Source organism: Rhizobium sp. BK098 (assembly GCF_014193155.1).
Taxonomy (GTDB): Bacteria; Pseudomonadota; Alphaproteobacteria; order Rhizobiales; family Rhizobiaceae; genus Rhizobium.
Map to the genome: position 1 here is coordinate 56591 of NZ_JACHYY010000013.1, position 56239 is coordinate 112829.

Genomic DNA, 56239 nt, shown 5'->3' on the forward strand with positions numbered 1-56239 from the left:
GGGCCGAACAGCTCGCCGCGGCCACAGGACAGGATTTCCTCATAATTGAAGCTGGATTGTCTCGTCGTCATAAAAATTCCGTTTCCCCCGCATGAATGCCGATGGATGTGAAGCTTTAGTGCAAGATCGACAGAAAATGAAGCGAAAGCATTGGACTCTCATTCATCCGTTCGATCGAACGCATTAGCTCTTATGTGGTGGTCGCATACAGGAACGCCAGAGCCGCTACCAGTGCCAAATGCGGCAAAAGCCCGATTTTTCCGGCTTTTGAGCACCTTCCCACCCCACGGAAACTATTGAAAGCAATCAAGGCAAAAGTTATATGGCTTAGTAAAGAATTATAGAGATCAGGAATCTGGAGTCCCTGGATGGCAGAACATGCCGAAATCGCGATCGAAACCAGGCTGCGTAAAGTGGGCCTAAGGCCGACTAGGCAGCGGATCGCACTGGGAGACCTCCTTTTTGCCAAGGGCGACCGCCATCTGACCGTGGAAGAGCTTCACGAGGAAGCCGTTGCCGCCGGCGTTCCGGTTTCGCTCGCCACCGTCTACAACACACTGCATCAATTTACCGAGGCAGGCCTGATCCGCGTGCTCGCCGTCGAAAGCACCAAGACCTATTTCGACACCAATGTCTCCGATCACCATCACTTTTTCGTGGAAGGCCACAACGAGGTGCTGGATATTCCGATCAGCAACCTGACGATCGACAATCTGCCCGAGCCGCCGCAGGGCATGGAAATCGCCCATGTCGACGTGGTGATCCGCCTGCGGCGCAAGCAGCAGCGCTGAAATAAGCGCCGCGTCAGCTCACCTGCGACAAGATTCTCCGTCACATCACATCGTCCGGATGCCGGCCTGGCTTATGGTGATAGGTCGGGAAGGTCCAGCCGAACCAGAGCGCGCCGCCGCGCACTGCAAAGGCCGCGATCACACCCAGCCCTGCAGAGGCATAAAGCGGCAGCATCGTTGCATTGGCGGCGGTGAAGACGCTGGCGCCGACGAGTGAAGCAGTCACATAGATTTCCGGACGCAGCAACACCGAAGGTTCGTTTGCCAAGAGATCACGTAAAATGCCGCCGAAGGTCGCCGTCAGCGCGCCGGTGACGATAGCGACGGTGGGCGAGCCCGTCGCTGCCATGCCCTTGGCTGCCCCCATCACGCAATAGGCCGACAGCCCCACCGCATCGAGCCAGATGAGCAGCCGATAGCGCGATTCGAAGAGGTGCGCGGTAAAGAAGACCAGCACGCCGACCACGGCACAGATGACGATATAGGTCGGGTTCAGCACCCAGAAGACCGGTACCCGGCCGAGAACGATATCGCGCAGCGTGCCGCCGCCGATGCCGGTGACGGCCGCCAGAAACAGGAAGCCGATCAGATCGAGCTGCTTGCGCGAGGCCGCCAGCGCGCCGGTCGCGGCAAAAAGAGCGACGCCGGCATAATCAAGAAACGAGAGAAGCGACATCGAAAACTCCAGCGGAACGCCCGCGATTTTTCCGAAATGAATCACGACGGCAAGGGCCGCGCAAGCAGGCGCGTGCAAAGATGTCGCAGCGGCTGCGGCTGTTATCGCGACCGTAACGGCGCTTCGAAAAGGAATCCCCCCGTGAAATCCCTGCTGATCTTAATCCTCAACCTCTTCGCTCTCGTGGTCATGCCCGCCGCGGCCGAGGCGCAGCAATCGATCCTGCAGGACCCCGTGGCCTTCGAGAAGGACCATTTCACCAAGAGCTGCGACGGCCAGGTGAGCTTCGGCGACAAATTCGCCACCCAGCAGGACATCAACAACGACAAACTGATGGATATCGTCGTCAATGAAGGTGAGATCACCTGCAAGGGCGAAAAGGGACCCTACTGCACGGACGAAGGCTGCCCCTACAATTTCTATGTCCAGGTGGCCGAAGGCGGCTACCTGATGATCGCCACGGCGAAGATCTACGGCTACGATTTCATCCAGCGCTTCGGCAACATGGTGCTGGTCATGAAGATGCATCCGCGCTTCTGCGACCGCAAGGATGGCGAAGCGGTCTGCGAAATCACCGTCAGGGTGCGCGGCACCAAATTCGTCACCATATCCCAGAAATAGGTTTTACGGCGCGCGCATCGTTAGGGCCTGAATACGCCGTTACGGTCCTGGATACAGGGCGGAGGTGCGGCCGGCGGCGTAATAGCCGACCAGACCGACCCATTCACGCAATCCGGTCGCCAGCAGTTGCGCATTGCGCGAGGGCTGTGTGAAATCGAAGCCGAGACTTTCCTTGCCGGTGCTGCGATAGTCGACCGGCCAGGGCACGACATTCATGCCCTGTTTGCGGAAAATGCCCATCGAGCGCGGCATGTGGAAGCCCGAAGTGATCAGCAGGCACTCCGAAAGCCCGTTCTGCGCCAGCAGCTCCTTCGTATTGACGGCATTCTCGAAGGTGGTGCGCGAGGTCTTGTCCTCGACCATGCGGCTTGTCGGAATGCCAAGCGCGGTGAAGAAACGCTCGGAAATCACGGCATCGCCCTCATAGGTGCCGCCGATCGAGCCGTCGCCGCCCGAGATCACGATGCGCGCCTGCGGGTATTTCTGCGCGAGACGCAGCGCTTCGATCAGGCGATCGCCGGCCGAATCGAGTTCGTAGCCGCCTCGGACCGTCGTCACCTCGTTCTGCGTGGCGCCGCCGAGAACGATCATGCATTTGAGATCGGCGGGATCGGCAGCCGGATGCGGAAAGCGCTCTTCGAGCGTTTGAACGACATAGGCGCCGGCCGTCGTATAAAGCGAGACGAACAGGATCAGCGCCGACAAGAGCGCCGAGGTGATGACGGTTGCTCGCCAGCGCAGCAGAGCGGCGATGAATGCCAACAGGACAAACAGAAAGGCCAGCGACAGCGGCTGACCGAAGATCCAGACAAGTTTCGAAAAAACGAACACGGCACATCCTTACGCTTGTCGGCAAAACGATTCGCTTTACTCCCTAGCAGATTTTTGTGCACTGCAATGTGGCTATTTCGCCCGCCGTGCCAGCGGCGGCGACGCCGCGAAGCGCTGATTGAAGCGGCGCTGCAGCGGACGGGGAATGAAAAGCGTCGACAGCGCCAGGACAAGCGCGACCATCGACACCAGCCAGAGCGCGTGCGCGCCAAAGGCGCCGGCCAGAAGCGCGCCGATGATGGCACCTGATATCATGCCGCTCCAGGGCACGATCTGCACCGTCCAGAGAAAATCCCGATCCCCCAGCAGGAAACGGCCAAGACCACGCCCGAAGCGCGACAGCGCCCCGGTAACATAGGTGAGGCCGATCGGCAGGCCTTCGATATGCTCGACCGTGGCATTGACCATCCCCATAGCAAGAACCACCAGATAGAACTGCACCAGAAGCAGCGACGGCTCCGCAAAGCCCGCGGCAGCGGCCAGAAGGATGCTGACGCAGGCAAGCACCACGAAAGCTCGCCGATCCGCGGCATGGGCAATGACGATGCCGAGCGCATTGCCGATGATGAATGTCAGGATGGCCGAGAACAGCACCGCCGCATGACCAAACTCGCCCATTCCGAGGGCAATCGCCGCCCGCGTCGTGTTGCCGGTCATGAAGGACACGAAATTGCCCGTCAGCATCAGCCCGACGGCATCGGTCATGCCCGCCAGAAAGGCGATCGAGGCAACGAGCAGAAACCCCGTCACGGTACGGCGGGTCTTGATAAGACGACGGCGGCGCTGTCTGGTCATGGGCGATTCGGGGCGGGTTACGGAGGATGGGAGGTTAGCATGAAGTTGGGGGGATGCGGAGGATTATAGCGCCGGTTTGCAACGGAGGGCGTCTCTCCAAAGCGCGGTTACAATCTCTTTCTGGCAAAGGCGCGACCCGATCCGGATTTGAGATATTTTTCAAATGCGAACGCCTGCGCCTCATCGGAAAAGCCGATGTAGGTTTTGACCGACCACGGCGCATACTTCGATGTATGAGGCACTTCTCTGGCATTGTGCTTCGCCAGGCGAGCTTTCAAATCTCCAGTCACGCCGATATAGTAACGATCAGGAAAATCATGGCTTTGAAGGATATAGACGTACTTCATGCATCGCATGATAGCTAATAGCAACGTCGACACAACCGATACATTGTCGACCAGTTGTACAAAAACTATCTTCCAGTTTAGCTCAGTGAGTCAGCTTGGAGAAAGTCCGCTTTCGTTACTGCGTAACTGCAGCGCGACAGCCTTCGTCTACTGGCTTGCCGAGCCGAAGCTCGGAGAGCGAAGGCTGGTGGAGCTAAGCGGGATCGAACCGCTGACCTCTTGCATGCCATGCAAGCGCTCTCCCAGCTGAGCTATAGCCCCATCAAGATGGTGCCGTTTGACCGGCCCTGGGTCCCTTCCGAGCGCTTCGCCCGTCGGGGTGGCGGCTTATTACTTGTGGTTTTCACAGATAGCAAGCCGAAAAATTCGGCCCGGGAAATTTTTTCTTTCACCGGGCCGATCGTCTTTCAGATCAGACGTCGTCTTCGTCGCCGGTGACGCCGATGATGTCGCTCATGTCGTCATCGTCTTCATCTTCGTCGGCTTCAAGGAAGGTATCGTCGTCATCGTCGCCGATTTCGACATCGTCATCGCCGATATCCGGGATGTCATCACCACTTGCAGCCTCGTCGGCATCTTCGAGCGATACCAGTTCGACTTCCGTGTTTTCGGTATCGACTTCGGCCACTTCATCCTCTTCCGGAACTTCCTTGGAAGCGGAGGTTTCTTCGAAGAAGGACAAGGGCCAGGACTTGCCGGTATAGGGCGAGACCACCGGATCCCGGTTCAGGTCATAGAACTTCTTGCCGGTATCGGGGTCGGTACGTTTTGTTCCAAGTTCCGCTTTCGCCACTGTCAAAGCCTCATGAATGGCCGAATGAAAATTCGGCAATGCCGGGGAAGCCGGCGTTTTAAGGGAAATATCAGCCGGTCCCCTTAATCGTTGCGGCCGTTTCTGTCAAAGCTAAAGTTCACGCCGCTTTGCATAGGGTTTTAGTATAGTGGTCGGCGGGCCTTTGCCAAAGGGCTATACGAAGCGGGAGGCCGTCGAGGAGATGCTTACCCGGAAAATGCAATGGCCCCGGCACGCTGAGCCATAGAGCGTGGAAAGATGCGCTGCCGGAATTCATCGCAGCCCAGATGAAAGGCATCCTCGGCATCGAAATCGACATCGAGACGATTGACGGCAAATGGAAGGTGAGCCAGAACCGGCCGCTGGCTGACCGACAGGGCGTCGCCGAAGGCCTTTCGGCGATCGATCGCACGGCGTTGGCGGAAATGGCCGGACTGGTGTGTCGCTACAGCAAACAACGAGAGACCGGTTAGGGACGGAAAAGACATGATCATCGCCATCGACGGACCAGCGGCCGCCGGCAAGGGAACTCTGGCACGCCGGATCGCCGAAGCCTATGGCTATCATCATCTCGACACCGGCCTCACCTATCGCGCCACGGCCAAGGCGCTGCTCGATGCCGGACTGCCGCTCGACGACGAAGCGATTGCCGAAGGCATGGCGCGCAAGGTCGATCTCGCCGGGCTCGACCGGGCCGTTCTGTCCAGACATGAGATCGGCGAGGCCGCCTCGAAGATCGCAGTCATGCCGACCGTGCGCACCGCATTGCGCGAGATGCAGCAAAAATTTGCGCAGAAGGAGCCCGGCGCCGTGCTGGACGGCCGCGATATCGGCACCGTCGTCTGCCCGGGCGCACCGGTAAAGCTCTATGTGACGGCCTCGGCCGAAGTGCGGGCGAAGCGGCGCTACGAGGAGATTGTCGAAGCCGGCGGCAGCGCCGATTACGACGCCATTTTCGAGGACGTGAAACGGCGCGACGAGCGCGATATGGGACGCACCGACAGCCCTTTGAAACCAGCTGAAGACGCGCACTTGCTAGATACCTCAGAAATGAGTATAGAAGCGGCGTTTCAGACGGCGAAATCGATCATCGACGCCGCTCTGAGCCGAAATGCCTGAAAATTTGAGCGGCCTTCGCGCGCCTCGCGCCGGAAACCGCCGATTTCAAGATAGCCTGACATTCCGTCCAAGCGCCGGATAGCTTCCCGAAGGGAGGCGGACTGGGGTCAGGCCTGTTCAACGCGAACCACCGGCGCATCAGTGTCCAGATTGCATGATCGGGACATGCCAGGAGATTTTATGTCTGTAACTTCCCCCTCTCGCGAAGATTTCGCGGCCCTTCTCGAAGAATCCTTTGCCAAGAACGATCTGGCTGAAGGCTATGTCACCAAGGGCATCATCACCGCCATCGAAAAGGATGTCGCCGTTGTAGACGTCGGCCTCAAGGTCGAAGGCCGCATCGCGCTGAAGGAATTCGGTGCACGCGCCAAGGACGGCACGCTCAAGGTTGGCGATGAAGTCGAAGTCTACGTCGAGCGTATCGAAAACGCGCTTGGCGAAGCCGTTCTGTCGCGCGAAAAGGCTCGCCGCGAAGAAAGTTGGATCAAGCTCGAAGTCAAGTTCGAAGCTGGCGAGCGCGTCGAAGGCGTCATCTTCAACCAGGTCAAGGGCGGCTTCACCGTCGATCTGGATGGCGCTATCGCCTTCCTGCCGCGTTCGCAGGTCGACATCCGTCCGATCCGTGACGTTACCCCGCTGATGCACAACCCGCAGCCCTTCGAAATCCTCAAGATGGACAAGCGTCGCGGCAACATCGTCGTTTCGCGTCGTACGGTTCTGGAAGAGTCGCGTGCCGAGCAGCGTTCTGAAATCGTTCAGAACCTCGAAGAAGGCCAGGTTGTTGACGGCGTCGTCAAGAACATCACCGATTACGGTGCGTTCGTTGACCTCGGCGGCATCGACGGCCTGCTGCACGTCACCGACATGGCATGGCGCCGTGTGAACCATCCGTCGGAAATTTTGTCCATCGGCCAACAGGTCAAGGTACAGATCATCCGCATCAACCAGGAAACCCACCGCATCTCGCTCGGCATGAAGCAGCTCGAGAGCGATCCGTGGGATGGCATCCAGGCCAAGTATCCGGAAGGCAAGAAGATCTCCGGTACCGTCACGAACATCACCGACTACGGTGCGTTCGTTGAGCTGGAGCCGGGCATCGAAGGCCTCATCCACATCTCGGAAATGTCCTGGACCAAGAAGAACGTTCACCCCGGCAAGATCCTGTCCACGAGCCAGGAAGTCGAAGTCGTCGTTCTCGAAGTCGATCCGACCAAGCGTCGTATCTCTCTCGGCCTGAAGCAGACGCTGGAAAACCCGTGGGCAGCATTCGCCCGCAACCATCCGGCTGGCACCGAAGTCGAAGGCGAAGTCAAGAACAAGACCGAATTCGGCCTGTTCATCGGCCTCGACGGCGATGTGGACGGCATGGTTCACCTCTCCGACCTCGACTGGAACCGTCCGGGCGAGCAGGTCATCGAAGAGTACAACAAGGGTGACGTCGTCAAGGCTGTCGTTCTCGACGTCGACGTCGAGAAGGAACGCATCTCGCTCGGCATCAAGCAGCTCGGCAAGGACGCAGTCGGCGAAGCAGCAGCTTCCGGCGACCTGCGCAAGAATGCAGTCGTTTCCTGCGAAGTCATCGCAGTCAACGACGGCGGCATCGAAGTGAAGCTCGTCAACCACGAAGACATCACCTCGTTCATCCGCCGCGCCGATCTGTCGCGTGACCGTGACGAGCAGCGCCCGGAGCGTTTCTCGGTTGGTCAGATTGTCGACGCTCGCGTCACCAACTTCTCCAAGAAGGACCGCAAGATCATGCTGTCCATCAAGGCTCTGGAAATCGCGGAAGAGAAGGAAGCCGTTGCTCAGTTCGGTTCGTCCGACTCGGGCGCTTCGCTCGGCGACATCCTGGGTGCGGCTCTGAAGAACCGCAACGCCGAATAATCTTCGGTAGAAGCCTGGAAACAAAAGACCCGCCGGAGCGATCCGGCGGGTTTTCCTTTGTCCACCATGCGGTGCCCGTGCCGCCTGTCTGTTGCGAGCCGGCTATTCCCAGGCGACCATGCGCCGGTAGAAATCGAAGGCGTGGTCGTGCAGAGGGTCGCGCAGAGGCTGCGGCAAGGCAACGAGCTCCGGCCTGACGCTATCATCCCTCGCGGAGGCCGGGCCAGCTTCCGCTTCGTCAGATGCCTCGCCCTCTGACTTTGTCGATGCTTCCTCCGCATCGGCATGCTCTTCATCCTGACCTTGCCGGCTCTCCTCGTCCTGAGCTTGTCCGCCCTCCTCATCGCCGACGGGATCGACGCGATTGAGCAATTTCGATTCGCTGTTCTTGGCGGGGGCGTCTGCCGGCAGATAATTCGCCACGACGAAGGGAACGCCGAGCGGCAGAGGTGCCGGCATTGCCGTCTGCTCCGCAGCCTCATACACCGCCATCGGCGTTACAGCCGACGTCTGCAACATCGGCTTGCCGGAAGCGATGGCAAGAACGTCGGATGCTTCGGGTCCTTCCGCCAGTGACACCGGCATGGCCGCCGCCGCGACCGGACTCTTGAGGCCTTCTTTGACGGCCGGCGGCTGCGCGGATGAGGCTTGCGCGGCAGCATTGCCGGTCAGTGCCTGGGCGATGATCTTCTCGACGGAAGAGGAGGGATTGTTGATGATCTGAAGAAGATCGGAACTGGTCGCCATCGCGGGCGCGCTAATGACGACCTGCAAGCCCTGTTTGATGTCGGCTTCTATCTGCTGGATATCGCGCGGCACCGGCAGCGGCGCTAGCGGCGACCGGATCAGCGCGACTTCGGTCGGTAGTTCGGCTTCGGTGGCGATCGCCGTCAGCAGTACGCTCGCGGTCAAATCATCGACAAGAGAAGCGAGCTCGGAAGGCTGGGCAATGACGGCCGCAGGGGCAGCGGCACCGCTGCCGGCAGGCGCGGCTTGCGGGGCGGCGACGGTAGCGTTTTGCGCAACCGTCTGTGTTTGAGCCGTCTGGGCAGCAGCCGGCGCGGATTGAGATTGTACGGGAATGCCCGATTGTGGCGTCGGCTGTGCAGCAGGTGCCGGCTGTGCAACAGGCTGAGCCGGCGGTGGTGTGGCCGGCGCAGGCGCAGGGGTCCGCATAGCGGAGGCCGGTTCTTCTGCGGCAGCTGCAAGTACCGTCGCCTGGGCGGCCAGATCGGCCACCTTCTGCAGCGGAGCCGATGTCGGTCCCTGCGCAGCCGGCGTTTCCACTTTGCCGGCATTCTGCCCATAGGAATTGACGACCGCCTTCAGGACGGCGTCCGGCTCGGTGACCGACGCCTGCTCCAGGCTGAGAGCCAGCTGCACCGCTCGCGGGCTTTCCGGATCCTGCAATGCCGCTGCCAGAAGCGGCAAGGATACCGGCGTCCTCATCTGCGCATCCATTCGCTGCTGCGCGGCGGCGAGTTGCGGCGGCGTCAGACTGCGGATTGCGGCGGCAACACGTTGCGCATAGGCGGTATTGCTCTCGCCCGGCTCACGGGAAACATTCACCACCTTGCTGGCGGCATCGATGGCGGAAAGCAGGCTGTCGAGCATGCGTTCGCGGGCCGCGACCAGTAGCATGTTCAACTTGCCCTCGACGCTGGCATTGACGGTACTCGACAAAACGGCGAGTGGCGTTGCCGTCGTCTGAAGCCCGGAGGTCTCGGCCGTCGCGACAATCGGCTTCTCAACGGACACACCCACAGCGGACACGGCACCAACGGGAAGCAACATGACATGCTCCTTTGTCTGGCAAGACGACGATGGAAGCGGGAAGCAGGTTCAATTGAGGTCCGCTCATGCGGCCTGTGGATTTCCTAGCGCCGGATGACCGAACTGACGAGGCGCGAACGCGCAGAACTGGAGATCATCCGCAAAATAGCAGTCGAATCCTTAACAGATCCCTAAATAAAAGGGCCAATGCCACTTCCGCGACACTGGCCCCTGGATTTCGCGCCGCAAGCGAAGCAATCAGCTATGCGCGAAGATATCCGCCTCTTCCCAGCCAAGGAGGTCGAGCTTGGCGCGCGTCGGCAGGAAGGCGAAACAGTCATCCGCATAGTCCATGCGGCCATCGCGCAGCAGGCGTTGCGTCAGCTTCTCGCGCAGCGCATGCAGATAAAGCACGTCGGAGGCGGCATATTCGAGCTGCGCCGGGGACAGCGTTTCCGCCGCCCAGTCGGACGATTGCTGCGCCTTGGAGATATCTACCTCGAGCATTTCCTTGAGATTGTCCTTCAGGCCGTGACGGTCGGTATAGGTACGGCATAGGCGCGAGGCGATCTTGGTACAGAAGACAGGTGTCGTGGTGACGCCAAAGGTGTGAAACAGCACGGCGATGTCGAAGCGACCATAGTGAAAGATCTTCTGATGCGTCGGGTCGGCCAGCATGGCGACGAGATTGGGGGCCTGCTTCTGGCCAGCCGCAATGCGGATGATGTCAGCCGTGCCGTCGCCGGGCGAAAGTTGCACGAGGCAAAGTCGGTCACGACGTGGAACGAGGCCGAGAGTTTCGGTGTCGATGGCAATGGCGCCGGTGTAGCGGGCGGCATCCTCAGTGGAAATATCGCCTTCGTGATAACGGATGGTGGCGGCCATGAGATTCTCCAGGATCTGTCGTTCTGAATTCGCTTTTCGTCCGTTCTATAGAACGGAGAGGATGAGAACCATACCGGCACCGCTCAAAATGTCGGCGGCGTATTGATCCAGAGCAATATGGTCTCACCATCATGCCGGTTGCGCCAGGAATGATAACGGCGGCTTTCGAAATAAAGGGAATCGCCGGGCAGAAGATCGAAGAACTGGTCGCTGTCGAGCACCAGCTCCAGGCGACCGGCGAGAACATGGATGAACTCCTCGCCCTCGTGGCGATAGGCACCCTCGCTCGTCGCACCAGGTGCGAGTACGAAGCGATGGCAGTCCATCATCGTCCGTCCTTCGGCGAGCAATTGAACGGTGACGCCCGGCGTCGTTGCCGGCCAGGCACGCCATTCGCCGGATCGGACGAGCGCGGAAGCATCTTCCCGCTCCTCGCCGGACAGGCGCGATACCGTCGTGCCATAATAATCAGCCAGATCATGCAGGGTCTTGAAGCTGACGCCTTGCGAGGTGCGTTCCAGGGTCGACAGCGTCGAGGAGGTCATGCCCATGTCGGCGGCGACCTGGTCCAGCGTCTTGCCGGCGGCATGGCGCAGCGACCGGAGCCTGCGGCCGATATCGGAGGAGGCCGGTTGCTCGCCATTTTCCAATCCGGCAGTCCCCTCCTCCGTCTCAAGCGCTTCGCGAATCGCTGCAGGATTGAGGCCACGTTCGGCGCGGAACCATGCAATACGCTTCAGTCGCGCCACATCCTCGGCGCTAAACTGGCGGTGTCCGGTCTCGGAGCGGGAGGGAACCACAAGGCCCTGGCTTTCCCATAGCCGCAGCGTGGAGGCCGACACGCCAGCAAGACGCGCCGCTTCCGCCACCTTGTATCGCACGGGGTAGCGCTCCGGCTCGATGCTGCTCATTTGCCAATTTCCCTGATTATCGTTTTTCGATCCGTTTAGCACGGATGAAACGACTTAGCGCGCCTTAAAGGAAAGCGGCAACCTCCTGCCAGCCTTCGGCTCATTCTTGTCTCCCTCACAAAATCCCGCTTGAAATCCTACAGGAAAAATGTAGGAGTTTTGTAAATAACTTGCAGAAATTCTGCAAGATAATTCGAAAACACCTTGTGGGAGCCACTGCAATGACCTTGACCGAGCGGAAGAACGCCGCCATTTCCCGCGGCGTCGGCATGACGACGCAGATCTATGCCGACCGCGCCGAAAATGCGGAGATCTGGGACAAGGAAGGCAATCGCTATATCGATTTTGCTTCCGGCATTGCGGTGGTGAATACAGGCCATCGCCATCCCCGCGTGATCGCCGCCGTCAAGGAACAGCTCGACCGCTTTACGCATACCTGCCATCAGGTCGTACCCTATGAGAGCTATGTGCATCTGGCCGAGCGGCTGAACGCGATCGTTCCCGGCGATTTCGCCAAGAAGACGATCTTCGTGACGACTGGTGCCGAAGCGGTCGAAAATGCCGTCAAGATCGCCCGCGCCGCCACCGGCCGCTCCGCCATTATCGCCTTTGGCGGCGGCTTCCACGGCCGTACTTTCATGGGCATGGCGCTGACCGGCAAGGTCGCCCCCTATAAGATCGGCTTCGGCCCGATGCCGGGTGATGTCTTCCATGCACCCTTCCCGGTGCCGCTGCACGGCATCAGTGTCGAGCAGTCGCTGGCGACACTGAAGAAGCTGTTTGCCGCCGATGTCGATCCACAGCGTGTGGCCGCGATCATCCTCGAGCCCGTGCAGGGCGAAGGCGGCTTCTATCCCGCGCCCGCGGCCTTCATGAAGGCACTGCGCGAGATTTGCGACCAGCACGGCATTCTCCTGATCGCCGACGAGGTGCAGACCGGCTTTGCGCGCACCGGCAGAATGTTTGCGATGGACCACCATGAGGTGGCCGCCGATCTCGTCACCATGGCAAAGAGCCTTGCCGGCGGCTTCCCGCTCGCCGCCGTCACCGGCCGAGCCGAAATCATGGATGCACCCGCTCCAGGCGGCCTCGGCGGCACCTATGGCGGCAATCCGCTCGGCATCGCCGCAGCCCATGCCGTGCTCGACGTCATTGCCGACGAGGGTCTGTGCGATCGCGCCAATCAGCTCGGCTCGCGCCTGAAACAGCGACTGGAATCGCTGCGCGACAAGGTGCCCGAAATCGCCGATATCCGCGGCCCCGGCTTCATGAATGCGGTTGAATTCAACGACACGACGACGAAGCTGCCGAGCGCGGATTTCGCCAACAAGGTGCGGCTGATCGCGCTCGACAAGGGGCTGATTCTTTTGACCTGCGGCGTCTATGGCAACGTCATCCGCTTCCTGTCGCCGATCACTATTCAGGATGGCGTGTTCAGCGAAGCGCTCGATATCCTCGAGGCATCGCTATTGGAGGCAAGCGCCTCCCATTAACCGACGCGCCAACGTATTTTCCTTTATTTGCCGGCGCGAACTGCCGGGCAAACCCTGTCGGAGTGCAGACCATGTCCTTTACGACCGCAATAACCAAGCACGTTCCCTTCTCCTCGCGCCTCCTGCGCGCTTCCGGCTATATCAATGGCGTATGGACGGCCGGCGGCGCGACGAAGACATTCGATGTCATCAACCCCGCGACCGGCGAAGTGCTGGCCTCGCTGCCCGATATGGGGGCTGCCGAGACAACGACTGCCATCGATGCTGCCTATGCCGCGCAGGTCGCCTGGGCTGCCCGTCCGGCCAAGGAACGAGCCGCAACCTTACGCAAATGGTTCGATCTGATGGTTGCCAACGCCGACGAGCTGGCGGCGATCCTGACCGCCGAAATGGGCAAGCCGCTTCCTGAGGCCAGAGGCGAGATTCTCTACGCCGCTTCCTATGTCGAATGGTATGCGGAAGAGGCCAAGCGCATCTACGGCGAAACCATCCCCGCGCCCTCCAATGACAAGCGCATGGTCGTCATCAAGCAGCCGGTCGGCGTCGTCGGCACGATCACACCCTGGAATTTCCCGGCGGCCATGATCGCCCGCAAGATCGCGCCGGCGCTGGCCGTCGGCTGCACCGTGGTCTCGAAGCCCGCCGAACAGACGCCGCTGACGGCGATCGCGCTTGCCGTGCTTGCCGAGGAGGCAGGCATTCCCCCAGGCGTCCTCAACATCATCGTCGGCATCGATGGCCCGGCGATCGGCCGCGAACTTTGCGGCAATGCGAAGGTGCGCAAGATCAGCTTCACCGGCTCGACGGAAGTCGGCCGCATCCTGATGCGCCAGTGCGCCGACCAGATCAAGAAGGTCAGCCTCGAGCTCGGCGGCAATGCGCCCTTCATCGTTTTCGACGACGCCGATCTCGATGCCGCCGTCGAAGGCGCCATGGCTTCGAAATATCGCAATGCCGGGCAGACCTGCGTCTGCGCCAACCGCATCTATGTGCAATCCAATGTCTATGACGCCTTTGCCGCCAAGCTCGCCGCCAAGGTGGCTGAGCTTTCTGTTGGTGACGGCTTCAAGCCAGGTGTAACTGTTGGGCCGCTGATCGACGAACAGGGTGTCGCCAAGGCTGAAGACCATGTTCGGGATGCCGTTTCGAAGGGCGCGCGCGTCGTGACGGGCGGCAAGCGCATCGAAAGCGCCGGCACCTTCTTTGCGCCGACGATCCTGACGGGCGTCGACCGTAGCATGAAGGTCGCACGCGAAGAAACGTTCGGTCCTGTTGCGCCGCTCTTCCGCTTCGACACCGTCGAGGATGTCATCGCCCAGGCAAACGATACGGAATTCGGCCTTGCCGCCTATTTCTTCGCCGGCGATCTCAAGAAGGTCTGGCGGGTGGCCGAGGCGCTGGAATATGGCATGGTCGGCATCAATACCGGCCTGATGTCGTCGGAAACGGCACCCTTCGGCGGCATCAAGCAATCCGGCCTCGGCCGTGAAGGCTCGCGCCATGGCGCCGATGACTATCTCGAAATGAAATATCTCTGCATCGGCAATTTGTAGCCGGCTATCAGGTTGAGGTGATATGAATGCGGCCCTGCCACAGGCGGGCCGCGCTCAGCCGGTCGGTGTAAAAGGCGCCGGTATCGAGATTGAGCCTGAGACCATTGACTTCGGCCCGTTGGACTGGCGTGTGGCCGTGGATGATCAGCTTCGGCAGCGGCTGCGCGCTGTCGTAGAAACGCGAGCGGATGAAGACCAGGTCGTCGTCTTGCTGGTCGGCAATCGACCGATCCGGATCGATGCCGGCATGAACGAACAGCGCCTTGGGCGTGTCCAGCAAGATCGGCAGGCTACGTAGGAAATTGACGTGATCGTCGGGCAGCCAGGTTCGAATGAACGTATCGAGCTTCTTCCGCTTGGGATATAATCGCTGCAAACGAGGGATATCCACACCATAGGAGGCGAGCGTCGCATCCCCGCCGAGCGCCACCCAATCCTCAAGCGATATCTCTCCGTCGACATAGGAAAGCATCTCCATCTCATGATTGCCGGTCAGGCAGATGCGGTCGAAACCGTTCGGCGGCGGCGCCATCAGGCGGCTGACGACCTGCGCCGAGGCAGGACCGCGATCGATGAAATCCCCCAGCATGATGATGAGCTTTCGGCCGGGAAGTCCCGCCGCGTCGGCAAAGATCTTGCGCTCCAGCGCGCTCAGGAGATCGTAACGCCCGTGGACATCGCCGATGACGTAGGTGGGCATGTCGAGGTGTTCGAGCCATTCCCGGCGTCGACGATGGCCGAAGCCATTGGTCATTTTTTCGCGTATCCTGGACGCCGCCATGAAACTGCCTTTCGAGCGCACACCCCGGAACGCCTCAACTGTGTCTGCAAAAAGAACTCAAAAGCGACGATTCTTTGCCAGAAAGGCGGAAATTATCGCTGGTGACGGTTCTGGCAGCAGGACCGAACCTGCAGCACCAACCCGCCTTGCGGCAAAGCGTCCCGAACGGCACCTTTATGCATGGAGAAAGTTGACAGTGCGTATCCGCAATCTTATCGCGCTACCCACGCTGGCGCGAGACCTTCCGCCCTCGACCCTGGAAACCCAGATGTGGGGGGCCTCGGCACGAAGGCTGCCGCCTCAAATTGGAACGTCCCATTCATGGCGACTGTAAACTTATCGTGAAGCCCTGATGGATACGACGACAGCGCTCCAACTCTGCCGCTTTCTGCATGATGCATCCCTGATGCTTCTATGGGGCGCATGCGCCTATCTCTCTCTCCTCGTACCAAGAGCACTTGCCGACACCGTTTGGCGCATGATTGCAAAACCGTTTGTGCTGATTGTCATGGTTGCGGCTTTAACGGCACTGGCCGCACTGCCGGTGACGACGGCGAATATCGGCAGCGGCTGGAGCGATGCGCTCGATGCCGGCATGATCCATGAAGTGGTTTTCGAAACAACGGTCGGGTTCGCCTGGCAGGCGCAGATGCTGGCGGCCATCGTGATGATTTGCGCCTTGCTGCCGCCACAGAACTGGCGCCGCCACAGGCTGGCCCTGGGCGCCAGCATTGGCCTTGCCTCTCTGTCATTGACTGGGCATGCCTCGATGCTGGAGGGATGGTTGCAGCAGGTGCACCGGGCCAATGATATCCTGCACGTGCTTGCCGGCGGCGGCTGGCTGGGGGCGCTGGTGCCGCTGATCCCAATCCTCAAGCTTCTCGGCCAGCCGGAATATAGGGCGGAAGCGCAATTCGCGCTGCGCCGGTTCTCCAATGCCGGTCACGTTGCAGTCGCACTGGTCATTCTCTCCGGCATCGTCAGCACGCTGCTGGTCCTGAAACGCCTGCCAACGGACTGGTCTTCGCCGTATCAGAAGTTGCTTGCCATCAAGATCGCCCTGGTTGCCATCATGACGGTGCTGGCCATTATCAACCGCTACGTCTTCGTTCCCTGGATCGGCCGCAAGCCGGGCCGGGCGCTGCTGGCCCTCCGGCTCGGAAGTATCTCCGAGATCGTGATCGGCATTATCGTCATCGCGCTGGTTGCCGTCTTTGGCATGATGGAGCCAGTCTAGCCGCCGAGCGATTTCACGACCGACCGAACGGCCGCCGGATCTTGTGTCGTCGGCTTGTATTCCAGGCCCACCCTGCCGCGATAGCCTTGGGCGTACAGCCAATCCAGCCGTTCCGCCAGATCGATATGGCCTGTGCCGGGATCGTTGCGGCCGGGATGATCGGCAACATGGAGATGGACGATGCGGTCGATGCGATCGCCGACCACCTGCTGCGTGTCCTCGCCCATGACGGCCGAATGATAGAGATCGTAGACGATACCCACTTCCGGGCGGCCGACCTCGTCGACAATATCAAGGCCCTCCGCTGTCGAAGACAGGTAGTAGCCGGCATGGTCTATCTTCGTGTTCAACGGCTCAAGGCCGAGCCGGACGCCGGACCCTTCGAGAATGTCAGCACCGGCACGAAGAGTAGCGACGATGGCCGCGCGCTGCCCGGCGCGGGAAAATTCTGCCAGTTCATCGCCGGCCTGCGCGATCAGAACTGGCGCGCCGAGGCGCTGGGCGACAGCAACGGACTCCCGCAGTCCCTTTAGCCAAATTTCTTTGTTTGCCGGATTCGTCAGCGCGATCATGGGCTCCGCCACCATGCCGGACACCCCGATGCCGGTTTCGGCGACGGCAGCTGCAATTGCGTCCAGATCCTTGTTCGTCCAGTGCCAAAACTCGACCGCATCGAGCCCGACGGCATGGGCCAGCCGGATACGATCCGCAAAAGCATCGCCATCGTGCGCAAACAACCACTCGATACAAGCCGAAAACTGTCGCATGAGATCTTCCTCCCTCGATTTGGTCAGGAGCAATGCGCGAGATGATGCGCAACGGCAAGCCTCTCTAGCGATGATAGTGCTGCGGCGGCCGCGGCATCGACGGTTTGATGGCCTCTACCTTCACTGCTGAGAGCACGCGCATATCACGGCGGAAATCGGAGGGCGACATCCCGGCAATATGGCGGAAGGACTTGTTGAAAGCGCTGATCGAACCGAAGCCGCTATCCATGGCGACCTGCAGAACATTGGCGCCGTCGCGCATCAGCATCGCCTGCGCCCGCGAAAGGCGCAGCAGGTTCACATATTTGGCCAGCGTCATACCGGTGGATTTCTTGAAAAGATTCATCGCGTATTTTGGATGCAAGTGTGCCGCCTTGGCGATGTCAACCGTATCGATGTCATGCAGAAAATTATCGGCGATGAAATCACACATGCGCGCCAGGCTGCGCGAAGATTGCGGATGAGCCTGGTCATTGGCCGCATTTCCAGTCTTTTCCGGAACCATGCGATAGGGCTCGAAAGCGATGCGCTCCAAACGCAGCAGGAGTTCCGCGACGGCATGTTCCGCCTTGGCGCCGTCGCCGGACATGACATAGCGGTGCCATCGGGCGAAGTTCTCGTCATCGGCGGCGTCGGTCGCCGAGCTTATCAATGCCTGCCCACGAATAAGACGGCCGGAGATATCAAGCGGCAGCCGCAAGCGGAAAAAATGCACGAGCGGCAGATGCGCGCCTGCATAGATCGAATCGTCGGACAGTTCGTCCAGCTGGTGCGGCTGACCACCCCAGAAAAGACAGATCTCACCGGCTCGCAAAGTAAGCTCGTGATCGCCTATGCGGTAGTGCACGGTCCCGCGGACAATGTAATTGACTTCCACCTGTGCGTGCCAATGCGGCTTTGCCATCGGCAACGGCTGGTTATGAAACATCTGCAGGACGTTTGGGAGCCCTTCGACACTGCTCGCACCCGGCTGATAAACTGCCCGTTGACCCACCTTACTTTTCGCCAAGTCGATGTTCCCTTTTTAGGAGACAGAAGCGTACCGGCGGATAGTTTAAGCGTGTTCTACTGAGGACGGCAATTGAAAAGGGAGGATTTTCAATGCGTTTAAAACTTGCTGGAGCGACGGCACTTGCTGCCCTGCTTGCTTCCGGTTCTGCCTTTGCTGAGCAAACCACCATCACCGTATGGAGCTGGAACATCGCCGCGTCGGCGCTGAAGTCGACGGTCGAGGGATTCAATAAGAAAAATCCTGACATCAAGGTCGAGGTTCAAGACATCGGCAACCCAGGGGTCTTCGACAAGATGCTGGCTGCCTGCGCTGCCGGCGGCGATGGGCTGCCTGACGTCATGTCGATCGAAAACCACAAAGCTTCGATCTTCTGGAACCGCTTTCCAGACTGCCTGACCGATCTCACGAAGCTCGGCTACAAGGATGAGCTGAAGAAGCAGTTCCCGGAATTCAAGCGCGCCGAGCTTGAGGTCGGCGATGCCGCCTATGCGATGCCGTGGGATTCCGGTCCGGTCACCATGTTCTATCGCCGCGACATGTATGAAAAAGCAGGCGTCGATCCGGCAACCATCAAGACCTGGGACGATTTCATTGCCGCCGGCAAGAAGATCTCCGCCGCCAATCCGGGCGTGATCATGACGCAGGCCGATCTCAACGGCGACACCGAATGGTTCCGCATGCTCGCCAACGAACAGGGCTGTGGGTATTTTTCAGGTGACAGCCAGAGCATCACCGTCAACCAGCCCGGCTGCGTCAAGGCATTGGAGAAGGTAAAGGAAATCAAGGACGCGGGCCTGATGAGCGCCGCGAACTGGAACGAGAAAATCCAGGCGAACACGGCAAGCAAGGTGGCGTCGCAGCTCTATGGCGGCTGGTATGAAGGCACTGTCCGCTCCACCTCACCGGATCTTGCCGGCAAATGGGGCGTCTACCCGATGCCGAGCATGACGGCCGACGGCCCGCACGCAGCCAATCTTGGCGGCTCGTCGCTCGCAATCGCCAGCGGATCCAAGCACAAGGAAGCCGCCTGGAAGTTTCTCGAATACACACTTGGCACCAATGAGGGCCAGGTGACCATGCTGAAATCCTTCGGCCTCGTGCCGTCGCTGCTGACAGCGGTCCAAGATCCTTTCGTCAATCAGCCGCAGCCCTATTGGGGCGGGCAAAAGGTCTGGGCCGATATTCTCGCCACCTTGCCGAAAATCAACCCGAGCCCAGGCACCCAGTATTTCAGTGATGCCGATGAGGTCATAAAGGCTGTCCAGACGAAATATCTCGCTGGCGGCTATCCGAATGGCAAGGCCGCGCTCGACGATGCAGCCCAGCAGATCGCTTCGGCGACAGGTCTGCCGCTCGCGAAATGAGTGACACTACCGGGCGTGCCTCCCAAGCCGCGCCCGGCATCCCCGCCGCCCTAGAATCAAAGAAGTAGCGCGTGACGTCGTCCGAAAACCGCCTACACTTTTCGGCGTCACGCTCTAGGAGCGGCGGGGATGTGATGTCACGCATCATTTTCCTGCGCTAAAGGAGAAGGCTTTCATGCGGTTGCGAAACCGGAGCGCCTATGCGTTCCTTGCACCCTATCTTCTGGTATTCGCCGCTTTCTGGGTCTGGCCGATCATCGATTCGTTCCTGATATCGTTCCAGAATACACGGGTTAATCCCTGGACCTTCAATCTGTCGCTCAATTGGGGGCGGCTGTTTGGCGACCCGGCATTCTACAATGCGCTTGAAAACACGCTGATCATCCTGATCGTTCAGGTGCCGGTCATGATAACGCTCGCCACCGTCATGGCGGTGCTGCTGAATTCGCCGTTGTTGAAGGCGCGTGGCATTTTTCGCTTTGCTTTCTTCGCGCCCGTCGTTGTCGGAGAAGTGGCCTATGCCGCCGTCTTCCGCCTGATGTTCAATGTCGACTTCGGCATCATCAACAAGCTGCTCGGCGGCGTGGGCATAGCGCCGGTGTCATGGTTTGCCGACTCGCATGCCGCAATGGTACTCATCGTTATCGCCGTCACCTGGCGCTGGGCGGGTTACAACGCCATTATCATCCTTTCCGGGCTGCAATCGATCCCGGAGGATGTTTACGAGGCCGCGACCCTCGACCGCGTCAGCCGCTTCAAGCAGTTCATCCACATCACCCTGCCACTCCTGAAGCCGATCATCCTCTTCTGCGTCGTCCTGTCCGTCATCGGCACCATGCAGCTCTTCACCGAACCATATCTGATCACCAATAGAGGAGGCCCCGGCGGCGGGACGGAAACGCTCGGCCTGCTGCTCTATCGCCAGGCTTTCCAGTCCACCAACTTCGGCTACGCCTCAGCGATCGCCTATACGATGGCGGCGCTTGCGGTGGCCATCTCTCTTCTCAATCTCTGGGTGGGGCGCGAACCGAAATGAAATCAAAGTCCAAATCCACTCTGATCCGCTCGATCGCCTTGCACGGCCTGCTGGCGCCGCTCGCCATCATCTGGCTGTTCCCGATCTGGATGATGTTCGTCTTCTCGACCATGCCCGATTACGGCATTTTCAGCCCCGGCATCGTCCTGACACCGTCGACTGGTTTCATGGACAACTTCCGGAACCTGCAGGCCGACACCAACTTCGTCGGCGCGATGACGATCTCTATCGTCGTTGCCGTCGTCTATACCTGCCTGTCTGTGCTGCTGACGTCGATGGCCGGATGGGCGCTGGCGCGCTACCAGTTCGCCGGTCGTTCGGGCGTCATCGGCATCATCCTCGGCACGATCACGCTGCCCTACTCCGTCGTCATCATCCCGCAATTCATCATGGTGGCGCGCGATTTCGGGCTGGCGAACACGTGGGTAGCGCTGATCGTGCCGCCGCTCTTCAACTCGCTCGGCGTCCTCTTCATGCGTCAGGCCTTCTCGATGATGCCGGGCGAACTCTTTGACGCCGCCCGCGTCGAGGGCGTCAAGGAATGGCAGATCTTCCTGCGCATCGCCCTGCCGCTGGCGCGGCCGACGATGGCAGCGCTCGCCATCATCCTGTTCCTGGCTTCCTGGAACAATTATCTCTGGCCGCTGCTCATCAACTCCCGGCCGGGAATGATGACCGCGCCCGTGGCGCTCGGAACGCTGATCGGCCTCACCAGGGTCTCCTGGGGCGGCATCATGGCCGGTGCCGTGATGCTGACGGCGCCGATCCTCATCATCTTCGTTCTCCTGCAACGCCACTTCATCGCCGGCATTGCCGCCGGCGCAATCAAATAATTCCGGGAGACCCGTATGGCTGAACTGTCTCTTACCAATATCGTCAAACGCTACGGTTCGCTGGAAATCATCCACGGCGCCAATCTCGAGGTGAAGGACGGCGAATTCGTCGTCTTCGTCGGGCCGTCCGGATGCGGCAAGTCCACGCTGCTGCGCATGATCGCCGGGCTGGAGGATATCTCCGGCGGCGAACTCAAGATCGGCGGGCGCGTCGTCAACGATGTGGAACCGGCCGATCGCGGCATCGCCATGGTCTTCCAGTCCTATGCACTCTACCCGCACCTGACCGTCGAGCAGAACCTCAATTTCGGCCTCAGGATGAACGGCAATCCGAAGGCCGACACCGACCGTCGCGTCAAGCAGGCGGCCGAGATCCTGCAGATTACGGAGCTGATGCAGCGCCGACCGAAACAGCTCTCCGGCGGCCAGCGCCAGCGCGTCGCCATCGGCCGCGCCATCGTGCGTGAACCGCAGATCTTCCTGTTCGATGAGCCGCTCTCGAACCTCGACGCCGAACTGCGCGTGCAGATGCGCGTGGAAATCTCCCGCCTTCACAAGAAGCTCGGCACCACGATGATCTACGTCACGCACGACCAGACGGAAGCGATGACGCTCGCCGACAAGATCGTCGTGCTGCGCGGCGGCAACATCGAGCAGGTCGGCGCCCCGCTCGATCTCTATGACGATCCGGCAAACCAGTTCGTAGCCGGATTCGTCGGCTCGCCAAAAATGAACTTCCTGCAGGCCGAGGTCGTGGATAGTCAGCAGGGCCGCATCGCAGTCGTGCTCAAGGGCCAGCGCGATATCCGTCTGGCCTTGCCGATCACGTCCGCCAAGGTGGAGGTCGGCCAGCCGGTGACGCTCGGCGTCCGCCCGGAACACTTCCTCGAGGCTGGGCGCGGCGATGTGGACATGACGGTTGACGTCGACGTCGCGGAGCATCTCGGCAATACCAGCTACATCTACGCCAATGTCGAAGGCGGCGAGCAGATCGTCATCGAGCGCGAGGAGTCCCGCAACACGGGCAATCGCGACAAGCTCACCGTGGCGCTATCGGCCGCCAAAACATTCCTGTTCGACAGCGCCGGCAACCGATTGCGATAGGCGCTAGAGCCGGATGAATTTAGGTCGGGTCGATCTAAAATCTGAATCCGCTCTAGAATCAAAGAAGTAGAGCGTGATGTCGTCCGAAAACCGCATACACTTTTCGGCATCACGCTCCAGCCATCCTCCCAAGACAGCATGCAGATTTAGGAAAGGATCGTTCCATGACCACTGAGACACCAATCCGCTGGGGCATCATCGGCCCCGGCAGGATCGCACAGACTTTTGCCGATGGTATCGCTCATTCCCGCAGCGGCAAGCTGGTGGCCATCGCCAGCCGCAATCCGGACAAGCCGGGCCTGGGCGACGGTTTCCCGGGCGCGCGCATCGTCAATGGCTATGAAGCTCTGCTCGCCGACAAGGAGATCGACGCCGTCTACATCGCCACGCCGCATACCGGCCATGCCGAATGGGCGATCAAGGCTATCCGTGCCGGCAAGCATGTGCTCGTCGAAAAGCCGATCGCGCTTTCCGCCTTTGATGCGGAAGCCATCTATTACGAGGCCAAGAAAGCCGGTGTCTTCGCCGGCGAAGCCTTCATGTATCGCGTCCACCCGCAGACGGCGAAGCTGATCGAGCTCGTCAAGAGCGGTGTGATCGGCGATCTACGCATCATCCGCACCTCCTTCGGCTTCAATATGGGCAAGGTCAATCCGGAACACCGGCTGTTTGCCAATGACATGGCTGGCGGTGGCATTCTCGACGTCGGCGGCTATCCGGTGTCGATGGCCCGCCTGATCGCCGGCGCGGTCGACGGCAAGCCGTTCCTCGATCCCGAAAAGGTATCGGGCGTCGGCCATCTCGGCCAGACCGGCGTCGACGAATGGGCTTCCGCCGTCCTGAAGTTCCACAGTAACGTCATCGCCGAAGTGTCCTGCTCGATCATGGCGAACCAGGACAACACGCTGCGCATCATCGGCTCGGACGGCCGTATCGAAGTCAAGGACTTCTGGTTCGCCTCCGGCCATAAGGGCGGGATCGGTAAGATCGAGGTCATCAAGGGCGGCGAAACTCAGACGATCGAGGTCAAGGAGGAGCGCTGGCTCTATTCCTTCGAAGTCGATGCGGCCGGCGATGCCATCCGCGCCGGACAAAAGGAATTCGCCTATCCCGGCATCAGCTGGGCCGATTCGATCGGCAACCTCAAGGTGCTCGACCAATGGCGTGCTTCGATCGGCCTCGAATATGGTGTCGAGAAGGCGGCAAAACGGACGAAGAACATCGCCGGCGCGACCGTCACGAAGGGCAACAGCATTCCGAAGCGCAGCATTCCGGGCATCTCGAAACCGGCATCGCTCGTCACGCTCGGCTTCGAGTTTTTCCCGAATTTCGCAGCCGCTTCGCTGACGCTCGACGCCTTCTATGAAGCCGGCGGCAACGCCTTCGACACGGCCTATGTCTATGGCGGCGGCAAGACGGAGAGCATTTTCGGCGACTGGCACACCAGCCGCAACGTGCCGCGCGAAGAGATCGTGCTGATCGGCAAGGGCGCGCATTCGCCACTCTGCTATCCGGACGTGATCGCCAAGCAGCTCGACCAATCCCTTAACCGCCTGAAGACCGACTATGTCGACATCTACTTCATGCACCGCGACAACACCGACGTTCCGGTCGGCGAGTTCGTGGATGCCATGGATGCCGAGGTGAAGGCCGGCCGCATCCGCGGCATCTTCGGCGGCTCAAACTGGACGCGCGCCCGTTTCGACGAGGCGATTGCCTATGCTCAGAAGAACGGCAAGGCGGCACCGGCTGCCCTTTCCAACAACTTCTCGCTCGCGGAAATGCTCGATCCGATCTGGGCTGGATGCGTTGCCGCCTCCGACGACGAGTGGAAGGCCTGGCTGAATGCCAAGCAGATCCCGAACTTCGCCTGGTCGAGCCAGGGCCGGGGCTTCTTCACCGACCGCGCCGGCCGCGACAAGCGAGACGATGAGGAATTGGTTCGCGTCTGGTATTCCGACCGCAATTTCGGCCGCCGCGACAGGGCGATCGAACTGGCGCAGAAGCTTGGCCGCAGCCCGATCCACATCGCGCTCGCCTATGTCGTCGCCCAACCCTTCCCTGTGATACCGCTGATCGGCCCACGCACGGTCGCCGAATTGGAGGACAGCCTTTCGGCGCTCGACATCAAGCTGACGCCGGAACAGGTGAAGTGGCTCGAAGGCTGAGATAGGCCTGTTGGCTGGCGGGGTTCACGGTCGGCTGCTGAGTCTAAATTCGAGAAATGAAAGCAGCCCATCCGGGAAACCGGATGGGCTGCTTTCACATGGGAAGAGATCGTTGTTACCCCTTCTCCCCTCGGGGGAGAAGGTGCCGGCAGGCGGATGAGGGGGATTCGCCAAGAGCATGAAAACCAATTAAATCAGCGTAGTTAACCCCCTCATCCGACCCTTCAGGCCACCTTCTCCCCAAGGGGAGAAGGAGTTTACAGTGCCAAGCATGAGAGATCAGGCAGCGAAATCGAATGTCTTCGTATCCGCTCCTTCGAGGCGCAGCAGATAGGCCTTGCGCTTGAGACCGCCGGCAAATCCCCTGAGATCGCCTGCCGACCCCACTACGCGATGGCAGGGCGCGATGATCGAGATCGGGTTGCGGCCATTGGCGGCGCCGACCGCACGGATCGCCTTTGCCGAGCCGATCTCGGTCGCAATCTGGCGGTAGCTCCGTGTTTCGCCGAAGGGAATGGCGAGCAGCGCCTGCCAAACTTTCTGCTGAAACTCCGTTCCGGCAAAATCGAGCGGCAGATCGAAAGCCTGTCGTTCGCCGGCAAAATATTCGCGGAGCTGCCGCTCGGTTTCCAGCAATACAGGATGGCCGTCATCTTCAGCAACAATAAGCAGCGGCACGCGGCCCGGGCGATCATTGTCCCAGAGGATCGCGGCAAGTCCATCATCGCTGCCGACGAGCTTCAAGGCACCGACAGGCGAGTCCATGATCCGATAGACATACTGCTTTTCCGCATTTTTCGAAGCGTTGGTCATGCCGATATCCTTTCTTTGAATTGCGCTTGCGGCATCGGGCGAGATTGCCTCCGATGGAGCGCTGATGTCCGTATTGGACCTTAAATGAGCGTTCGCAACCACCCGAAAACGGACGGCCGGCAAGAAAATCCCGGCATTTCCCGGTTCCTGTCTTCAGCTGCAAGATGACGCAGCCTCCATGCGCACGCTTGGGGAATGGGCTGGAATTGTATAGAATCGTGGAAAGCGAGATCATCAAGCATGCGGAGCTCGATATGACAGTTCGCCCGCCACGCAACTTCAATCCATCTCAAACCAAAGAAACCGGCCTCGGCATTCTTGAGTATGAGATGCTATCGGAACGCGCCAGCACGCTCGGCCATCATGGCATGAAGGTGGAAGCGGCGCTTGCAGCCTTGCAAGAGGGCGAAGCCAAGGGCAAGGCGGGCGTGGAGCACGAGCGGCTGGTGGATATCGCGGCGCAAGCCGTCTGGGGAATGTTCATCCATCGCGAGATCTGCGGTCTGCGCAACGGCCGCGATGTCATCCAGCGCTATGGCATTCCGAACAAGGTGCTTGCGCGCCTCGGCGCCAGCCCGCGACACCCCTGAATATCAGGATTTCAAGATCGCCTGGAAACGCGGATCGAAGGCGTGGCCGATCGGCTCGGCAGCGGCACCGCGCGCCACGGCCCAGGGATCGGTCATGCCGAGCTGCAGGCGGGGTAGCAACCGGTCGGGGCGATCGGCATTGGAGGGCAATAGCGGCTGCATGGCCGCGATCAGCCGCGTTGCGAGCGCTACGGGCGCACCGCCGCAAAGAATCACCGTTTGCGGGTCGAAGATGGTTTCGATGAGCTGTACGCTCCAGCGCAGGTCAACTGCCGCCCTTTCGATCCAGGCGAGAATATCCGGGTCATCGGCAGCGGCGCGCTTGTCTATCACCGAATAGATATCCGGCGCCATCGGATCGACGCCGAGGTGATCATACAGAGAAGCCAGCGAGGCGCGATGCTCCAGCTGGGTCTGTTTTCCGCCTGATGTCAGCAGCGCCATGCCGATTTCGCCGGCATTGCCATGGGCGCCGCTATAGAGCTCGCCGCCGAGGATCAGCCCGGCACCGATACCGTAGCCGACATAGAGGCAGACGGCGTGATCGAGCCCATGCGCGGCCCCGACCATGCGCTCGGCGGTCGCGCAGGCGGCGGCGTCGTTTTGCAGGGTGACGTTGAGGCCGGTTCCGGCCGACAGCGTTTCCAGCAGCGGAAAACGCTGCCAGGCGCCCATCATCCAGGGATTGTCGGCATCGTCCTGCTCGATGCCGAACGGGCCCGGCATCGCCGCACCGAGGCCGACGAGCCGCTTCTCCGCCTGCGCGACACTTTGCTTCAGTTCGCTGCGCACATCCTCTACCAACTGCAGGACGACGGGCGTGCCCGTTGCCGGGCCACCGGCCGGTAGGTTCGCTTCCTTGCGGATGAGAACATTGCCGACGAGGTCGACGGCGATCGCGCGGGTGATATGGCGGTCGATCTGCAGACCGATGGCGAAAGCTCCCTCGGGCACGAGACCATAAGGTGTCGAGGGCTGGCCGCGCCCGCGTCGCACCGTTTCCCTTGATGTGACGAGCCCGTCGTGTTCCAGCTCCTCCATGATGTTGGAGACTGTCTGCTTTGTCAGGCGCGTGGCGCGTGCAAGGTCGGCGCGGGAGAGCGCACCATTGAGCCGCAGGGCATCAATGATCACCCGCCGGTTATGGGCGCTGGTGCCCTCGTGGTTCGTTCCGCTCGTTGCCCTGATCGGGCGAATATCGTTCATCTGTTTTTGCCTCTTGACAGCAATAGAATATTGAAGAACAAATTAGTCAAGACAATTGACTTAAAAGAAACCACAGAGTTTCATCAGGGAACAAAACGGAGCCTTCTGGCTCTAGAGACGCGCCGATCGATGCTCGGCGGCCAGCCCGGCCAATTGCCTGCTCGACAACCGATGGCGACGCTTCAGCCGCCATTGGAAAAATCGCGTGACTGTCAAAAAACCGGAGGATGGAATGTTGAAATCATTGAACAAGACATTGCTCGGCGCAGCGCTGATCGGCGTATCCTTCGCCTCGCACGCTTTTGCCGAAACCACGATCAATGCCCTTTTCATGGCGCAGGCCGCCTATAGCGAAGCCGATGTGCGCGCCATGACGGACGCCTTCTCCAAGGCCAATCCTGACATCAAGGTCAATCTTGAATTCGTCCCTTATGAAGGCCTGCACGATAAGACCGTGCTGGCTCAAGGGTCCGGCGGCGGCTACGACGTCGTGCTCTTCGACGTGATCTGGCCGGCCGAATACGCGACGAACAAGGTTCTGGTCGACGTTTCCTCGCGCATCTCCGACGACACGAAGAAGAGCGTGCTGCCGGGCGCATGGACGACGGTGCAGTATGAGGGCAAATATTATGGCATGCCCTGGATCCTCGATACCAAGTATCTGTTCTACAACAAGGAAATCCTGGAAAAGGCCGGCATCAAGACGCCGCCGAAGACCTGGGACGAACTGAACGAACAGGCCAAGATCATCAAGGACAAGGGCCTGCTGGCAACGCCGATCGCCTGGAGCTGGTCGCAGGCGGAAGCCGCGATCTGCGACTACGCCACGCTGGTCAGCGCCTATAAGGGTGATTTCATCAAGGACGGCAAGCCCGCCTTTCAGACCGGCGGCGGCCTCGATGCCCTGAAATACATAGTCACCAGCTACAAGTCCGGCCTCACCAACCCGAACTCCAAGGAATTCCTCGAAGAGGATGTCCGCAAGGTCTTCGAAAACGGCGACGCCGCCTTCGCGCTGAACTGGACCTACATGTACAACATGGCGAACGACCCGAAGGACAGCAAGGTCGCGGGCAAGGTCGGCGTCGTGCCGGCACCAGGTGTGGCCGGCAAGAGCGAGGCTTCAGCCGTCAATGGCTCGATGGGCCTCGGCATCACGTCCGCCAGCAAGCATCCGGACGAGGCCTGGAAGTACATCACTTTCATGACCTCGCAAGCGACGCAGAACCAGTATGCCAAGCTCAGCTTGCCGATCTGGGCATCGTCCTACGACGACCCCGCCGTGACCAAGGGCCAGGAAGAGCTGATCGCAGCCGCAAAGGTCGGCCTCGCCGCCATGTATCCGCGTCCGACGACGCCGAAGTATCAGGAACTGTCGACAGCACTTCAGCAGGCGATCCAGGAATCCCTGCTCGGCCAATCTTCCCCGGAAGATGCGCTGAAGTCGGCAGCCTCCAACAGCGGTCTCTGATAGTCTTATCGGGCGGCGCCAAGCGCCGCCCGCCTCTACCCTCCATGAAGAATGAAAGAAGGGGCCCGCCATGTCCGGCACCTCGATGACAACTCGCGCCTGGCTTTTGATGCTGCCCCTGCTAGTGGTGATGATCGCCGTCATCGGCTGGCCTCTCGTCGATACGGTCGGCCTTTCTTTCACCGATGCGAAGCTTGTGGGAACCGGCGGCAATTTTGTCGGTATCGACAACTATCCAAAGATGCTGGCGAATTCCAATTTCCAGCGCACCCTGATTACCACGGCGTGGTTCGCAATCATCTCCGTCGCCGCCGAAATGGTGCTCGGCGTGCTGGCCGCCCTGCTGCTGAACCAGGACTTCAAGGGCCGGGGCGTGCTGCGCGCGCTGATGATCCTGCCCTGGGCGCTGCCAACCGTCGTCAACGCGACACTCTGGCGGCTGATCTACAATCCCGAATATGGCGCGCTGAACGCGGCACTCACCCAACTCGGCCTCATCGACGCCTATCGCTCCTGGCTCGGCGAGCCGGGCACGGCGCTCACGGCACTCATAGTCGCCGATTGCTGGAAGAATTTCCCGCTAGTGGCGCTGATTGCGCTCGCCGCCCTGCAGGCCGTGCCGCGCGATATCACCGCCGCCTCGCTGGTCGACGGCGCCGGCCCCTTCAAGCGCTTCCGCTTCGTGATCCTTCCATATCTTGTCGGGCCATTGATGGTCGCGTTGGTGTTGCGCACCATCGAGGCTTTCAAGGTGTTCGACATCATCTGGGTGATGACCCGCGGCGGCCCGGCAAACAGCACGCGCACGCTGTCGATCCTCGTCTACCAGGAAGCCTTCTCCTTCCAGCGAGCGGGGTCAGGTGCATCGCTCGCCCTTATCGTTACGCTGCTGGTTACGGTGCTGGCCGCCGCCTATGCCGCCCTCGTTCGCAAAACCGCAGGGAGTGCCACCTGATGGAACGCAAGAGCCCGCTCTTTACCTGCTTCATCTATATCTGCGCCATCCTACTCGCCATCGTCATCCTGGCGCCGATCGCCTGGCTCTTCATCATGAGCATTTCGCCGGCTGCCGATCTTGCCGCCAAGCCGCTGCGCTGGTGGCCGCAGACGGCGGATTTCTCGCGCTACAGAGTGCTGCTGTCGACGCTGGAAAACAGCGAAGGCGCCGCCTTCACATCGTCGCTGCGCAACAGCATCGAAGTCGCCGGCATGGCGACCATCGCCGCTATTGCGCTCGCCATCCCCGCCGGCTGGGCCGTGTCGCGCACGCCGTCCGTCGGGTGGTCGCTCTCTATGGTCATCGCCACCTATATGCTGCCGCCGGTGGCACTCGCCGTGCCGCTCTATATGGGGCTTGCCTATCTCGGCCTGCTCAACAACGTCTTCGGCCTGGCACTCGTCTATCTGACGATCCTTGCGCCGTTCACGACCTGGCTGATGAAATCCGGCTTCGATTCCATTCCGAAGGAAATCGAGGCTGCGGCGATGATCGATGGCGCCGGGCTGTTCCAGACGCTGAAGATCATCACGCTGCCGCTTGCCATGCCCGTCATGGCGACCTCGGCGCTCTTCGCCTTCCTGCTTGCCTGGGATGAATTCTTCTACGCGCTGCTCTTCACGTCAGACCAGCGCGCCAAGACGCTCACCGTCGCCATAGCGGATCTGGCCGGCGGCCGTGTCTCGGATTACGGACTGATCGCGACTGCCGGTGTGCTGGCCGCCCTGCCCCCGGTGTTGATCGGCCTTGTCATGCAACGTGCCCTGATCTCGGGCCTTACCAATGGCGGCGTCAAGGGATGATCATGACCACAGAGAACACACGCCCCGAAGGCCTTGCCGCCATCGACCGCGAAATGGCTCGCCAGCACGCCGACGCGCTTGCCTCCTTCGAAGCATCAGCCGATATGGCGGCCAAGGCCGCCGCTTCGCTGAAGCGCACAGGCAAGCTCTTGCTGCTCGGCATGGGCGGCTCCCATGCCGTCAACCGCGCCGTCGAGCCACTCTATCGCGCCGCCGGCATCGATGCGATCGCACTGCCGCTCTCCGAGCAGCTCGGCCAGCCATTGTCGTCGGATGGACGCACGGTCTTCATGACCTCGCAATCCGGGGAAAGTGCCGAGGTCGTGCGCTGGTTCAAGGAAACGGGCGGTACTGCCGACACGTTCGGCCTGACCCTGGAGGGCAGCTCCTTCCTCGCAAAGACCGCTCCCTCCCTCGTCGGCGTTGGCGGCACCGAGCTTGCCTTTGCGGCAACCCGCAGCCTCACCGTCACCTTCGCGCTGCATCTGGCGATCTTCGCAGCCCTCGGTCAGGATCCGGCATCTGCGCTCGCCGTGCTTCGTGCCCCGGAGACGCTCGATATCAAGCCGGCTCTCGCGGCTCTCGCCAATGTCGCGACGGTGGTTACCTCAGGCCGCCGCCTGCAGGGCGTTGCGGAGGCGCTGGCGCTCGGTCTCACCGAGCTTTCCCGCCGTCCCTGCTTCTCGCTTGAAGGCGGTCAGCTGCGTCACGGGCCGATGGAAATGCTCGGGCCTTCGATCGGCGTCGTCCTTTTCCGCGGCAATGATGCGACGGCTGGTCTCGTGACGGCCATGGCCGTTTCCGCCGTCGAGACGGGTGCGCCCGTAATCGTCTTCGACGGTTCGCAAGAAGAGCCTGTGTCTGGCTGCGTCACCCTGCGCTTCAAACCGGAAACAGGCATTGCCGCCGTCTTCCAGATGCTGCCCGTTGCCCAGTTACTGATGATCGCCTTTGCCGACGAGCGGGTGGAGAATGCCGGCACGCCGGTGCGCTCCGCCAAGATCACCCGGAGCGAATGAATGAAGCCGCTTGCAGTCATCGGCAACGTTAACATCGATCTGATCCTCGGACCGGCGGCACCTTGGCCGAAGGCCGGCACCGAGATCATCGTCGATCATGACGAGCTGCGAGTCGGCGGTCAGGCGGGCAATAGCGCGCTTGCCTGGGAAGGCCTTGGCGTCGATTACGAGATTGCCGCCAATGTCGGCAGCGACCAGTTCGGACGCTGGCTCAGCGAAGCCTTCGGGGCGCGCAGCAGCAAATGGCCGGTGCGTCCGGAGGGCACGACGCTCTCGGTCGGCATCACCCATCCCGATGGCGAGCGCACCTTCTTCACGACGCGTGGGCACCTGCCGCGGTTCAATATCGATGACGTGTTTGCGGTTCTCGACGGCAACAGGCTTGCCGGTGGTTATGCGCTTCTGTGCGGCGCCTTCCTCACAGAAGATCTCACGCGGGACTACGATGCCCTGTTCGACTGGGCCGACAAGCATGGGATCACCGTCGCGCTCGACACCGGCTGGCCACTCGACGGCTGGACGGATACGAATTGCAGCGCGACCCGTGACTGGCTTGCGCGCTGCGGCGTGGCGCTCATGAACGAAGTCGAGACGACGACCTTAGCCGGCATGGACGATCCGGCCGAAGCCGCGCGCGCGCTCCATGCGTTGATGCCTCAAGGTGCCATCTTCGTCGTCAAGCGCGGTCCGGATGGCGCGATCGCCATCGATGCTGACGGCAATCTCGTTTCGGCCGCGGCGCCCCGCGTCACTGTCGTCGATACGATCGGCGCCGGTGATGTCTTCAATGCCGGCTTTCTGGCCGCCCTTGCCCGCGGCGAGCCGCCTGCGGCCTGCCTCTCGGCGGGGACCGCGGTCGCATCCCGCGCCATTTCCACACTGCCGCGCAGCTACGGCCCGGCCCAAGCATCCGAGGAGGCCGTTTAATGAGCGCGCTCGAAATCCAGAACATCCGCAAGAGCTACGGCGAAGTGGAGACGCTGAAAGGCATCGATATTTCGCTCGAAAGCGGCGAATTCCTGGTGCTGCTCGGCTCTTCGGGCTGCGGCAAGTCCACGCTTCTGAACATCATCGCCGGGCTTGCCGAGGCGACGAGCGGCGATATCCGCATCGGCGATCGCTCCGTGCTCGGCGTGCATCCGAAGGACCGCGACATCGCCATGGTGTTCCAGTCCTACGCGCTCTATCCAAACCTCTCGGTCCACCGCAACATCGGCTTCGGCCTGGAAATGCGCAAGGTGCCTGCCGCCGAGCGCGACAAGGCGGTACGCGAGGCGGCGAAGCTCTTGCAGATCGAAGCACTGCTGGAGCGCAAGCCGAGCCAGCTTTCCGGCGGCCAGCGCCAGCGCGTAGCGATCGGCCGGGCGCTGGTGCGCAAGCCGGAGGTCTTCCTCTTCGATGAGCCGCTCTCCAACCTCGACGCCAAGCTGCGCATGGAGATGCGCACCGAGTTGAAGCGCCTGCACCAGATGCTGAAGACCACGGTCGTCTATGTGACGCACGACCAGATCGAGGCAATGACGCTCGCAACGCGCATCGCCGTGATGCGCGACGGCCGGATCGAGCAGCTCGGCACGCCGGACGAAATCTACAATCATCCGGCAACACTTTACGTCGCGACCTTCGTCGGTGCGCCGCCGATGAACCTTTTGAACGCGACCGCCGACCAGGGTTCGCTGCGCATCGACGGCACCTCGATCATCCTGCCGATGCCGTCGACGAAAGCGGCGATCAACCAAGGCCAGGAGCTGGTCATCGGCATCCGGCCGGAAACACTGCATCTCGATGAGGGCGGCAAGCTCGAAGCCATATGCGAAGTCGCGGAATTGACCGGCCCCGAACTGATCGTGACAGCGCAGGCGGGCTCGCAGCGGCTGATGGCCTGCCTGCCGCCGCGCACAGTGATTGCCGAAGGGCAGAGCCTCAAGCTCGGCTTCGACGCAGGCGCGCTGCATCTCTTCGATCGCGCCACCGGCCAGCGCTGCGAATAGATCTTCGCACCCTGGAGACATGATCGCTGAGGGTGCGCAGGTGGCCGCTGCGGTCCCCGCTGCAATAATTTTATTTCCGTAATGTTGCCGCAAGGCGGAGCGCCGAACCTGACGATGAAAACGATCGTCAGGAAAGAGCCATGTTTCAACTTCAACGCCGCGTGCGATGGCCTTTCGTCGGGCTTCAATTGAGCAATATCGCTCTGAATTCCAGCCATGCCTTTGCAGCCGTCCTCTATCCCTGGATCATGTACGATCTCACCCGTAGCGTCGTGTGCATGGCGCTGATCGCTTTCGTGAACGGCATGGTTCTTCTGATCGGCATGGTCTTTGGCGGCTATGTGGCGGAGATGCTGGGCACGCGCCACACCGCGCTCATCTCCGCGAAGATCGGCATGCTGGCGTCGCTGATGATCGCGATCCTCTATATGGCGGACTTCCTGCATCCGGGCACCTTCCTCCTTCTCAGCTTCGCAGGGTCGATACTCGACGGTCCGGCGACTGTCGCCACCGAGGCGAAGACGCCGGAAATCGCGCGGCTTTCGAGGCTGTCATCAGCCGCGGCGGTTTCCATCGACGATACGATCGATGGCCTCTTGCTGTTGACGGCTTCTGCCGCCAGCGCTTTCATCATTGCCGTCATCGGCCCGAAGGATGCGGCATGGTGGATCGTAATCGGCAATTTCATCGCCATGATGCTGCTGTCTTTCAGCCTGCCGCGGTTCCGGCTGGGGCCGGCGCCGAAGCTTGGCGATATCCTCCACGCCGGCAGGCGGTTCCGCACTGCAGCCGTGTCTTTGCCATTCGCTCTTTGCGCAAGTGCGGCGCTCGGCTTCTTCATGGTGCTGCAGATTTTCATCGTGCCGGCTGCCTTGCGCCTGCAGGGTGAATCGGTGGCGTGGCTCGGGCTCTTCATTGCAGCATCGGCGACGGGCACGATCATGATGAACCTGCATCTCGCATCGCGCCATGCCTTACCGGCGCCTACGGCTATCGTTTCCAAGGCTCTGCTCGGCCTAGCGCTTTCGATGGGCATTCTATGGATCGAGATTTCGCCGATGACGATGATGGTGGCCGGTCTCGTTGCCGGATTGGCGAACGGCTGGCTTTCACCCGCCTTCGTCGCGATCCTGCAATTGAAGCCGCCACGCGACTGCCGACCCCATGTGATGGGTCTTTCCTATTCGATCGCTCTGCTATTCCTGCCGGTCGAATACATGCTGACGGGCGCTGCGATGGGTCTGACCTCGTTTCGCACGGCCTGCATCTTTCTGGCATTCTTGCTGTCGCTGGGCGCGGCCGTCGGCGCGGCGTGGGTGGAATCCGCTCGTGATGAGGAGCCGCAAGCAGTCGACTAAAACGAAGGATGGGCAGGTAGGCTGCGCGCAAGGACGCTGATCGGTCAAGAAATGAACTTCACGATCGAGATTGGTAGAGGCGCCATCATCAGGCAACGGACAAAGATCCTGCATACCCATCACGACGCTCCGACTGCTAGACCTTAAGAAATAGTTAAGGAAATCCGATCAACTATCTTAAAATACTAGATAATTTATGAATATTTTTCAATCCTGCAATGTACTCGCAATTCTCACCGGCAAAATGACCTCCATCTCCTGAAGGCGACCCGCTCCCCAAGGCGGTCGGTCCCGGAGAGCAGCAGGAACCGATGTTCGGTTCTCCAACGCAACTGAGACCTTGCGAGCGTCGAGAGTGGCGCATGGGTTTCGTATGGAGTTAGCAATGTCGCTCAGCGTAAAATCGATTCTGTTCGCGGCTCTGGCCATGGCGGCCGCAAACAATGCATCAGCCGCCGATCTTACCACCTACCAGGCCCCGGATGCCTCCGCCTATGACAGGCCGGCGGCCTTTCAGTGGAGCGGCGCCTATTTCGGTGCCCATGGCGGTATCGCCTCGCCTAAGTTCAATCCTTTCGCCAGCGGCAAGGGGCTGACCGGCGGCGTGCAAGCCGGCTACAATTTCCAGGTAGGACCAGGTATCGTCGGCGCCGAACTGGAAGGCTCCTATCTCGGAAACAACGAACTGCACGTACCGAACGGCAAGGTGGAAGAACGCTTCCGCGGCGCGGCCAAGGCCAAGGCCGGCCTGACCTTCGACCGCACGCTGGTCTATGGCACCGCGGGTCTGACGATGACGAAATTCGAAGGCGGCAAGGGCGTTTCCACCTCTGGCGGCTGGAAGCAGGGTTATCTTGTCGGCGGCGGCGTCGAACAGGGCTTCGGCGGCGGCCTGTCGGCCAAGATCGAATATAACTACGTCATGACCAACGACGTCTCCACGACGACATCGAGCGGCAAGTCGAAGACCGATCTGCGCGATCACGTCATCAAGGCCGGCCTGAACTATCGCTTCTGATCGCCGATTTGCAGAGGTCAGCATGTCCTAGTCAAGCCAGGGCATGCGCGAAGGAGAGCGGCGGAGGATGGCTGATCGAACCCCAAATCAGCGCTTTCGCCGCTTTCGATCATGAAAGTCAGCCGCGTCATGCGTACGCAATCGAACCATTCGCTGCCATCGCGTTTCGCACGATCGGCGGTCTTGCGGTTGCCCGAAAGTTGCCGGACAATCCCGGTGGAGAAGTGCAGCGAAGCGATGACTGATCCGCCAAGGGATCCGACTGCATGAGATGCCAAGCCCCGTGGTTCCATGTCAAAGCCTATGGTTACGGAGCCGGCCGGCCTTGCTGCTGGCAGGGCTGGATGGCGCTTGTTATCTATGCGCTGGTGCTGATGGCCTTTATCTTCGTCGGCGGGCCTAATGCGGATAGTCATCCAATCGGCTACGCCACAGCGATCATCGTCCCGACGGCATTGCTGATTTTCGTTGCCTGGTGGAAAAGCGATGCCCCATGGCGTTGGCGATGGGGCAAAATTGACGAACCAGGTCGGGATTGAGTTGTTCCCTTGCGAGCAGCGGAATCATCCGGCTTCCGCTGGGCCGCTAGAGGGATTTATTCGCATTCAAGCGAAGGTTGGCGAAAACTCGTTACATACCAATCGGGACCGGAGCCTCGGGTATAGAAGGTGTAGAAACATTCCGTATGCTCGACGTAACCTGGCGTTTCGGTGACTTCATAACGTTTGCCGCGACGTGTATCCCGGATTTCGCCGCTGGATTGGCCTGACACCACCTGCGTCTTCTGCTTGCGCCATTGATAGGCACGCGCGCCCGGGCCTAGATCATAGACATTATCCGGCGGACCATAGTCCAGCATCACGCTGCTGATCGGCGCGCCAATATAGCTCTTCATGATCTGCGAGGCACAGGCCGGCAGGATTAGCAGGACTATGAGCGCAGCAATTCCACGGGGGAGCTGCTTCATGCGAATGGCAGTCATCAGAACGTCCTTTGCAACTGGAGAGAGATTGCTGGCAGAGGTACGTCTCATGGATTACGGCAGCATTGCGCTTTGCGGCATCAGCCGCTTTTTGTCGGGCGCCCAAGGATCTGGCGGATGCCTTCCTTGCGGAAAGGCTGCGCCAGCTGGCCGAGAAAATTTTTCGCGACCTCGCCGCGGATGCCAATATCCGTCGAAGATGGTCGATCGGGATTGAAATAGGTGCCAAACAGCAGATCGAAGAACACGACATTCTCACCGTAGTTCGTGTTGCCCTCGCGCATGTCCTTGGAATGATGCCAGCGATGCAGTCGCGGCGTGCTGAAGATATAATCGAAAATACCGGTTCGCATATCGACGTTGCAGTGGGTGAGAATGCCCATGAACGCCGTGATCGCACCAAGCCACCAGAAAACCTGGAGCGGTGCGCCCAGCAGATAGATCGGCAGCTGGCTGAGGGCTACCTTGAACAGCGAATCGGCAATGTGGAAGCGGCCTGTGTTGACGACCCATAGCCTGATAACGCTGTGATGCAGCGCGTGAAAGCGCCAGAAGAACAATCTTTCATGGGCGATCCGATGCGCCCAGTAGAGGCCGAATTCCGCGACGACGACAGCGATCGCCACTTGAAACGGCATGGGTGGTGCCGTCGGCCACAGATCGAAGCGGGCACCGGCGAACGGCTGCAGCACAGTGGCCGTCAGCATCGGGAAAACGGCGCCGACTAGTGCAAACAGTTGCACCGCCCCCTTGGTCAGCAGCGTATGGGCGACGTTATTAGCCGTCTCGCCATCAGGAAGCAGCCAATGCCGCTCATAGGGAATATAGCGTTCGAGCAGCAAGAGCAGCAGCACCTCGCCGGTATAGACAAGCGCAAAGCCAAACATTGGCCGTTCGCTCTCGAAAGCGAAATGAGTGAGAAGCAGGCCAGAGAAGAACACCAAAGGCCAGGACGACAGCGAGAGGACCGTTTTCATTGCCAATCCAGCCAGTCCAGCAGCTCCCGGCAAGATCGGGGCTGGCCGTCGTTAAAACGCCCGTTGGTACATGGATTGATAAAGGATCGTCGTGTACGGCTATATTTTTCATCCGGCCAGTCGCGCCATCGGTCATGCCGCCAGGCGCGCCGCAACTCCTCGCAACTCTTCGGACGCCCGTCGCTCACGCGGCCATCGGTACATGGGTCATATCTATATTGAACGAGGAGAGGGTGCCGATTTCTGCGCTCCGAACCGAGTTCGGCGGCCGATAGAGAGGAGCTGCCGACCGCCAGGATGCAGGCCAAAAGAAGAAAAAACCGCATAACCACCCGCCTTTGATTGCTTTGATGCACGGATGGTCTGCGAAGCAGATTACGGGAGCATTGCGTTATTTCGGGAAAATGTGCGGCTAGCTTTTCGACAGACGATTGCCAGGGCAGCTGCGGGCTTGGCTAGTATTGCCATGGCTAGGAGCTGAGGGGGATAGATTATTGGTTGCGGGGGCCTGAGCCCATGAAGACTTGTAGATTTTCAAGCCTCAGGCTGGGCTTGAGGCAATAATTTCGCTTTTTGCCGGCGGTCGGCATGACGGCGCACGGGGAACATATTTAATCGCCTAAAGCGAGGATGATCTGACGCCGGCGGCGAGCCGCCAAGCTTCAGGTGTGATGGTCATCGATCTTGTGAAGGCGCCAACAAAATTGACGACTTCCGGATATCCGCATGCTGCGGCTATGTCCGCAAGCGAGAGCTCACCATTCCGAAGCAACAGACAGGCGCGTTCCAGACGTGCTTCTCGAAGCCATTCGTGGGGTGTCATTCCCGTCGTCTCACGGAAAGCGCGGATGAACGCAAATCTTGGCAGATCGCAAAGGAGAGCGATCTCGCTGATTGAAACCTTAGCCGCAATCCTGCTTCTCAAAAGCTCTTTTGCGAGATGCTCCTGCTTCTTCGAAAGCGTCAGTCGGCGATCTGGCGTTCGAAGGCGTCCGTTCCCGTAGGTATGAGCCAGGTGAACGCCAATCGCAGTGGAGATCTGGTCCACAAAGAGGCGATTACTTTGCTGCCTTGCTCCACATCCAATCAGCGTGCGCAACAATCCGGCTAGCAGCGCATCCGGACGTGCGGTCGTGGTTGCCAGGGCAGAAACGTCTCCCAAGTCCGATTCTGCCGCGATCTCCTCAAGGTCAGAGCCCGAAATTTGCGCCAGAATAAAGTCAAACGAGCCGCTCAAATCGGCTTTGTAGGACTCGCACAGATCACGAACATAGATGTGGCTCTCGTTAAAATCGTGAACGGTCGAGCGCTGCCCATCGAAAATCCGCCTGCGGTGACCACGCTGAACCGAAAGACCAATTAGATATCCATCTGCACCTGCCGGGGTGGTGACTCTTCCTGGTGCCGTTTTCGATGCCTTTCTGAAAAAGGTCATGTTACCGGCGAAAAGCTGCCAGTCCTCATCGAGCCTCTCCACCGTGCATCCGAAGGAATCCCTCTTATGTTGGACCCTGACGCCAAGTCCGTCCATCGCCATTGGTAGTGCCTCTCGGTTTCAACGAAACTCGGTAGAGCCCCGCCCCGCATTGTTCAGTTAGGTATAACTTGATGCCCGCGTCGAATCCATAGGTCGCCTCATATGCCGCTGCTCCGGGAGCTTCCGATGCCGAGCCGTGAAGTCGACATTATCGCACTTGACGCAAGCACCAGTAATCATCGAACGATTTTTTGCAAAGATTCGCTCAGTGAGTTTTCCTGTGCCGCCAAGCCGCGGGCGTGGAGCCCGTTTCGCGTGCAAAGACCTTGGTAAAATGGCTTTGATCGGTGAATCCGCATTCGGCCGCGATATCCTTGAGCGAGTGCGCGGACGTCGGCAGAAGGTCTTTGGCATGATCGATCCGGATTTTCATAAGCCATTGATAGGGCGTTATTCCAGTTGCTCTACGGAATTCCCGAGTGAAATGATTGGGCGATAGCCCGGTTGCAGACGAAATCTCGACTACACTCAGTTCGCGTCCTAAATTTTCGATCATGTATTCTTTAGCGGCCTTCTCCTGCTCCACCGATAGAGAGCTGGGCGAAACGCCGTTGCACATGAACTTATCGCAGTAATCGTGAAGCAAGTGAGCGCAGACTGCGAGCGCCATGGACTTCAGGAGCGCCGGCAGGACGAGGCCACTTGCGTCGAACAACGACACGAGAGCCGTTGCCAAATTTGACAGAACCTCATCCGGATGCCGCCTCTTGCAAATGAGCTTGCTATTTCTCGTAAAAGTCGAAATCCTTGCAATCTCCAGAAGAAGCGCCTTGGGCAGGACGAGCGCAAGAGCGTGGAGATCGCTATGCAATTCAAAGGCCGCGCCGTCGAAAAGATCGATGAGACATATTAATCCCCGTCGATAGGAATTGACGGCAGTGCGGGTACCGTATCGGTCGATGTCGGCGTGGAGCGCATCTTCAAGGTATATCATAAGGAGATAGGCATCCGAGGTCGGAATCCTTGCCTCCTGAAATTGGCCGCCCCCCAGAGTCTTTGTCAGCTTCGCCGTATAAAAGACAGCCGATTCCACTGGCACCACTTCCAGAACCGCCGCCTCCGGTATGCCGAAATAACTCCCGATACCCGCTCCGCTGAAATGTTCAGGGCTCAACCGTCTCTCCCGTCCAACCTTAAGCACATCAGCCCAGATACCCTCCTCCAGGCTAGAACATACTGGAACGGATATATTCGACAACTAGCAATCACAATCACAGCCGCCGCACCGCGCGCCGAGATTGCTCTTTCGGCGTGGCGTCTTTTTATGTGAGCATTTCGCGCAAATGTCGGCATCTAACGTTCTTTCCATCGCTTCTCAAGGTGCTTTCCATTAGGTCTCAGCTACGCCGACGTGACATGAAGCTCAAACGCTTAAAGCTTAGATTCAAGTGTTTGCACGCCGCGACTGCATGACCGAAGTCGCAGAACCGAAAGGAGGATTTCAAAAGGTCCGAAAGACTACCCCCGACAGACCGATCTTCGATCCGCGCGTCGAAAGGGTGATCAGTTTTGAACGAAAGGCTCGTTCTTTGACGCATAGCTCCGTCTTGTAAATTCCACCTATGGTGCGGCTAAAATCGCTGTGATAGCGTCCGGATAATTCAAAAAAACCTCAGTTCTTGCAACGGAGTTAGACGGATGCCAATCTTGACGGTCCGCGACGACACGCGTCTTTATTACAAGGACTGGGGCAGCGGTCCGGTGGTTTTTTTCAGTCACGGTTGGCCGCTCAGCAGCGATATGTGGGAAAATCAGATGATGTTTCTTGCATCCCATGGCTACCGAGTTATTGCCCATGACCGTCGTGGATTCGGCAGGTCGGATCAGCCCTGGCATGGCTATGACCACGACACGTTCGCAGACGATCTCGACGAGCTCATTCGCACGCTGGATCTAACTGAGGTCACGCTGGTGGGCTATGCCATGGGCGGCGGCGAAATCGCGCGCTACATCGGCCGCCATGGTACGGATCGGGTGGCTCGTGTCGTTCTCATTGGAGCAACCACTCCCAAGCTTGCACAGAGCGACGATTATCCATGCGGCGTTCCCGAGCCCGTCTTTGAGGGCGTGCGCGCCGGCTTAAGAGCGGATCGGGCCGAATTCATGCGCGGCTTTGCCCGGCTGTTTTTTGGCGCGGACCGTGACGGCACGACAGTTTCCGAAGGAAGTATGATCCAGTTGCACCAGATCGCCATGCAGGGTTCCTTGAAGGCGGCACATGATGCGATCACCGCATGCGCAGCCACAGACTACCGCGGCGATATCAAGCGGTTCAATGTTCCGGTGCTGATCATTCACGGCGAAGACGATGCATTCGTCCCGTTCAAGGCCACGGCCGAACAGGCTATTCAGCTCATTCCCGAGGCCGAGCTAAAGGTCTATGAACGTGCTCCGCATGGCCTATTGTTCACGCACAAGGACAGGCTGAACCAAGACCTGCTTGGTTTCTTGCGGCGATGAGTATCGACGCGTCATATGAGGTGACTGCCGATGGCGGCCTCATTCATTTCATGCCGATGGGCATCCTCCGCCTCTCGGCGAAAGATGCATGGAATGTCATCGCCAACCTTCGGCCGATCGAAATAGGCAGTCACGCGTTCGAACTTAGTCAGGACGTCAGCTGCGCCCTTGGCAACGCGTGCCTTATCGAGCAAGCCAATCCTAGTGCCTGCGCACTGCTTCAGGTCAAAAATCCAGCGATGATCCTCATGCGGCCAATCGCATCGGTTCTCGCGGAAGATGCGCTAAAGCATTTTACGGAAGGCCTCTATCAACTCTTTCAAGGTCGAGCTGCGATCGCCTATGACGGCAATCTGACGGTTGCAGGCGGGGGCGAACATCAGGTCGCTTTCAATCTCTGGCAGGTTGAGCGGGACACTGCTTCACACGACATCTATCTGAGCTTCTCGAGCCTTCGTGAGAGAACATCGCTCGAGCAGACAAAGGATGGCCTGCAAAGCGACCTGGCGCGCTCGGCTCGCATCTCGCTGCTGGGAGAGATGACCGCCTCGATTGCCCATGAGGTCAATCAGCCGCTCGGGACCATCGTCGCGAGCGCCGAGGCTGGATTGCGGTGGCTGTCCAGGGATGAGCCTGACATCGCCGAGGCCAAACTCCTGCTCGAACGCATCGCCAAGAACGGCAAGCGCGCGGCCGACGTCATCACAACGATGCGGGCAATGGCCAGCAACAAGAAGTCGGAGCGCCTCCCGACCGACATCAATTCGGTCATCGAGGAAACGATCCTTCTCCTGCGAACCGATTTCGCCAAACGTCAGATCACCCTGCGCCTCGATCTTTCGCCCACGCTTCCACTTGTGAAAGCTGACAAGACACAGATCCTGCAGGTGATCGTCAATCTCGCCCTGAACGCCACCCAGGCAATGTCGGACGGACAGGCCTGGAACAGGACCCTGTGCATTCGCACCCGGCAGGGCGGCGCTGATGTCATCGTGGACGTCGAAGACAGTGGACCGGGGATTGATCCTCATGTTCGCGAGCGACTTTTCGATAGCTTTTTCTCCACCAAGGAAACTGGCATCGGCATAGGTCTTGCCATTTGCCGTTCGATCATAGAAGCGCACGGGAGCCGCATCGAGCTCCAGTCGACGCCCCACTTGGGAGCACGTTTCAGCTTTGGCCTTCCCGTGGAGCAGACGCACGCAGATGGATAGGCAGCAACAGCCTGCAGGACGGCATTGCCGAAGAACCAGCCTTCGTCTCAACCCGGTTTGGATATGAACACGACACCAATTGTGCATGTCATCGATGATGATCATGACTTGCGTCTTTCGCTCGACAGCTTGCTTCGCTCCGTCGGCTTGAAAACCGTGCTCCATGAGACGGTTCCAAATTTCTCCGTCTTCTCGGGCTCGGGCGGGCCTTGCTGCGCGCTGGTGGACGTGCGGCTGCCAGGCTTTAGCGGACTCGATTTCCAGGACCAGCTCCTGAAGAACGAGAAGTCCATCCCTTTGATCTTCATGACCGGTTTTGGAGATATCCCGATGACGGTCCGCGCGATGAAGGCTGGCGCCATCGACTTCCTTCCGAAACCTTTTAGAGATCAGGACATGTTGGACGCGGTGTCCCGAGCATTGGAGATCGACCGTCAGCGACGGTCAAAGGATTCCGAGGTGTCATCATTGCGAGCTCGCTACGAAGAGCTCAGCTCCCGCGAAAAGGAAGTGATGGCGCTGGTCGCGATAGGACTAATGAACAAACAAATCGCCGGCCGGTTATCCCTGAGCGAGGTCACGGTCAAGATCCATCGCGGCGCGGCGATGCGCAAGATGGACGCTCGCACGCTGGCCGACCTCGTCAAGATGGCTGAATCTCTCGGGCTGAACGAGGCCTAGCGCGCCCTATTCCGCAATCACGCCGATTTCCTTCAGGCTCGACGCGAGCTCCTCAAAACCGAAGGGCTTGGTGACGAAGCCTCGCGCACCGCAGCCGTAGGCCTTTTCCTCCAGGTTCGACGCGCCGCTTCCAGTCATCAGGATGATCGGCAGTTCCTCGACCTCATGACGGAGGACGTCGATAAGGTCCAGGCCATTCACCTTCGGCATGTTGATGTCGCTGATGACGCAGGCGAAATCCAGGAGATTGGCCCGGTTGACCAACAATTCGGCGGAATTGAAACATTCCACCTTGCACCCGAACGAGCGAACAAGGCTACTCAGCGCCGCCAAGAACTCAGCGTCATCATCGACAATCCCTATAAGGGCGGTTGGTGGCATCGCAGCTTCTTTCATACGCACCGATCCAAGATGCTTTCCGACTGAGCATAGTGAGATATCTGGATCCTTCAATCATTGCGCGCCGCTTTGCTAGCTTCTTTCGCTTCTGACGTAGTCCGCACACAAAGCGAAGCCTCCCTAAATTGTCCATTCTTCCGCGCGTGAGACCTGTGTCAGAGCAGTGCCTTGGCGGCGTCATTCCGTCAGGCGGCGACCGCCCGGCTTTCTGGACTTGTCATGTACCGTCGCCAGGCGCTCGGGGTCGTTCCGGTCACACGCCGGAAAATTCGCGAAAGATGGGCTTGGTCCGCCAGCCCGCAATCAAGCGCGATTTCGCAGAGAGGGGCGTCGCTGTTCAGCATGCGATATTTCGCAAACTCCACCCGGCGTTCGACGATATAATTGTGCGGAGAAATGCCGAACGTCACCTTGAAGGCGGCGGAAAAGTAGCTGGTACTGAGCTTTGCGACCTGTGCCAGTTCATCGAGAGCGATCGAATGCGATATGCGCTCCTCGATGTAGCTCTTCACGCGATTGATCTGCCAGGGAGCGAGGCCGCCGGAGGGGTTGCGCTGGCGCTCGGCGGCTTCGACCACGACTGAGAACGGCTTCAGCAAGTTGGAAGCCTGCTTCATGAGATCGATCGCGATCGTCTCGTCTTTGTCAACACAACGGATCGCGCACAAAAGAAGGGAAGATACTTCCTCCGCGGTTTCCGTCGCGACGTTCTTGAAAGTGATTGGGGAGGCATTGTGGGCGAAAACAGCGGCAGCGGACATCGTCTATCTCCAATGTGACCCTTTAAACTTCATGAGGTCATCTTGGAACGACCGGGCTGCCGACGAAATCGTACACAGATCCGGTTCCAGCACACATGCGTCTTAGCGGATCATACCAAGGTATTATCGGCGCGAAACTCTTGGAGGTAGATTCGATCGGCCACGCCTCTGAACCCGTTGAGTCCATTGACAAACTTCGCGAGCCAAACCTAGGTTCGGGCCGGAAGTATGCCAACCAAACCCTGCCCCGAACGCAAAGGGAGGCGCCGTGCGTCCACGAAACCTCGCCTCATTTCACGAGCTCAGTACGCCGATGGTCTTCGTCCGCGCTGAGGTTGCGTTCAGTTTGCATCTGTTAGAGCGGCGGCGTAATTGGCGGGGATCCAGAAGAAATGCCCGTCCTTCGCCTTCACATGGCCGAGGCCTGGGAAGGATATGTGGGCCGCTCCGATCCAATAGCCCTTCTTTGCCGCGTCGGCGAAAATCGCGAGACGCTCGCTTTCCGCCATTTCGGCATCGCTGTCATAGGCGACCGTCACGGCCGGATCAGGGAATTGCACGGCGCCGACATGAACGACATCGCCCCACAGCAGCAGCTTGGCACCGTTGCTCTCGACGTCGAAAAAGCTATGACCGGGCGTGTGTCCCGGGCTGGCGATCGGCTTGATGCCGGGAGCCAGTTCCTCACCATAGGCGAACGGCTTGAAGCGTCCCGCGTCGATGTAAGGCTTTAGCGATGATTTGGCGCCTTCGAACATCGATTTCAGGAGTTCCGGAGCCGCTGCTTCATTTGCATCCTTCAGCCAGTAGTCAGCGTCGGTCTGACTCACCCTGACCAGGGCATTCGGAAAGGCCATCTCACCGTTCGGCGCCACGCCGCCGACGTGATCGGCATGCAGATGGGTGAGATAGATCTCATCGACCTGCTCGGGGGCATAGCCAGCCGCCCGAAGATTCTCGATCAGGTGGCCGCAGCATTTGCCGTAGAGGCTGCCAGCGCCGCTATCGATCAGGATGAGCTTCGGTCCGGTATTGATCAGGAAAGCGTTGATCGATCCCGCGACTGGAACGGCGAGCTTGCTTTCGGCAAGCAGCGCATCAGCCTCACCTGGAGCGGACTGATCGAGCGGCACGCTCTGACCGTCGCTTAACGATGTCTTGGTGAGGACTTTATGGACCGGAAACGGATGCGTGCCGTCGGACAGGGCGGTGATTTCGAAGTTGCCGAGCGTCATACGGTAAAAAGCTGGCGCCTGGGTGCCGACCTTTGGGGCACCGGCTGACGCATATCCACTCAGCAGGATGACAGTGAGGATCGAGCAAAGAACGAACAGGCCGAGGTTTAACGCCAGGCCCGCAGCCCTCCGCGGCCGGCCGCAAGAGCCGGCAAGCAGAACTCTGTAGTTCATAAGTTTCTCCTGTTTTTAGGGGACATGTTGGTCCAACGCGCTGTGCGGCGTCGCGCAGCGCTGCAATTTGTTCGGGAGCTGGCACGTTGCGCCGTCAGATTAACGATAGCGGTCGACAATTCGCATTTTTGGGCGGTTCGCTTCGATGCGATATGGCGCGAGTGGAGCCTCCTCTCGGCCGTTACTCGTTGGCGACATCGACTTCGGGACGATCGTCTGCCTCGACATGCTCCTTGTGCCAGGAGCCGTCTTCAGACTGAAAGACGATCTCTGCATCGCGGCCCTCAAGCTGCTGCCTGCGCGCCGCACGCTGGGCTGCGGCGCGCGCCGCCGAGTGGCTTGGATAAGGCTCCGACCAGACATCCCCCAGCCGATAGGCCCAACCCCCATCGTGTCGGCCAATGTGATATGTGAGATGCAAAGGCGCGTTTTCTTCATTCATGATCAATCCATTTCTTGGCGTTTCGCAACGTCACAAACGCTGTGCAAATGCGGCGGCTTGCCGGTTAGTCAGCAAGCCTTCGTTCTCCGCCGCAGTTTAGGAAAAGCCGGCCAGTCCGTATTGTTTGTTTCTCCGCTCCATGGACGTTTCACCTGCCGATCTCGGCCGATGGACCGGCGGCATTCGAAAGTCTTAGCGAGACCATACGACCGTATGATTTGCGGCCATTGGCTGAGTTGCTACTGTCAATCGTCACCTCGAAAGAGGTGGGTAGCGCTCTCCTCCCCGCTACCAGCTTGCGCTTCGGTTCCCCTTCCCGAAGCCTGCGGATAAGCGTCCGCCAGACCGCCCAGTCGCCCCTGGGCGGTCTTTTTCGTCGAACTATATCTTTTAATTCGGGAATGGATCGAAGGGGCAATCGCTGATGAGGTCGGCGGCACCGCCACCGTCTCAGAGAGCCGATGCGCCCAGCCGACGGCCATAATCCGCGATACTCTTTCCGACCGGCAGTCGTTCTTTCTGGTAGCGTTCGAGCGCTTCGGAGAGATCTTCGGAAGCCAGCAACGCTTCTCTCAGCGCGAGCGTGTCGCCGGCAGCCTTCGAGACACCCATCGCCGTATGTGGCCGAACGACAAACGCTGCGTCACCAATGATGGCCGTATGCGCGGATACGATATTTGTCGCTTCAAAGTCGAAGATTCCTTGAATCGAAGGCAGGGATTCGGCTTCGATTGCCTTGACCAACGGAGGCGGCAACATCGAGGCGGCATCCGAGCGGAGCATTTGTAACCGCTCCTCCGACAAGGCGCCTCGCGGCAAAGAATAGTCGAATATTCGGCCATCGGCGGCAGTGAACAGCGTCTGCAGTTCGTCAGACGCAACCGGCCGGTACCAGACCCAATTATATCGGCGCTCGCCGGGACCGGTTTCACCGCCCGGGCCGGGAACGAGATAGCCGAGAACATGGATCCCGCTCGTCACGTAAAAGGCGAAACGGTCCAGCAGGACCGCGGCATCCTGCGGCAATGCTGTCTCCGGAATAAGACCGCGCCAGGCCACGTAGCCGGCGAACCGGTTCGACGCGTCCCTGTTGAGCAGAGGACGAACGACCGAGCCGAGGCCGTCCGCGCCGATGACGAGATCGGCATCTTCCCGACGGCCATCGGCGAACAGGAGCTGAGCCCCTTCCGCGCCTTCGACCACATCGACCACGGGTTTCCCGATCTGATAGCTTTCGGCCACCATATGGGATGCAACGGTCGAATAGAGGAAATCCCAGGAGATCTGCATCTGCGGTGTCCGCGATGTCTCCGCGATGCTTCCGTCCCGATTGAAATAGATCCGCTCCTTGGCGACGACACCGACGCGGGCAACATGCTCACAGCCGATGGCGCGCAGGATCCTGAAGAGATCATGCTGTCCGACAAGACCTGCTCCCCGTCCGGCCAAGCCGGACGGAGAGCGTTCGTAGATTTTCACGTCGTGGCCATCACGCTGGAGGAGGATGCCAGCAAAGAGACCTGCAAGCGATCCTCCGACAATCCGAATACGCAGCCGCTTCATGGCAATCTCCTATCGCGCGCTGGCAGCCGTGGTCGAACGGGCACGATGTTCGACCGCACGAATGGCCAAGGCGACCGCCGCAAGTAGGGCGCCGAGGACACTGACGCCGATCCAGCCGCCATACCCCCAAGCTGCAGTCGCCAGCGCCGCACCGATCGCGCCACCAAGGAACATTGAGGTCATGAAGATGGTATTCAGTCGGCTGCGAGCATCGGCATCGAGCGCGTAGACGATATGCTGGTTCGACACGAGCGCACTCTGGATGCCGAAATCGAGGATGACGACACCGATCACCAGCGCGGCGAGAGAGGCCCACAGGCCGAAGATCAACCAGGCGACCAGCGTCAGAAAAGCGCCCATCCAGACGACGAAATGCGGTCCACGGCGATCGGCGATCTTGCCGGCAAGCGGAGCGGCGAAGATGCCAGCTGCGCCAACGATCCCGAACAGGCCGGCGACATCGGCGCCGAGGTTGAAGCGCGGCGTCTGCAGGTAGAGCGCCAGGATCGTCCAGAAAGCCGTGAACGAGCCGAAGAGCGAGGCCTGCATCAGTGCGGCCGTTCGAAGCGCCCGTTCCCGCTTCCACAAATGGGCAAGTGACTTGATGGCGCTATGATAGGCCATGCGCGAGGTCGGACGATGATGAGGCAGAGCGAAATACATCAGGACTGCTGCGCCAAGCGCCAAAGGCACGCCGATCCAGAACATCTCGCGCCATCCGGCATGCTGACCGACAAATCCGGACAATGTTCTGCTGAACAGGATTCCGGATAGCACGCCAGCCATGACAGTGCCGATTGTCGAACCGCGCTTCTCGGGGGAGGCAAGCGAAGCCGCAAAGGGAACGATCTGCTGGGCGACCGTTGAACTGGCACCGACGACGAGCGAAGCCAGCACGAGCGACCAGGCGGTAGGCGCTACTGCCGCGAGCGCAAGCGCGACCGAGAGAATGATAAATTGGCCGATGATCAGCTTGCGCCTATGGACGAGGTCCCCGAGCGGAAGCAGGAAGAAAAGGCCGAGTGCATAGCCGAGCTGCGTGGCGGTCGGGATAAAGCCCGTGACCGGCTGGTGCTGGAATTCGTTCTCGATGATCCCCAGCATTGGCTGATTGTAATAGATATTCGCCACGGCGATGCCGCTGGCAGCCGCCATGGCAAATAATGCCGACCTCGAAAGCTCTTTCGACATTATCGGCCGATGTTGACTTAACGCGTCCATGATCCTTGCCTTTCTGGCTGAAAAGATATGCTGTTATCTAGCTTTTTATCGAAAACCGTTTTAGCTATCTTGGATGATCAGCCGGTATAACGGATATCGATATAATGAATACGGATGATGTATTGGTCTTCACCGCAGCGGTTTCGGCCGGCAGCCTCTCTGCTGCCGCGCGACGTCTTGGCATCACTCCCATGATCGCAACTCGCCGACTGGCCGCGCTCGAGGCCACAGTCGGAGTAAGGCTGCTTCACCGCACGACGAGGTCACTTTCGCTCACCCCGGAAGGCGAGAGCTTCCTGCCTTTCGCGCAGGCGCTCGTCGATAACGAGGCGGCCGCCATGGCGCTCTTGCATTCCGGCACCGAGAGCGCCGCCGGCCTGCTGCGCATATCCGTGCCGATCTCGTTCGCGCTGAAATTCATCATGCCGATGGTGCCAAAGCTGTTGGAAGACAATCCCGATCTAAGGATCTCGGTCGACATGACCGACAGCCTGCCTGACCTAGTGGCGACCGGGACGGATCTTGCAATCCGCATCGCCCGGCTCAGGGACAGCAGTCTTATCGCCCGCAAACTCGCGGACAATCCGCGGGTCGTCGTCGCCAGTCCGCGCTATCTTGCCCGTCGCGGCACGCCCTCCTCCCTCGACGAACTCGCCGATCACGACTGCCTATCACTCGCCGGCGCCACTCATTGGACGTTTCGCGAGCATGTTGCTGAACGCCACGCGAGACTGAACGGACGCTTTTCCTGCAGCAGCATCGCAGGCTGCTACACGGCATGCCTCGGTGGGGCCGGCATCGCCATGTTGTCGACCTGGTACGCGGCCGACGACATCAAGGCTGGCCGCCTGACGCCGATCGATTTTCATGGCGCAGAACCTGAGCCGATAAATATCTGGGCCGTCTATCCGACGACGCGTCTCGTCCTTCCCAAAGTCCGTGTCTTCATCACCGCTCTTCGCGCCACGCTAGCGGAGGCTGGCATCGAGGGAACTAAAGAGTGACGATGGCCGCCCTCACCCTTTCCGGCGTCATCGGCATGTCGCGGAAGCGAATGCCGGTCGCGTCGGCCAACGCATTAGCAAGGGCGGCCGAAGTCGGCCCCTGCCCGCATTCTGCGACACCAAGAAACGGTTGGCCGGGTTGCTCCTCGACAATCACGTCGATCTTCTTAGGGATATCGAGGAAACGCAGGATCGGATACGCGCTCCAATCGAAGCTGGTGCGGATCGTTTCGTTGTTGGTGACTTCCTCGCGCGTGCACCAACTGAGCGACTGAATGATCGCACCCTCGATCTGGTTCTGAACGCCGTTCGGACTAACCACCTCCCCGCAATCGGCGGCGGCCTGGACGCGGTGAACCATGATCCGTCCGGTATTCTGGTCGACGCTGATTTCCAGGCAGACGGCGCAGTAGGCGCCGAGGTTCTTGTATCGCGCAAAAGCCATACCGAAGCCGTGGAAGGGCCCTTTCTTCTGACGCTTGTGCCAGCCGAATGCATCGGTCGCCGTTTGCATGACCTGGCGAGCGCGGAGATCGGCCATGTGGTTCAGCCGAAGATCGAGCGGATCGACATTGCCGGCAAGCGCAAGCTCGTCGAACATGCTTTCGATCGAGAAGACGTTGAGATGGGCGCCGAGCGAACGCAATGCCGAGACCCTGATCGGCATGTCCTTGATGAAGTGATAAAGGACATTCATGTTCGGCAGATCGTAGAGCGGATTGGAATTGCGGCTTCCGTCTCCTTCCGGCATTGGAATTTCCTTGCCTTCGGGCTGCGGAAAGCCGGGCACGATCTGATTGCCGACGAGAACGCCGCCGGCGCCGACCGGGCGGTTGTTGTGCGGATTGCTCCAGACATCGTATTTCCAAGCCACGATGCGGTTGGAGGCGTCAAGACCGGCTTCGACCTCGGTCACCATGCCCGGACCGAGCGGCTCCCAGCCGAACTCCTGTTCGCGCATCCACTGCAGCCGCACCGACCGGCCGGGAACCGTCATGGCGATATAAGCAGCTTCTGCGGCGACGTCATCCGCACCGTTCTGACCGTAGCAGCCCGCGCCTTCGACATGGATGGCACGGATTTTCTCGATGGGCCGGTCAAGCAGCTCGGCGGCGACGCGGCGTACGTCGTAGGTTCCCTGGCTATGGGTCCAGATGGTCAGGAAATCGTCCTCAAGCAGTGCGATGGCACAGGAAGGACCAATCGAGCCATGACTGATCCATCGGCGCGTATAACGCGCCGACAGTGTCTTGACAGGCGCCGCGGTCGGATGGGCGACGTCGAGAATAACGATGTCGCGCGCCGGCAGCGCCTTCAGCGTATCCGTGACGCTTCCGGTCGGAAACGCTGCTCCTGCCGCCTCGTAGTCGGACGCCTGTAGCTTGCGCATCAGTTTGACCGCGTCCCACTCCTTCTCGGCAACGATGGCCGCAAAATCACCGTTCTGCACGAACTTGACCACCTTCGGCATCGCCTCGATCTCGGCGGCGGGCGGTAGCTTCAGACGCGTCCTCTCGCTCGGGCCTCGCAGCAAGCGGGCATGCAGCATGCTCGGCAGGCGCATATCATGAAGGAAAGCCTGACCGCCGGTCGTCTTGGCGGGGATGTCGATGCGCGGAAGGTTTGTGCCCATTGTTCGAAACTCGGGCTTCTTGCGCAACGGTGCGTTGGCGATTGCTTCGACATGCAGCGAGAGCGCGGCTGCGACCTCACCATAGGAAACCACCCGGCCATCCGATACGGCAATTTGTCCTTTTCCGGTCGTCGAAAGCTGTTCGGGCTCGACCTGCAACTGCTCTGCCGCCTTCTGCAGGAGCACCATCCGGACATTGGCCGCCGCGTTGCGGATTGCCGTGCCGCTATCCTGCATCGAATGGCTACCCGCCGTCAGGCCTTCATCAGGCGTGCGCGCGGTATCGACCGTCACCATCGTGACCGAGGTCGGCGGCAGATCGAGCTCTTCCGCCGCGACCTGCAGCAATGCGGTCCTGATGCCCTGGCCGAGCTCGGCCTTGCCTGTGAAGACCGTCGCGTGACCCTTTTCGTCCAGCTGGATCCAGGAATCGAGATAGGGCCAGTTTTTCAGGCTTCCGGGAAGGTCGGGAGCGACGACGGCAGGCCCTGCCCCTCCTTCGCCGCCGCCGGCGAGCTGGGCGAAGGCCGGACGCGTAAGTGCAAATGCAACGGCTATGCCACTTGCGCTGAGGAAGGAGCGCCGGGTGAGACCGGCATTTGGAATGGCGTTCATTGCGCGCCTCCTGTCGCGGAAGCGAGGGAAAGCTCAAGGCTCGCGCGATGCACCGCCCGCAATATTCTGGCATGCGTCCCGCAACGGCAAAGATTGGGCTGCATGTGCACGCGGATCTGTTCCTCGGTCGGAGATGGGTTACGGTCGAGCAGAGCCTGGGCGCGCATGATCATGCCAGCGATGCAATAGCCGCACTGTGCGGCCTGCTCATCCTGGAAGGCTTTCTGGACGACGTTCGGCTTTTCAGCTGTGCCCAGCCCCTCAATGGTGCGCACCTTCCTGCCTTCAAGCAGGCCGACAGGTGTCAGACAGGAGAAAACCGGCATGCCATCGACATGCACGGTGCAGGCGCCGCATTGCCCGAGGCCGCATCCATATTTGGCGCCATTCAGCTCGAGGTCGTCACGCAGGACGTAGAGGAGCGGCGTATCCGGATCGGCTTCGACCTCATGGCCCTCGCCATTGACGCTGATCGAGATCGTCATTCCGCATTCTCCTTGCGTATATCGCCGACGGCAGCTTCCAGATCGGGCCATGTCGGCTTATTGGTGAAGCGGGCGCGGGCATAGGCGAGCAGCTCGGCCAATTGGCGGTCGGTCACGGTGTTGGAAAAGGACGGCATGTACGGACCTTTTTCCCCTGGCGGCTCGATCCCCCACAGCAGCGTCTGCACGGCGTTCCTCGGGTCATCGGCTTTGAGGTCGGACGTGGATGAAAGAAGCGGCCGGCCATTGACGTTCATCGGCGCACCCGGCGCATGACAGCCGGAGCAGGCGCCTTCGAAGAGAAGATCGGCCTCAGGATGCGCCGCGGCGGCGGCAGATCGATTATCGATGCCGGCTTCGGCTGCGACGGCCGCCGGAGCGCCATCACGAGATGGGTGCATCCGCGAAGCGACGTAGACAGCGATCGCCCTGACGTCGGCATCGTTCAGACGGGAGAGACCTTCGGCAACAGGCCCCATCGGGCCGCCGGCCGCGCTGTGTTCGCGATCGGATCCTGTCTTGAGATAGGCAAACAAGGAATCCGCGTTCCAGGTCGCGGCGGAAGGATTCGTTGTGTCGAGCGCAGGTGCGTTCCAGCCCTCTGCAACGCCGCCGGCAAATTCCCGCCCCTTCTCCTCGCCGCCGCCAAGATTGCGTGGCGTGTGACAGCCGCCGCAATGGGCAAGCCCGTCCACCAGATATTTTCCCCGGTTCCATTCGGCGCTTTCGTTCGCCTGAGGCTCGAACGCCGTCTGCCTGAGGAAGAGCAGCTTCCAGCCGGCAAGCAGCGGCCGGAATCCGAGACCCGGAAGCAACTGGTTTTCGGGAGCTTGCTGCGAGACCGGCTGGCGGGTCATCAGAAATGCATAGATTGCCTTGAGGTCGTCGTCGCCGACGTGGGTAAAATGCTCATAGGGCAACGCCGGATAGAGATGGCTCCCATCGCGGCCGACGCCCTGCCTCATGGCGCGGCTGAACGCGGCGAGCGACCAGGCGCCGATGCCCGTCTTCTCGTCGGGCGTGATGTTGTTCGAGAAGAGTGTGCCGAAAGGCGTCGGCAAAGCGCGCGCACCGGCGAAAGGTGCGCCATTCGGCGCGGTGTGACAGACGATGCAATCGCCGACGGTGGCGAGCTGCTCGCCCTTTGCGACAAGACCACGATCGAAGCTCGAGGGTGATGGGCGCGCGACTTCTGGGAGTGCGGGCTCATAGACGATCCAGGCAGCAATCCCAATCCCGGTAACGATCATAGCCGATACGAACGCGGCTCCGATTGCCAGATGTCGCTTCGAAAGTTTCATATGAGGTGCTTCGCTGTTGCAAACGTTGCGATTATTTCGCGCATGGGTTTGAGGGGCGTCTTGTCGCCACTGCCGCTCTTTTGGACAAATCGATTGTCCCTAAAAATCTTCGGCAATTCGGAAAGCCGTGGGGCCGATCCTGCTTACTGTCGGCCCCACTCCGCTTCATGATCAGATCAATGCGTGCCAGCCTTGCGAGCACGGCGGCCGGTGACCGTGTTTCTGACCGCATCAAGAAGAAGGGTTATCAAGGCCAGCGTTGCGACCGTCGCGACGCCCAGATCCACCGCAGACGAAAGGCTCGCCCAGGTCGCGATCTTGCCCAGCAACAGGGCCACCACGGCCTGGGCCAAGTAAGCGACCAGGAACAGCGCTGAAAGCGTCGCGCCTCTATGCGTCACAGGAGCGGCGGCATTGATGAGCGAAAGTCCTCCAAGGAGGAGCAGGCTGTAGGCCATCCCGCCGCCGATCTGGGCAACGGTATAGAACACCAGCGAGTGCAGGACCGCAGCGAGCGCCAGCAACCCGGAGGAGACAATGGCGATGGCACTGCCCATAAGCATGACCCTACTCGGTTTGACTCCCCGCACCGGGATTGTCGCGATGGCAGAGGAGACTGCAAAAAGCGCGATGGTTCCGCCGTTTACGAGGGCGTTTTGGGAGGCAATGACATCACGCGCCACCTGCGCACCGAGGGAAAGCGTCATTGCGCCAAGCACGTAAGAAGCCGTTACCGCCGCAGTCGCCGTGACGAAGGTCGCAAACAGGCCGTTCGGGATGGCGGGAACCCTCGGCCGCCAGCGGCCGGTGGGCCGCGATGCCGTATGGTTTGGCAGCATCCAGGTCGCAACCGTGAGCACGGTGAGGACTATGGCTAGAACGGCGAAATTTAGCCGTGTCGGTAGCGGCGCATATTCGATGAGCGCACCTCCGACAAGGGCGGCGCCGATCATTCCGAACGCCTGGGCGGCGGCCGTCGCGCTGCCGGCCTGCGCGGTTCGGCCCGGCGCGCTGAACTCGACCATGGCGGCAGCCGACGGCCCTGCGGACAGCCCCACGCCGACGCCCATGAAGGCCCTGCCGATGAAGATCCAGTCAACGTCCGGCGCCAGCGCAAATATCAGCGTGCCGGTGAGCGAAGCGGCAAGACCGAGCAGCATTGCTTCCCTTCGCCCGATGTAATCGGATACATTGCCGAAAACGACGAGCATGAAGACGACGAAGACCGGATAGACCGCGAAGATCGCCGTCGTCATGAATGTCGTCAGATGCCATTCCTGCGCATAGAGCGGATAAGTCAACGCCGGAGCGGCGCTGGTCCAGATCGTATGGGCAACGACGGCCGCAGCCGTCAGAAAGCTCGCTTGTCTTCCAAAAACCTTGCGGCTCATGATCGTGCTCCCGTTATAGGGCTCGACTGCAAATGATTGCTCGCGCTGACGCCAACAAGAATGACGTCTTTCGAGGTGACGATGAGCGGAATGTCGGACTGGGCATCAGCAATATTGCGACCGT

The 56239-nt window shown here is 60.1% G+C and carries 55 protein-coding genes, 1 tRNA gene and 1 pseudogene (2 of these 57 cut by a window edge); 27 read left to right on the plus strand and 30 right to left on the minus strand.

The window, feature by feature from the left end:
- Positions 1 to 71, minus strand: partial view of a 3-hydroxyacyl-[acyl-carrier-protein] dehydratase FabA gene (fabA, locus tag FHT73_RS25585; protein WP_015338264.1) — the beginning only. 445 nt of this gene lie to the left of the window's left edge; the window shows 71 of its 516 coding nt (coding positions 1-71); its start codon is at positions 69 to 71; the stop codon falls past the left edge of the window.
- 297 nt (positions 72 to 368) lie between these two features.
- Here fabA and irrA point away from each other — a divergent pair, with 297 nt between their 5' ends.
- On the plus strand, positions 369 to 791 hold the full coding sequence (gene irrA, locus FHT73_RS25590; RefSeq protein ID WP_112609795.1) for an iron response transcriptional regulator IrrA: 423 nt from the start codon (positions 369 to 371) through the stop codon (positions 789 to 791).
- A gap of 40 nt (positions 792 to 831) precedes the next feature.
- On the opposite strand, the gene FHT73_RS25595 is transcribed toward irrA, so the two are convergent.
- On the minus strand, positions 832 to 1467 hold the full coding sequence (locus FHT73_RS25595) for a trimeric intracellular cation channel family protein (RefSeq protein WP_112609863.1): 636 nt from the start codon (positions 1465 to 1467) through the stop codon (positions 832 to 834).
- Positions 1468 to 1608: 141 nt separating this feature from the next.
- Here FHT73_RS25595 and FHT73_RS25600 point away from each other — a divergent pair, with 141 nt between their 5' ends.
- Positions 1609 to 2088: a hypothetical protein gene (locus FHT73_RS25600; protein WP_112338880.1), complete on the plus strand. Its 480-nt coding sequence runs from the start codon at positions 1609 to 1611 to the stop codon at positions 2086 to 2088.
- A 39-nt stretch (positions 2089 to 2127) separates the two neighbouring features.
- Here FHT73_RS25600 and FHT73_RS25605 read toward each other — a convergent pair whose 3' ends face one another.
- The 5 genes from FHT73_RS25605 to FHT73_RS25625 all read right to left on the minus strand — a co-directional run bounded on the left by FHT73_RS25605 (position 2128) and on the right by FHT73_RS25625 (position 4854).
- On the minus strand, positions 2128 to 2919 hold the full coding sequence (locus FHT73_RS25605; protein ID WP_112412257.1) for a YdcF family protein: 792 nt from the start codon (positions 2917 to 2919) through the stop codon (positions 2128 to 2130).
- 72 nt (positions 2920 to 2991) lie between these two features.
- Positions 2992 to 3714 carry a YoaK family protein gene (locus FHT73_RS25610; protein ID WP_183715715.1) on the minus strand — a complete coding sequence of 241 codons (723 nt, stop codon included), beginning with the start codon at positions 3712 to 3714 and terminating at the stop codon, positions 2992 to 2994.
- Positions 3715 to 3821: 107 nt separating this feature from the next.
- Positions 3822 to 4061 (minus strand): GIY-YIG nuclease family protein, encoded by a 240-nt coding sequence (locus FHT73_RS25615; RefSeq protein ID WP_015338258.1) that lies wholly within the window; start codon positions 4059 to 4061, stop codon positions 3822 to 3824.
- A 185-nt stretch (positions 4062 to 4246) separates the two neighbouring features.
- Positions 4247 to 4322 (minus strand) — tRNA-Ala (locus FHT73_RS25620).
- A 151-nt stretch (positions 4323 to 4473) separates the two neighbouring features.
- On the minus strand, positions 4474 to 4854 hold the full coding sequence (locus FHT73_RS25625) for a TIGR02300 family protein (protein ID WP_015338257.1): 381 nt from the start codon (positions 4852 to 4854) through the stop codon (positions 4474 to 4476).
- Positions 4855 to 5111: 257 nt separating this feature from the next.
- Between FHT73_RS25625 and FHT73_RS29595 the strand changes: the two are divergent.
- The 3 genes and pseudogenes from FHT73_RS29595 to rpsA form a co-directional block, all read left to right on the plus strand.
- Positions 5112 to 5327, plus strand: a pseudogene (locus FHT73_RS29595) (FMN-binding negative transcriptional regulator); the annotation flags it as partial.
- Between the two features lie 13 nt (positions 5328 to 5340).
- A complete protein-coding gene (gene cmk, locus FHT73_RS25635; protein ID WP_112609793.1) occupies positions 5341 to 5973 on the plus strand; it encodes a (d)CMP kinase in 633 nt (210 codons plus the stop codon).
- A 180-nt stretch (positions 5974 to 6153) separates the two neighbouring features.
- Entirely contained in the window at positions 6154 to 7857 is a 1704-nt protein-coding gene (rpsA, locus tag FHT73_RS25640; RefSeq protein ID WP_112338876.1) for a 30S ribosomal protein S1, read from the plus strand.
- Positions 7858 to 7959: 102 nt separating this feature from the next.
- Here rpsA and FHT73_RS25645 read toward each other — a convergent pair whose 3' ends face one another.
- From FHT73_RS25645 to FHT73_RS25655, 3 genes are all read right to left on the minus strand, one after another.
- Positions 7960 to 9651 (minus strand): hypothetical protein, encoded by a 1692-nt coding sequence (locus FHT73_RS25645; protein WP_183715720.1) that lies wholly within the window; start codon positions 9649 to 9651, stop codon positions 7960 to 7962.
- A gap of 237 nt (positions 9652 to 9888) precedes the next feature.
- Positions 9889 to 10515, minus strand: coding sequence for a ribonuclease D (locus tag FHT73_RS25650; RefSeq protein WP_112398639.1), 627 nt, complete (start codon positions 10513 to 10515; stop codon positions 9889 to 9891).
- 83 nt (positions 10516 to 10598) lie between these two features.
- Positions 10599 to 11426, minus strand: coding sequence for a MerR family transcriptional regulator (locus FHT73_RS25655; protein ID WP_183715722.1), 828 nt, complete (start codon positions 11424 to 11426; stop codon positions 10599 to 10601).
- Between the two features lie 221 nt (positions 11427 to 11647).
- Here FHT73_RS25655 and FHT73_RS25660 point away from each other — a divergent pair, with 221 nt between their 5' ends.
- Together FHT73_RS25660 and FHT73_RS25665 are read left to right on the plus strand one after the other, a co-directional pair.
- Complete coding sequence (locus FHT73_RS25660; RefSeq protein WP_183715724.1) at positions 11648 to 12919, plus strand: 4-aminobutyrate--2-oxoglutarate transaminase; 1272 nt, start codon at positions 11648 to 11650, stop codon at positions 12917 to 12919.
- Between the two features lie 71 nt (positions 12920 to 12990).
- On the plus strand, positions 12991 to 14472 hold the full coding sequence (locus FHT73_RS25665) for an NAD-dependent succinate-semialdehyde dehydrogenase (protein WP_183715726.1): 1482 nt from the start codon (positions 12991 to 12993) through the stop codon (positions 14470 to 14472).
- 7 nt (positions 14473 to 14479) lie between these two features.
- Here the strand turns inward: FHT73_RS25665 and FHT73_RS25670 are convergent, their stop codons facing one another.
- The gene (locus FHT73_RS25670) at positions 14480 to 15226 is read right to left on the minus strand and encodes a metallophosphoesterase family protein (protein WP_183715728.1); all 747 of its coding nucleotides are present in this window, start codon (positions 15224 to 15226) and stop codon (positions 14480 to 14482) included.
- A gap of 379 nt (positions 15227 to 15605) precedes the next feature.
- On the opposite strand from FHT73_RS25670, the gene copD reads away from it, so the two are divergent.
- Entirely contained in the window at positions 15606 to 16490 is an 885-nt protein-coding gene (copD, locus tag FHT73_RS25675; RefSeq protein ID WP_183715730.1) for a copper homeostasis membrane protein CopD, read from the plus strand.
- On the opposite strand, the gene FHT73_RS25680 is transcribed toward copD, so the two are convergent.
- A complete protein-coding gene (locus tag FHT73_RS25680) occupies positions 16487 to 17257 on the minus strand; it encodes a TIM barrel protein (protein ID WP_183715732.1) in 771 nt (256 codons plus the stop codon). The genes copD and FHT73_RS25680 overlap by 4 nt on opposite strands.
- Positions 17258 to 17321: 64 nt before the next feature.
- Positions 17322 to 18272 (minus strand): helix-turn-helix domain-containing protein, encoded by a 951-nt coding sequence (locus FHT73_RS25685; RefSeq protein WP_348648163.1) that lies wholly within the window; start codon positions 18270 to 18272, stop codon positions 17322 to 17324.
- Between the two features lie 86 nt (positions 18273 to 18358).
- Between FHT73_RS25685 and FHT73_RS25690 the strand changes: the two genes are divergently transcribed.
- From FHT73_RS25690 to FHT73_RS25710, 5 genes are all read left to right on the plus strand, one after another.
- Positions 18359 to 19633: a sugar ABC transporter substrate-binding protein gene (locus FHT73_RS25690; protein WP_112338866.1), complete on the plus strand. Its 1275-nt coding sequence runs from the start codon at positions 18359 to 18361 to the stop codon at positions 19631 to 19633.
- A 175-nt stretch (positions 19634 to 19808) separates the two neighbouring features.
- Entirely contained in the window at positions 19809 to 20669 is an 861-nt protein-coding gene (locus tag FHT73_RS25695) for a sugar ABC transporter permease (RefSeq protein WP_112338865.1), read from the plus strand.
- The gene (locus FHT73_RS25700) at positions 20666 to 21502 is read left to right on the plus strand and encodes a carbohydrate ABC transporter permease (protein WP_015338242.1); all 837 of its coding nucleotides are present in this window, start codon (positions 20666 to 20668) and stop codon (positions 21500 to 21502) included. The genes FHT73_RS25695 and FHT73_RS25700 overlap by 4 nt, the downstream gene beginning before the upstream one ends.
- Before the next feature lie 15 nt (positions 21503 to 21517).
- Positions 21518 to 22606 carry a sn-glycerol-3-phosphate ABC transporter ATP-binding protein UgpC gene (gene ugpC / locus FHT73_RS25705; protein ID WP_183715734.1) on the plus strand — a complete coding sequence of 363 codons (1089 nt, stop codon included), beginning with the start codon at positions 21518 to 21520 and terminating at the stop codon, positions 22604 to 22606.
- Between the two features lie 164 nt (positions 22607 to 22770).
- A complete protein-coding gene (locus tag FHT73_RS25710; RefSeq protein ID WP_183715736.1) occupies positions 22771 to 24774 on the plus strand; it encodes an aldo/keto reductase in 2004 nt (667 codons plus the stop codon).
- A gap of 279 nt (positions 24775 to 25053) precedes the next feature.
- Here the strand turns inward: FHT73_RS25710 and FHT73_RS25715 are convergent, their stop codons facing one another.
- Complete coding sequence (locus tag FHT73_RS25715; protein WP_183715738.1) at positions 25054 to 25587, minus strand: methylated-DNA--[protein]-cysteine S-methyltransferase; 534 nt, start codon at positions 25585 to 25587, stop codon at positions 25054 to 25056.
- Positions 25588 to 25841: 254 nt separating this feature from the next.
- Here FHT73_RS25715 and FHT73_RS25720 point away from each other — a divergent pair, with 254 nt between their 5' ends.
- Positions 25842 to 26177, plus strand: coding sequence for a DUF6665 family protein (locus FHT73_RS25720; protein WP_183715740.1), 336 nt, complete (start codon positions 25842 to 25844; stop codon positions 26175 to 26177).
- 3 nt (positions 26178 to 26180) lie between these two features.
- Here FHT73_RS25720 and FHT73_RS25725 read toward each other — a convergent pair whose 3' ends face one another.
- Entirely contained in the window at positions 26181 to 27383 is a 1203-nt protein-coding gene (locus tag FHT73_RS25725) for an ROK family transcriptional regulator (RefSeq protein ID WP_183715742.1), read from the minus strand.
- A 232-nt stretch (positions 27384 to 27615) separates the two neighbouring features.
- On the opposite strand from FHT73_RS25725, the gene FHT73_RS25730 reads away from it, so the two are divergent.
- The 9 genes from FHT73_RS25730 (at position 27616) to FHT73_RS25770 (ending at position 36579) form a co-directional block, all read left to right on the plus strand.
- Positions 27616 to 28854, plus strand: coding sequence for an extracellular solute-binding protein (locus tag FHT73_RS25730; protein WP_183715744.1), 1239 nt, complete (start codon positions 27616 to 27618; stop codon positions 28852 to 28854).
- 70 nt (positions 28855 to 28924) lie between these two features.
- Positions 28925 to 29809: a sugar ABC transporter permease gene (locus FHT73_RS25735; RefSeq protein WP_183715746.1), complete on the plus strand. Its 885-nt coding sequence runs from the start codon at positions 28925 to 28927 to the stop codon at positions 29807 to 29809.
- Positions 29809 to 30654: a carbohydrate ABC transporter permease gene (locus FHT73_RS25740; protein ID WP_112338858.1), complete on the plus strand. Its 846-nt coding sequence runs from the start codon at positions 29809 to 29811 to the stop codon at positions 30652 to 30654. The genes FHT73_RS25735 and FHT73_RS25740 overlap by 1 nt, the downstream gene beginning before the upstream one ends.
- Positions 30651 to 31673, plus strand: a complete 1023-nt coding sequence (locus FHT73_RS25745; protein ID WP_183715748.1) for an SIS domain-containing protein — start codon at positions 30651 to 30653, stop codon at positions 31671 to 31673. Before FHT73_RS25740 ends, FHT73_RS25745 begins: the two co-directional genes overlap by 4 nt.
- Positions 31674 to 32600 (plus strand): PfkB family carbohydrate kinase, encoded by a 927-nt coding sequence (locus tag FHT73_RS25750; protein WP_183715749.1) that lies wholly within the window; start codon positions 31674 to 31676, stop codon positions 32598 to 32600.
- Positions 32600 to 33664: an ABC transporter ATP-binding protein gene (locus tag FHT73_RS25755; protein WP_183715751.1), complete on the plus strand. Its 1065-nt coding sequence runs from the start codon at positions 32600 to 32602 to the stop codon at positions 33662 to 33664. Before FHT73_RS25750 ends, FHT73_RS25755 begins: the two co-directional genes overlap by 1 nt.
- A 140-nt stretch (positions 33665 to 33804) precedes the next feature.
- Entirely contained in the window at positions 33805 to 35022 is a 1218-nt protein-coding gene (locus FHT73_RS25760; RefSeq protein ID WP_112609755.1) for an MFS transporter, read from the plus strand.
- A 385-nt stretch (positions 35023 to 35407) separates the two neighbouring features.
- Entirely contained in the window at positions 35408 to 36040 is a 633-nt protein-coding gene (locus tag FHT73_RS25765; protein WP_112609753.1) for an outer membrane beta-barrel protein, read from the plus strand.
- Positions 36041 to 36306: 266 nt separating this feature from the next.
- Complete coding sequence (locus FHT73_RS25770; RefSeq protein WP_112609751.1) at positions 36307 to 36579, plus strand: hypothetical protein; 273 nt, start codon at positions 36307 to 36309, stop codon at positions 36577 to 36579.
- Positions 36580 to 36635: 56 nt separating this feature from the next.
- On the opposite strand, the gene FHT73_RS25775 is transcribed toward FHT73_RS25770, so the two are convergent.
- The 4 genes from FHT73_RS25775 to FHT73_RS25790 form a co-directional block, all read right to left on the minus strand.
- The gene (locus tag FHT73_RS25775) at positions 36636 to 37022 is read right to left on the minus strand and encodes a hypothetical protein (protein ID WP_112338850.1); all 387 of its coding nucleotides are present in this window, start codon (positions 37020 to 37022) and stop codon (positions 36636 to 36638) included.
- An 80-nt stretch (positions 37023 to 37102) separates the two neighbouring features.
- Complete coding sequence (locus FHT73_RS25780; protein WP_183715753.1) at positions 37103 to 37999, minus strand: sterol desaturase family protein; 897 nt, start codon at positions 37997 to 37999, stop codon at positions 37103 to 37105.
- Positions 38000 to 38618: 619 nt separating this feature from the next.
- A complete protein-coding gene (locus FHT73_RS25785; RefSeq protein ID WP_183715755.1) occupies positions 38619 to 39536 on the minus strand; it encodes an AraC family transcriptional regulator in 918 nt (305 codons plus the stop codon).
- Between the two features lie 205 nt (positions 39537 to 39741).
- Positions 39742 to 40650 carry an AraC family transcriptional regulator gene (locus FHT73_RS25790; RefSeq protein WP_183715757.1) on the minus strand — a complete coding sequence of 303 codons (909 nt, stop codon included), beginning with the start codon at positions 40648 to 40650 and terminating at the stop codon, positions 39742 to 39744.
- 524 nt (positions 40651 to 41174) lie between these two features.
- Between FHT73_RS25790 and FHT73_RS25795 the strand changes: the two genes are divergently transcribed.
- From FHT73_RS25795 to FHT73_RS25805, 3 genes are all read left to right on the plus strand, one after another.
- Positions 41175 to 41996 (plus strand): alpha/beta hydrolase, encoded by an 822-nt coding sequence (locus FHT73_RS25795; RefSeq protein WP_183715759.1) that lies wholly within the window; start codon positions 41175 to 41177, stop codon positions 41994 to 41996.
- On the plus strand, positions 41993 to 43210 hold the full coding sequence (locus FHT73_RS25800) for an ATP-binding protein (RefSeq protein ID WP_112609743.1): 1218 nt from the start codon (positions 41993 to 41995) through the stop codon (positions 43208 to 43210). The genes FHT73_RS25795 and FHT73_RS25800 overlap by 4 nt, the downstream gene beginning before the upstream one ends.
- 63 nt (positions 43211 to 43273) lie before the next feature.
- Positions 43274 to 43891 carry a response regulator gene (locus FHT73_RS25805; protein ID WP_112609741.1) on the plus strand — a complete coding sequence of 206 codons (618 nt, stop codon included), beginning with the start codon at positions 43274 to 43276 and terminating at the stop codon, positions 43889 to 43891.
- A 6-nt stretch (positions 43892 to 43897) separates the two neighbouring features.
- Here FHT73_RS25805 and FHT73_RS25810 read toward each other — a convergent pair whose 3' ends face one another.
- From FHT73_RS25810 to FHT73_RS25835, 6 genes are all read right to left on the minus strand, one after another.
- Positions 43898 to 44287, minus strand: a complete 390-nt coding sequence (locus FHT73_RS25810; RefSeq protein WP_112609739.1) for a response regulator — start codon at positions 44285 to 44287, stop codon at positions 43898 to 43900.
- A gap of 188 nt (positions 44288 to 44475) precedes the next feature.
- Complete coding sequence (locus FHT73_RS25815; protein ID WP_112609737.1) at positions 44476 to 45051, minus strand: AraC family transcriptional regulator; 576 nt, start codon at positions 45049 to 45051, stop codon at positions 44476 to 44478.
- Positions 45052 to 45392: 341 nt separating this feature from the next.
- The gene (locus tag FHT73_RS25820; RefSeq protein ID WP_112609735.1) at positions 45393 to 46460 is read right to left on the minus strand and encodes an MBL fold metallo-hydrolase; all 1068 of its coding nucleotides are present in this window, start codon (positions 46458 to 46460) and stop codon (positions 45393 to 45395) included.
- Positions 46461 to 46641: 181 nt separating this feature from the next.
- On the minus strand, positions 46642 to 46902 hold the full coding sequence (locus FHT73_RS25825; protein WP_246712225.1) for a DUF2188 domain-containing protein: 261 nt from the start codon (positions 46900 to 46902) through the stop codon (positions 46642 to 46644).
- A gap of 450 nt (positions 46903 to 47352) precedes the next feature.
- Positions 47353 to 48465, minus strand: coding sequence for an FAD-dependent monooxygenase (locus FHT73_RS25830; RefSeq protein WP_112609733.1), 1113 nt, complete (start codon positions 48463 to 48465; stop codon positions 47353 to 47355).
- Positions 48466 to 48474: 9 nt separating this feature from the next.
- Positions 48475 to 49686 (minus strand): MFS transporter, encoded by a 1212-nt coding sequence (locus FHT73_RS25835; RefSeq protein ID WP_112609731.1) that lies wholly within the window; start codon positions 49684 to 49686, stop codon positions 48475 to 48477.
- Positions 49687 to 49790: 104 nt separating this feature from the next.
- Between FHT73_RS25835 and FHT73_RS25840 the strand changes: the two genes are divergently transcribed.
- The gene (locus FHT73_RS25840) at positions 49791 to 50690 is read left to right on the plus strand and encodes a LysR family transcriptional regulator (protein WP_112609729.1); all 900 of its coding nucleotides are present in this window, start codon (positions 49791 to 49793) and stop codon (positions 50688 to 50690) included.
- On the opposite strand, the gene FHT73_RS25845 is transcribed toward FHT73_RS25840, so the two are convergent.
- The 5 genes from FHT73_RS25845 to FHT73_RS25865 form a co-directional block, all read right to left on the minus strand.
- Positions 50680 to 52938, minus strand: a complete 2259-nt coding sequence (locus FHT73_RS25845; protein WP_112609727.1) for a molybdopterin cofactor-binding domain-containing protein — start codon at positions 52936 to 52938, stop codon at positions 50680 to 50682. The genes FHT73_RS25840 and FHT73_RS25845 overlap by 11 nt on opposite strands.
- Positions 52935 to 53423: a (2Fe-2S)-binding protein gene (locus FHT73_RS25850; RefSeq protein ID WP_183715761.1), complete on the minus strand. Its 489-nt coding sequence runs from the start codon at positions 53421 to 53423 to the stop codon at positions 52935 to 52937. Before FHT73_RS25850 ends, FHT73_RS25845 begins: the two co-directional genes overlap by 4 nt.
- Positions 53420 to 54724: a cytochrome c gene (locus tag FHT73_RS25855; RefSeq protein ID WP_112609723.1), complete on the minus strand. Its 1305-nt coding sequence runs from the start codon at positions 54722 to 54724 to the stop codon at positions 53420 to 53422. Before FHT73_RS25855 ends, FHT73_RS25850 begins: the two co-directional genes overlap by 4 nt.
- A gap of 176 nt (positions 54725 to 54900) precedes the next feature.
- The gene (locus FHT73_RS25860; protein ID WP_183715763.1) at positions 54901 to 56115 is read right to left on the minus strand and encodes an MFS transporter; all 1215 of its coding nucleotides are present in this window, start codon (positions 56113 to 56115) and stop codon (positions 54901 to 54903) included.
- Positions 56112 to 56239: the 3' portion of a hypothetical protein gene (locus FHT73_RS25865; protein ID WP_183715765.1), read on the minus strand. Its footprint extends 34 nt past the window's final position; 128 of the gene's 162 nt are visible here — the last part of the coding sequence; the start codon falls outside the window, past its right edge; the stop codon is at positions 56112 to 56114. The genes FHT73_RS25860 and FHT73_RS25865 overlap by 4 nt, the downstream gene beginning before the upstream one ends.

Coding starts and splice junctions, on each gene's coding strand:
- irrA (WP_112609795.1), top strand. CDS start 369: ATGGCAGAACATGCCGAAATCGCGATCGAAACCAGGCTGCGTAAAGTG.
- FHT73_RS25595 (WP_112609863.1), bottom strand. CDS start 1,467: ATGTCGCTTCTCTCGTTTCTTGATTATGCCGGCGTCGCTCTTTTTGCC.
- FHT73_RS25610 (WP_183715715.1), bottom strand. CDS start 3,714: ATGACCAGACAGCGCCGCCGTCGTCTTATCAAGACCCGCCGTACCGTG.
- FHT73_RS25615 (WP_015338258.1), bottom strand. CDS start 4,061: ATGAAGTACGTCTATATCCTTCAAAGCCATGATTTTCCTGATCGTTAC.
- cmk (WP_112609793.1), top strand. CDS start 5,341: ATGATCATCGCCATCGACGGACCAGCGGCCGCCGGCAAGGGAACTCTG.
- rpsA (WP_112338876.1), top strand. CDS start 6,154: ATGTCTGTAACTTCCCCCTCTCGCGAAGATTTCGCGGCCCTTCTCGAA.
- FHT73_RS25645 (WP_183715720.1), bottom strand. CDS start 9,651: ATGTTGCTTCCCGTTGGTGCCGTGTCCGCTGTGGGTGTGTCCGTTGAG.
- FHT73_RS25650 (WP_112398639.1), bottom strand. CDS start 10,515: ATGGCCGCCACCATCCGTTATCACGAAGGCGATATTTCCACTGAGGAT.
- FHT73_RS25655 (WP_183715722.1), bottom strand. CDS start 11,426: ATGAGCAGCATCGAGCCGGAGCGCTACCCCGTGCGATACAAGGTGGCG.
- FHT73_RS25660 (WP_183715724.1), top strand. CDS start 11,648: ATGACCTTGACCGAGCGGAAGAACGCCGCCATTTCCCGCGGCGTCGGC.
- FHT73_RS25665 (WP_183715726.1), top strand. CDS start 12,991: ATGTCCTTTACGACCGCAATAACCAAGCACGTTCCCTTCTCCTCGCGC.
- FHT73_RS25670 (WP_183715728.1), bottom strand. CDS start 15,226: ATGACCAATGGCTTCGGCCATCGTCGACGCCGGGAATGGCTCGAACAC.
- copD (WP_183715730.1), top strand. CDS start 15,606: ATGGATACGACGACAGCGCTCCAACTCTGCCGCTTTCTGCATGATGCA.
- FHT73_RS25680 (WP_183715732.1), bottom strand. CDS start 17,257: ATGCGACAGTTTTCGGCTTGTATCGAGTGGTTGTTTGCGCACGATGGC.
- FHT73_RS25690 (WP_112338866.1), top strand. CDS start 18,359: ATGCGTTTAAAACTTGCTGGAGCGACGGCACTTGCTGCCCTGCTTGCT.
- FHT73_RS25695 (WP_112338865.1), top strand. CDS start 19,809: ATGCGGTTGCGAAACCGGAGCGCCTATGCGTTCCTTGCACCCTATCTT.
- FHT73_RS25700 (WP_015338242.1), top strand. CDS start 20,666: ATGAAATCAAAGTCCAAATCCACTCTGATCCGCTCGATCGCCTTGCAC.
- ugpC (WP_183715734.1), top strand. CDS start 21,518: ATGGCTGAACTGTCTCTTACCAATATCGTCAAACGCTACGGTTCGCTG.
- FHT73_RS25710 (WP_183715736.1), top strand. CDS start 22,771: ATGACCACTGAGACACCAATCCGCTGGGGCATCATCGGCCCCGGCAGG.
- FHT73_RS25715 (WP_183715738.1), bottom strand. CDS start 25,587: ATGACCAACGCTTCGAAAAATGCGGAAAAGCAGTATGTCTATCGGATC.
- FHT73_RS25720 (WP_183715740.1), top strand. CDS start 25,842: ATGACAGTTCGCCCGCCACGCAACTTCAATCCATCTCAAACCAAAGAA.
- FHT73_RS25725 (WP_183715742.1), bottom strand. CDS start 27,383: ATGAACGATATTCGCCCGATCAGGGCAACGAGCGGAACGAACCACGAG.
- FHT73_RS25730 (WP_183715744.1), top strand. CDS start 27,616: ATGTTGAAATCATTGAACAAGACATTGCTCGGCGCAGCGCTGATCGGC.
- FHT73_RS25735 (WP_183715746.1), top strand. CDS start 28,925: ATGTCCGGCACCTCGATGACAACTCGCGCCTGGCTTTTGATGCTGCCC.
- FHT73_RS25740 (WP_112338858.1), top strand. CDS start 29,809: ATGGAACGCAAGAGCCCGCTCTTTACCTGCTTCATCTATATCTGCGCC.
- FHT73_RS25745 (WP_183715748.1), top strand. CDS start 30,651: ATGATCATGACCACAGAGAACACACGCCCCGAAGGCCTTGCCGCCATC.
- FHT73_RS25750 (WP_183715749.1), top strand. CDS start 31,674: ATGAAGCCGCTTGCAGTCATCGGCAACGTTAACATCGATCTGATCCTC.
- FHT73_RS25755 (WP_183715751.1), top strand. CDS start 32,600: ATGAGCGCGCTCGAAATCCAGAACATCCGCAAGAGCTACGGCGAAGTG.
- FHT73_RS25760 (WP_112609755.1), top strand. CDS start 33,805: ATGTTTCAACTTCAACGCCGCGTGCGATGGCCTTTCGTCGGGCTTCAA.
- FHT73_RS25765 (WP_112609753.1), top strand. CDS start 35,408: ATGTCGCTCAGCGTAAAATCGATTCTGTTCGCGGCTCTGGCCATGGCG.
- FHT73_RS25770 (WP_112609751.1), top strand. CDS start 36,307: ATGAGATGCCAAGCCCCGTGGTTCCATGTCAAAGCCTATGGTTACGGA.
- FHT73_RS25775 (WP_112338850.1), bottom strand. CDS start 37,022: ATGACTGCCATTCGCATGAAGCAGCTCCCCCGTGGAATTGCTGCGCTC.
- FHT73_RS25780 (WP_183715753.1), bottom strand. CDS start 37,999: ATGAAAACGGTCCTCTCGCTGTCGTCCTGGCCTTTGGTGTTCTTCTCT.
- FHT73_RS25785 (WP_183715755.1), bottom strand. CDS start 39,536: ATGGCGATGGACGGACTTGGCGTCAGGGTCCAACATAAGAGGGATTCC.
- FHT73_RS25795 (WP_183715759.1), top strand. CDS start 41,175: ATGCCAATCTTGACGGTCCGCGACGACACGCGTCTTTATTACAAGGAC.
- FHT73_RS25800 (WP_112609743.1), top strand. CDS start 41,993: ATGAGTATCGACGCGTCATATGAGGTGACTGCCGATGGCGGCCTCATT.
- FHT73_RS25805 (WP_112609741.1), top strand. CDS start 43,274: ATGAACACGACACCAATTGTGCATGTCATCGATGATGATCATGACTTG.
- FHT73_RS25810 (WP_112609739.1), bottom strand. CDS start 44,287: ATGAAAGAAGCTGCGATGCCACCAACCGCCCTTATAGGGATTGTCGAT.
- FHT73_RS25815 (WP_112609737.1), bottom strand. CDS start 45,051: ATGTCCGCTGCCGCTGTTTTCGCCCACAATGCCTCCCCAATCACTTTC.
- FHT73_RS25820 (WP_112609735.1), bottom strand. CDS start 46,460: ATGAACTACAGAGTTCTGCTTGCCGGCTCTTGCGGCCGGCCGCGGAGG.
- FHT73_RS25825 (WP_246712225.1), bottom strand. CDS start 46,902: ATGAATGAAGAAAACGCGCCTTTGCATCTCACATATCACATTGGCCGA.
- FHT73_RS25830 (WP_112609733.1), bottom strand. CDS start 48,465: ATGAAGCGGCTGCGTATTCGGATTGTCGGAGGATCGCTTGCAGGTCTC.
- FHT73_RS25835 (WP_112609731.1), bottom strand. CDS start 49,686: ATGGACGCGTTAAGTCAACATCGGCCGATAATGTCGAAAGAGCTTTCG.
- FHT73_RS25840 (WP_112609729.1), top strand. CDS start 49,791: ATGAATACGGATGATGTATTGGTCTTCACCGCAGCGGTTTCGGCCGGC.
- FHT73_RS25845 (WP_112609727.1), bottom strand. CDS start 52,938: ATGAACGCCATTCCAAATGCCGGTCTCACCCGGCGCTCCTTCCTCAGC.
- FHT73_RS25850 (WP_183715761.1), bottom strand. CDS start 53,423: ATGACGATCTCGATCAGCGTCAATGGCGAGGGCCATGAGGTCGAAGCC.
- FHT73_RS25855 (WP_112609723.1), bottom strand. CDS start 54,724: ATGAAACTTTCGAAGCGACATCTGGCAATCGGAGCCGCGTTCGTATCG.
- FHT73_RS25860 (WP_183715763.1), bottom strand. CDS start 56,115: ATGAGCCGCAAGGTTTTTGGAAGACAAGCGAGCTTTCTGACGGCTGCG.